Origin of the sequence: Paenibacillus sp. BJ-4, assembly GCF_020404765.1 — a bacterium.
Classification (GTDB): domain Bacteria; phylum Bacillota; class Bacilli; order Paenibacillales; family Paenibacillaceae; genus Paenibacillus.
Genome location: NZ_JAIVEM010000122.1, coordinates 1 through 57,671 on the forward strand (window position 1 = coordinate 1; position 57,671 = coordinate 57,671).

The window sequence follows — 57,671 nt, forward strand, 5'->3', positions numbered from 1 at the left end:
TCCGCCGCTAGGTTATGTAGAAGCAAGCTTCTACATAACCCCGCTCGACTTGCATGTATTAGGCACGCCGCCAGCGTTCGTCCTGAGCCAGGATCAAACTCTCCATTAAAGACCAACCGAAGCTGGTTTATCGAAAGAGCGATTAGCTCATGTTGAAACTGACGAGATAAAATATCTCTTGTTTGATTTTGCGAACAAAATCAATTTACTCACTCGTTGTTCAGTTTTCAAAGATCAATCTTTTTCATTCGGCTTTTCTTGGGCCGGATAAGTAATATATCATACTTTGGCGATTCATACTACTGGTAAATAATAACTCATAAACGATCTTTTGAATTTTTTTTTGAACCATTACATCACAGCCTATCTTACGACCGGATAAATAATATATCATTTAGGTTTGCTGATTACTACATGTAAGTTATACCAATGATAAGTAACTTATCAAAATCTTTTCTTTTACTATACTCCTCATACTTTCGAATTTTTTCTTCATTGTATACACTTTGAATCTTTGACCGAATCTACTGCCTTCCTTGATCTACTTTGAGCCCTTAACGCTCCGTGGGGTGCGTTAAACGAACAAAAGGAACGTAGAGCGCCTTGGCCGGGGCGCTTTCTCCCGGCGTAGGCGCTCTAGTTATCGGCGTGAGTAGCGGCCCAGCGGGTGCGTACTGGCTCTTAGGCGTACAGTAATAGACTGCCTTTGTTTCATTTTTTTGTTACGATATTCGCTCTTGTCGGGTTCTGTATATATTTAATTCATTCGAGTGTGCTTTCTGGATTCGTAAGAATGTTAGTTAGCGGAAGAAATAATCATTGCTTCTCTATCAGTACGACCGTTTACATGCATTGCTCTAAGATGCATACGTTGTAGTATTGAAGGAGATGAATAAATGCGTACCGTATGGAGAAAATAATTGTATTGGTAGCAACCATGGAAAAGAGGATTATAGTTGTGCAAATATCTAACGGCTACTTGGACACCGGTTATAAGGCAACGAGAATAGCTGATCCCTCCGAGAATTTAAGGGAAGACTCCAACTCCTTTGGTGGTGTAATAGCTTACTTTTTTCACGGAGCAGCAAAAACGAAACCGGATGGAAGTGATCGGTTTAGAACGGACATGATAAAAGCAAGGGAGATTTGGAAACTTCCCCTTGTGGAGATGAATCCAATAGAACTAACACAACAAGAAGCAAATGTTATTAATCTGCAACAAGAAGATGTAGATTGTAGTAGTCCTTTCTTAAATGATGAAGGCCCAAATAACCACGTTCGCGAAGAGATGGCCAAAAAAAGATATTGGGATTATGTTAATCTCGATCTCTTTGGAAATTGGATCTCTGTTTGGTATGTACCCTTTTCTACTTTCTCAGACGGTACAACCATTGGATGTGCGTATCCCAACACCGGAAACCCTGTATTTCATTACATTGTTATGTCGGAGAATTCAAACAACTCAAACAATCAAAGTGCTTTAGCACATGAAATTGGTCATATTCTTTTTGGTACGGTCTCCGGTCAAGATAACTCTGATCCAACCGGGCCATCAACTACAATCTTTATTCAAAATGATGATGGGACCACATTTACAATCGAGCAAAAACATAGTTTAAAAACAGATAATGTTATGTATCCGATAGCTGGAAACAATACTGGTATCGAGTCTAGTCAGCGTGAAAAAGCTGCAAAATCGAGAATACTAACAAGTATTACACCGTAGGATTGATGTTCCTGAAGGACCAATGTTTCAGGACGCGCGAATCTTCTGAAATCAGTATTATATATTCTAAAATTGGCGGCAGCAGGGACTTCAAAGTTTCTGCTGCCGATTTTTCAACTAAAATCTTCTGTAACCATTGTCCTTTGTTTATATGAATCGCCAGTCTACAACTTTATTTACCGTCTAATATTTCATTTAGAGCTGCATAGGGTGAGCAGCCCAAAATACATCAATTGAATTTCGAATGCGTAATGTAAGAATATCTAAAAAGTAAAATACAGGCGCCATTTCTAGCGCCTGTATTGCTCTCCCTACCAAGGCTTTTCCGTTTTGTGTTCAATCACTTTCAATACTTTGGGTTCAAGAATCCGTTTCAATAGTTCCAGCGTACGATCGTCATCAGTAGCTCCACCATGCGGATCGGCTTGGATTTGTTTTTTTGCCTGCGTACTTGCGATTACGTCCATGACTTGTAGTTTGGAAATCTTTTTAGATGCTGCGATCTCGACGACAGATGCCCCCTTTGCCAATTCTTGTTTCAAGTCTGCTGGACTCATGTGAAGTAAAGAAAAGAGCTTTTCATCGTTTAAAAAGGCATCCGCAGTATAGTCAGGCTTGCCGTTTGTCGTGAAAAAGCCTTCCACGGATGGAGCAGGGCCGCCTCCGATCAGAGAAACGCTGATCGTATTCCCTTGAACCAATGCCTGATAAAACGGCGTTGTTGATCCCTTTTCGGTGTAGTTCAATATAAACGTTTTTTGGTCCGGTTTCTGCATCGGCTCCATGTTACATTCGTACTTACTGGAGCTGCCGTACAGTTTGTTAATGAGATCATCTACTTTCGATTTGATTTCTTGATCGGTTAAGGAGATGACCGGCTTCTCCTGAGGCTCCCAATTCTCTTGGTTCACATGTTCGATTTCACCCGTGATACCGTTCAAATCAAGTCGGACCTTTTTGCCGTGAGCTCCCTTTTCCTGCAGCACGATGCTTGTTTGAATGGCTTTACCCTGACTTGCATTCGCGGGGTCTCCTCCAATCTGGCTGGCGTCGATAATTTCAAACGACTTGGTTTCCGGATAAGAGCGATACAACTTTTCAAGCGCTGCTTGGCCAACCGCATCCATCTTGACTTGCTTGGCTGTCATCGGTGTTCTCGTAATCATTTCAATCAGGGGAGGGGCCGCGAATGCCGCGGTTGGAATCATAATTACTGCAGCAACGATGCCGCCGATCAATCTTTTTTTCATCGTTTTTTTGCTCCTTTGCCGTTGTACGTATTGAGAATAGGATTGTTCGATTCGTTTGGAAACAGCCGGGGGACATTCCATGGTCTCTGCCTCTTGGTGCAGGTACTCGCTGATTTGACTTTCAATAGGCATTGTTCTTATCCATCCTTTCCAACGGGAGATTTCCCAATTGTTTTCGAAGCGACTGCAGGCCGGCATGATATCTGGACTTGACTGTACCCAGCGGAATATCGAGTAATGTCGCAATCTCCTCCAGCGTATAATCGTGATAAAAGCGGAGGATGATCACCGTTCGCTGTTTATCGGTCAGCTTGTGCATGGCCCTCGATATCTCGGGGTCTGTCCCACCCGTCCTCACCGTGGGCTGATCCCAATGATGATCTTCCCGAGAAAAGACACGGATGCGTTCGAAAATTCGGAATCTCCTCCAGCTTTTCACCCGGAATCTTTGCACTTGTCGGATGACCAAGCCGTGCAGCCAGAAGTGGAAAGGACGATTCGGATCGTAGTTGGGAAGCGAGGTCCACATTTGCATGTAGATCTCATTCATAATATCTTCGCGATCCTGCGGATGATCCACCAGAAAAGAGACGGTCCGGTAGACATCCTTATAGGTGGCATCATACAACGTGTGAAACGCCTGCTGATCTCCTTCGATCATTTTTGTGAGCACGTGGTACATAGATTCACTTTGCATTCAGAGGGCCCTCCTGAGTAAGCAGCTTACACCCTATATTGTCGCTCGATGGAAAAAAAGTTCGGTTTTTTATGTTTTCGGTTGGGAGTCTATGGATTGCGGGAAGACGAGCAGCGGCATGAAAGCGTGGAAAACATGTTGTTCTTTCCGTCAGATTGCACGGTGAGCTCAAGGAATTGGGCCTGCTGTCGGATGATTATAAGAAGGTCTGGAGTATCGAAGTGCTGAATTATAACCTAGCCTTCGAGGGATTATACGAATATAAGGGCTGGGGGGAACAAAACCATTCCCATCTTTTGCAACCATGTCTGAACACGATCCGTATTAGGATACAAAGCGCGAAAGCAAATATGGAGGTAATAAGAGATGAATGAACAACAGGGATGCGTGAAATGCGGCAGCCGAAACGCTAAGACGAAAGAGGTGGCCATGACCGGCACGGGCCTCTCCAAAATGTTTGATATCCAGAGTAACCAATTTGTCGTCGTCTATTGCGCAAATTGCGGTTATTCCGAATTTTACAACAAACAATCGTCGATGGGATCTAATATTCTCGACCTATTCTTTGGTTAAGCTGTGGAGGCTCGTCCTCCACTCCTTGACCCATTTGGACATCCTTAAAAATTACATCGTATCTTATTATTTCGCTTTTGATACTTTCCCACTTCAAGGGAAGATCATCCATACCCGCCTAAAAGACGACTCCCAATACCGCCATTTCGGTACATATTGAAACTAAAGTAGATTTTCTAACAACCGATATTCCCCCTTGTTACTGCATTGTTTTTAACCACTTTTCCGTTACGGTACGTTTAACAATACCCCCATTATCATCAGTTAATTCAAGCGTAGTTTTCTTTCCGAACCAGCGATCAAAAGTTCTACTGAGAACTGGGTCATATCTTATCGCCCCTATGTACAGTTTTGAGAATATCTCGCATTTCCATTTCTTGAATGCATCTATCCCTTGGGTATGGATAATTTCTGCAGGATCTTGTCGTCTCGGTAACTCTCAAACTAACGTATGAATGCCCTTTTCAGTTAATTTTTGAAGGATCTATATATCCCTGCTTTAAATGAGGGATAAATGAATCTATAACGTCTTCAGACCAATCAAACCATTTCAGTCTTGGAAGAATTGAGATCAACATGACTAAGGTGACTATAAGAACACCAAAATTTACTTGAGCCATAAAAACCATAAACGGGGTCAAAATCACAGGCGATGGTTGGAATCAAATTTTGGCAACAGTGTTGCTTAATCCTCGCGAGCGATTATTAATAAACGAAACACATGCGCTGTTCTGGAAATATAACCAGTCAGTTTAATCCACATACAACGACATAATCAGAGAATCAACCTCTTGAATAGATTGAGGAGCATTACCATCCAGGAGAAATCCCATCCCTTGTGCAGCATTTAAAAATTCATTTGCATTAAATTCTCTTTTTCTGTTTTCCAGAAATGTGTGCTCCAGATCCAAGACAGACCAACGCTTCGGATAATCAATCCATCCGTTTGATGCATGTATTACGACTTCCTCTTTATCATCTAAAACTAACACTTCAGGATATAGGGATTTTCTTTCAACAACGAAATTCAAACTCACAATAACTAGTACAATATAATATAATATCTCCATATACACGAATACAATCGTGACTAAAGACTTTACTCCCTTCAAAAAATTTAAACAGCGCATACTGATTGAGATCGGCACGCGCTGCTGTAAATTTTTTAGATTCGTCTTTAAGACCTACTCCACTCGCAATTCAGGCACTAAATTTAATCCAACTGCTCTCCATTCGTTTCGATTACGTTCTTATACCAATAGAAGCTCTTCTTTCTGGATCGGGCAAGTGTCCCTTTACCTTCATTATCCTTATCAACGTAAATGAAGCCATAACGTTTTTTCATTTCACCAGTTCCTGCACTTACCAGATCAATACATCCCCACGGAGTATAGCCTATTAAGGCTACCCCATCAGCAATGGCCTCTTTCATCTGCTCAATGTGTTGCTTCAGATAATCAATGCGATAATCATCGTTAATTGAACCGTCTTCTTCCACTGTATCTACGGCGCCAAGACCATTTTCAACAACCATTAACGGGATTTGATATCGGTTATAAATGTTATTGAGGGACCATCTTAATCCCTGTGGATCGATCTGCCAATCCCAGGCACTTGCTCTCAAATGAGGATTCTTTAAGCCCATGGATAAATTTCCTCCCACCTTCTCCTGATTGGGATCGGCGCTGACACAAGTAGATGAATAATAACTGAAGGTATAGAAATCTACGCAGCCTTCTTTTAAGATCTTCTCATCCTCTTCTTGCATCTTAATCTGAATGTTATGATCGCTAAAATAGCGTTTGGCAAACCCCGGATAAGCTCCTCTTACTTGAACATCTGAGCATAGGAAATTGCTTAAGTTATCCTTTTGTTGGGCCAGCAGAATATCATCAGGATGACATGTAAGTGGGTAGGAACACATATAAGCAATCATACAGCCGATTTTAAAGTCCTTGTTGATTTCATGACCCAGCTTTACAGCCTTTGCACTAGCAATAAATTGATGATGCAAAGCTTGATACAGAATCTGCTCATTCTTCACTGTAGCATGGGCAAGCTCCCCATTCCCCTCCGGCATCATAGCTCCAGCCATGAAGGCGCCAAATGACAGGGTTAAAATATTGATTTCATTAAAGGTTAACCAGTATTTCACGACATCTTTGTATCTGTTAAAAAGCACTTCACAATATCTCACATAAAAATCTACGACTCTGCGATCTGACCAGCCATTATATTTTTGGGTCAAATGAAACGGTGCTTCATAATGTGAGATTGTAACCAACGGCTCAATATTGTACTTTTTCAATTCTGCGAATACACGATCATAGAACTGCAAGCCTTGCTCATTGGGCTCTGCGTCATCCCCGTTAGGAAATATTCTTGACCACGCAATGGACATTCTAAAGACCTTGAATCCCATTTCCGCAAATAAGCGGATATCCTCTTGATAGCGGTGGAAAAAGTCAATAGCCTCGTGACTTGGATAATTCACTCCTTCTTCCAGTACAGGCGTAATTCTTCGTGAAGTCGTATGCGTTCCGGCTGTAATTACGTCAGCAGTGCTTAGCCCTTTACCTTCTTCATTATACCCACCTTCAAATTGGTTAGCAGCCGTTGCACCTCCCCATAAAAATCCTTGTGGAAATTCCAATTTAGTTGTATTTTTCATTATTTAATTCCTCCTCAATATTTGATTAGGATTAGACCACAACGGTCAACAAATCCTCTTGATACTCAATCGACTTCTTTTCTGTTTCAATGACATCCAGGTAATTCGCAGTATTGGCAACGATAACTGGTGTGGTCAGAACATAACCGGCCTCTTTGATAGCTTCCATATCAAATTCCATGAGCAGCTGGCCTTTTTTAACAGCATCCCCCTGTTTTACTTTAGGATAAAAATGTTTGCCTTTTAATTTGACCGTATCCTTGCCTACATGGATGAGGACCTCAACACCGTGATCACTTGTAATTCCGATCGCATGACCTGAAGAAAATAATGACGTTAATACGCCGTCTACTGGTGAAACGACCTTGCCTTCGGAAGGTTCGATGGCAATCCCTTTGCCCAAAGCACCTGTCGAAAAGGCCTCGTCTGTTACTTCAGATAAAAGCTTCACTTCGCCTTTTAATGGGCTGATCACAGTCTCTTGTTTTACTAAAACTTCTCCTTTGGCTGCTTGTGTTGAACCGTCTTCCTTTTTAGCTTCTTTTACTTCATCATCCTTAAATCCACCAAAGAACATAAGCAAGAAGCCTAATACAAAGCTTACCAGGATACCAATAACAGCCCCATAAAATCCGCTGTCTATTCCTGCCGGACTGATATAGCTCGGAATAGCGAAAATACCCAATCCGCCAATGATGTAACCTTTCGTTCCCATCATTCCGATAATACCGCCGCCTACTGCAGATGCTATACAGCTTAAAATAAATGGTTTCTTGCGTGGTAATGTAATACCGTAAATCGCTGGTTCTGTCACACCAAAAATCCCGGAGATGACAGCTGGAATAGAAAGTGATCTCAGTTTTACATTTTTGGTTTTAAACAAAATCGCCAGCACGACACCCGTCTGCGCAAAGGAAGCACCCAGCGTAGCCGCAAGAATCGGATCGAATTTAAGCACTGCTAAGTTGTTCATAGCGATAGGAACAAGACCCCAGTGTAATCCAAAAATAACAAACACTTGCCAGAAAGCGCCCATGATTATGCCTTCAATAATTGGACTTAAGTTATACACAAAGAGGGTTGCTGCCCCAAGTAGTTGACCTGCCCAAGTTGAGAGAGGTCCAATTGCGATCAGTGCTAATGGAACAATAACTAATAATGTGAAAAACGGAACCAAAAATGTCCTCACTACACTAGGGATGACCTTTTTAAAGAAGTTTTCTATTTTAGAGCCTACATAGGTGGATACGATAATCGGAAGAACGGTTGACGCATAGCTCATCAGAATGACCGGAATACCTAAGAAGGTGATATATACCGGTGACTCAAATATAGTACCGCTAAATAAAGTATATAGTGGTTTGCCCGTGGCTGTTATCGTGCTAAATGTCGGATAAACAAGCGATGCCCCTATGGCCATACCTATAAAAATGTTGGCATTGAACTTTTTAGCTGACGTATACCCCAGAAAAATAGGGAAGAAGTAAAATAAACAATCTCCTAATGCATTGAGAATTTGATAGGTGCCTGATGTGTTGCTAAGCCAGCCCAAAGCTACAAATAAGGCCGTGAATCCCTTGATCATCCCCGTGGCGCTTAACACACCAAGCGTGGGTGTAAATACACCCGAAATGGTATCAATGAATCTATTGAACAAACTCACTTTTTCATCTGATGCTTCTTCTGAAGATCCTGCCTGGAAACCGCCTACGGCAGTAACATCAGCATAAACCTCAGGTACATGGTTACCTATAACAACCTGATATTGTCCGCCACTCTTTACCACAGTGACAACGCCATCCATATTTTTCAAAACCTCTGTATTGGCTTTACTTTCATCTTTTAGTTTGAAACGCAAACGCGTAATACAATGAGTTAGACTATTCACATTTTCTTTGCCGCCGACATTCCTGATGATGTCTTTTGCTAATGTCTCATACTTCATCGTAAGTTCCCCTTTATTTGTATTTATAAAAAAAGGCGAAACCAAACAGATCAAAATTCGATCTAGGTTGGTTTCGCCTGCATTACCAGTAACAATCCAAGAAGTTATTCAATTTTGTCTTTGGGTCACACGCTGAATATGAATCGTTATATACAGTTTTTCCTCATCTGACAACACCGTGTTCAAGTATTTCTCGATTTTCAGCATGCAGCCGTAGGCCTTTTTGTACTTTGCTTTCACTTGCCTCCACAAAAAATCGTCTTGCAGCTCTACTTTTTCTTTTTTATTTAATCGCTGAAAGAAGAATCTTAAATGTGTAATAAATCGCTCATAACTGATTGAGTGTTCATCTATGGTGGTATTATAAGAGTACTTAATAATATTTAAGATATCGTGTATTTTTTGAGTTTGCTGAGCAACATCTGCTACCTTATTGCAGGAGCTGTTTACCTGAGCATTTATTAAATGAAGGGCTATATTACCTGCTTCATCTTCCGACAAGCGTTTGCCTGTCTCGTCTTCAATGAACTCCAGTGCTTTTAATCCAACCCCAAATTCTTTAGGATAGAATTTTTTAATTTCCCAAATTAACGGATTAGCATTTTTAAGCCCTTCATCAAACATTTTAAATGCATTGTTCATGTGATCCGTAAGCGAAACATATATATAATCGCTCAATTGTGCTTCTAATATGCTTTTTGCATATTCAATGATGTCATAGCATAACGAAACATATTCTGTAGGAACATCCTCTAACAATAATTTAAATTTCTCTGAAGCATCTTTCTGTTTAAGCACAAAGACCTTTTCAATTAGATGTTCTTCTACTTGTTCTCCTGCACTCTTTTTGAATGCAATACCACGACCCATAACAACAAATTCATCCCTTTTTGAATCTTTGGCTATTATGGCGTTATTATTAAATATCTTCGTTATGATCATCTAACTGCCCCCTTATCCCATAAGCATTAAAAAAGGATTTAGATGCTGGGCGAAATTTCAGATAGGTCACAAGACGGTAATAGCCGATCAAACCTTCGTCGTAAATCAAATTCGAATGTATTGATTTACAATTTCAATTTATGAAAACGCATTCATTTCAAAAGACAAAAGCCTTACGTTTTCCCTGAATGATCTTGAGTGCTCCCAAACCGATCTGATATTCCGTTTTGAAACTGGATATAGTCGGTTAACCACGTCCTATGACATCATGTTTCGGATGTCACTTCGTTGGTCGACGTCATCATCTTTGTTGTTCAGCACTTGTAAGGCTTTATATCACTCACCTTTCTGCGTTAGGGCTGGGCCAGATATTCGAACCGTGCAGGATATTGTAAAGCTTGTATTCTCAAAAGAAAAGGCAAAACCCAACACATGGAAATATGAATTCCATGCCTCGGGTTTTGCCTTTTCAGTAACAATCCCAACATCATAATAACACTTAATTTACGCTTTGCCAACAAAAATGTTTGCGCTTTCTTTTTTGGTATACTTACAATAAATACAACACATTTTTATGGTATAAAATGTCATCCGCCAATATAGGACATGCTAATCTTTTTTCTATTTTGTGCTGTCTGTTCAGTACGTTCATCGGAATACCGGTCTATGCGTTGTTCCCATACTGAAGTAATCGCATCGAGTAGTTCCTGGTCATTCGCTCCGTTACGCAGCATCTGGCGTAGGTCAAATCCGCCTGAGGCAAACAAGCACGTGTAAAACTTGCCATCAGACGATAAGCGGGCACGTGTACAGGACGAGCAAAACGATTCAGAAACTGAAGTAATAAAGCCAACCTGCGCATCGCTGTCTTTATAACGATAACGTTTTGCTACTTCTCCAAAGTAATTCCCATCGATCGGCTCCAGCTCATACGTATTCTTAAGTCGTTCAACTATTTCTTTTTTTGTTATTACCTTTTTGAAGCTCCATCCGGTGTCGTTCCCTACATCCATAAACTCAATAAAACGAAGAGTTATTTCCTTCTTCTTGAAATAAGCAGCCATCGGCAAAATTTCAGAATCATTAACACCTTTTTGAACCACCATATTGACCTTGATCTCAAAGCCGATTTCTTGTGCATATTCGATCTGCTTCAAAATAAATTCGGGCTTAATGCCCCGTCCATTCATCCGCCCAAACAGCTCGGGGTCCAGAGCGTCTACACTGACATTAAGCCGTCGTAGCCCCGCTTCATAGAGACGCTTAGCCTGTTGCCCTAGCAGCAAACCGTTGGTTGTCAAGCCGACATCTTCCACTCCGTTTATGGACAGAATTTGGGAAACAAGGTCGGGTAGGTTCGGACGCATTAATGGTTCGCCGCCTGTAAGCCGAATTTTTTTTACCCCCAGGCATACAAAAAGCTTCGTCAGCCGGTAAATCTCTTCAAACGACAGACATTCACTTTTGGGAAGAAAGGCAAAATCGTCGCCGAAGATTTCTTTGGGCATACAGTAGGAACAGCGGAAATTACAGCGGTCCGTAACAGATATACGTAAATCACGAATCGGTCGCCGCAATGTGTCCTTCAGCGGATACGAATTCATACGTTTCCTCCTTTCCTCGTGTTTAGGAGCGTTATCATCAGCCGCCGCTGACAGGCGGAATGAAGGCTGCAACGTCTCCATCCTGCAACACATCCGTGGACAACGCATACTCCTCATTTATCGCAATTCGCACAGACTGCATCGGCATATCTGGATATTGATCTGTTATCCAATTGGATAAATAGCCTACAGTTTGGCCCGCCAAATCTGCCCATTCTTCTGTTTTTCCTGTCACCTCACGGAGTCCCGCAAAATAGTACAGCTTAATCATGACTGATCTCCCTCGGCTTTTTCTTTTGATATCCGACCCACTGCGTTCCATCTTCCCAAATCTCTTGTTTCCAAATGGGAACGATTTCCTTGATTCGTTCGATCGCGTATTCATTCGCCTCATACGCATCCGAACGGTGAGGTGAAGAAACGGCGATGACTACGGCGATATCGCCGATTTGAAGCTCACCAATCCGGTGCGCGATTGCCACTCGTGTCCCTTCCCATTTCTGTTCGATTTCGTGACCAATCTCCGCGAGCTTTTTTTGGGCCATGGGTACATAGGCCTCATAGGCGAGGTATAAGGTCCGTACGCCTTGAGTCCACTCGCGTACGTGCCCTGTAAATACAGTCACCGCTCCCGCTTCCGGCCTTAGGACATGATCCGCATAAGCCTGCGGGAGAATGGGCTCCGTCACGATTTCAAATACACTCATCTTTTCCACCTTCCAGCCACCTGACAAGCCATTCTCTGATGACAAACTCTATTAAAAATTTCTGTCTCTTATATCTATCTCTCGTTCAACCGAACAGCTGATGATATAGTTTTTGACCGCTGGCAGTACTACGGATACCATGAATGAGAAGCCTTCCGTTTTTAAATAAAATCATTCGATGCTTAAAGGCATAAAATTCAACGAAATAAGGGGTTCTTTTTACGCTATCCGCTATAAGGCTGCCCATTTTTTCTGCATCATCGAGCGTAATCGGACGATGGGGGTCTGGAAGAACCTGTACAACATCCCGTCCACACAGCGCAGCATACGCCGAGCGACGTGGTGCTGACAATGCAGGAAATGTAGGATCTTCTCCACAGGTTGAACAATCATGATTACGGATACGGGAAATCCCTATATCCATCTGCGTGTTCTCCCATAGATCAAATAGATGAACCTTGCGGCGCATCTTATCACGTCTGCCGCTCAGCCACTTCATGGCTTCTGTACATTGGAGGGCGGCTGTCACCTGGACTGCAGGCGAGATGATTCCAGCCGTATCGCAGGTCTGATTAATCGCCGGCAGCGATGGCAGAAGGCAGCGAAAACAAGCTGACTCGCCCGGAACGAATGGAAAAACGACGCCTGTGCTTCCAACACAGGCTCCGTAAATCCATGGAATTCCGGCCTTCAGTGCAGCATCGTTTATAAGTAAACGAGTTTCAAAATTGTCCGTAGCATCCATCAGCAATGTGCTTTTGCCGGCAAGTTCTTGAACAAGCTCGGCGTCCAGATTATCGAGATATGTGTACAATCGCACGTCTTCTCGTATGGCTTTCAGTCTTTTTTCGGCTGCCATAACCTTGGGCAGCATTTCCACTGCGTCCTGCTCCGTGAACAGCTGCTGACGTTGCAGGTTTGACACCTCCACATAATCCCGATCGATAAGATGAAGCTCCCCAACGCCTGCTCTGACCAGTGTTTCGGCAATGGCGGAACCCAATGCCCCGCAACCGATGATGGTAACGACAGCAGCGGACAGATTACGCTGCCCTTCGCCCCCGATGGGTCTAAATAAGATCTGTCTTGAATAACGTTCATTCATCACAATGTCCTCCTGGCGTTGAAGAACGGCCGACAATTTCGAGTTTTTTCGGTGTCTTTCGGTTGAAACGCAAAGGTACCGTTATATACCTCTTCTCTTACTGTTGGAGTTCTTTTTGTACCTCAAAGTTACTTTTCCCCACCGAATCGAGCGTTTCGGCAGCCACATTCAAGCGTGCTTGATAATACAGCCAGATGACAAGTATCAGACTAGCCAGCGCCACTTGGGAGAGCAGCATGAACCCAATAGAATATTGGCCAGTAGCAGCATGAATCGTTGATAGCAAGATCGGAGGGAAAAATCCGCCAAGACCGCCCATCATGGATACAATTCCGTTCACTATGCCTGCCTGTTTATTAAAGTAAAATGGAACCAGCTTGAAAATGACACCGTTCCCCATTCCAGCACATACAGCGATAGCCAGACAACCTACTGTATACAGGGTGATCCCTGGTGAAAAAGCCAAAAGAATCGCAGCGACCGTATAAACGGCAAACGTGCCTACCAGCAGGAACAGGGGCTGGAAGCGATCCGCCAGCCAGCCACCAATGGGGCGGAAGAATGTGGCAATCGCGATAAAGCCTGCTGTACGCATCCCTGCATCCACTTTAGCGAGATCAAAATTTGATACAAGGAAATTCGGCAAGTACACCGTAAAGGCTACAAATGAGCCAAACGTAATAAAGTAAAAGAGCGAGAAAAACCAAAGCTTTTCATTTTTGTAAACCCCTTTGATCTGCTCCATAATGGGTGTCTTTACTTTAGCTTCATGACGGTCCCCTAAGAAGAAATTTAAAACGATAAAAACAAGCAATAGAATAAGGTACAACTTGACCGTAAGTGCCCACCCTACCTGTGTCGCTACAATTGGAGCAGAGAAGGTAGTTACCGCTGTCCCCAGGTTCCCCACACCATACATCCCGTTTACAAACCCATGCTTTTCCTTTGGATAATACTTCGGCAGCGAAGTCACCCCAACCGAGAACACCGCTCCTCCGATTCCAAGGAACAAGCCACCGATAATTAAATCCATCATCGTAGAAGCTTCACTGATATAGTAGACCGGAAACAAAAGCAAAATAAAGCTAATAAGAAAAACGATTCTTGCCCCGAAGATGTTGGCATAATAGCCCAACGGAATGCGCAGAATCGATCCGAGCACGACCGGAATCGCCGTGACCATGGCCAATTTTCCGGGTGGAATAGCAATATCCTCGGTAATAAACGGCATGAGGGAAGAAATGATAACCCATACCATAAATCCAAGGATCAAGTTCATTGTTTGTAGCGGCAACTGTAACTTTCTAACCATTTAACTCACCTTTTCCAACGTTTTTTCTGTCGAATTATAAATTTAATTTACTGTCCCCATTGTAGCCGCTAGCCGATCTTATCGAATATAGGGGACTCCCCTTTCCCTGACGGGGGAGTCCCTGAAAATAAAAAAAGTCGCCTCTATCAAGAAGCGACTTGGTTTGTTCAAGAGACTTTTTCCATAAAATATTCTTCTTCAACGCCTAAAAATCCAGCATTTTTTTCTTTAATGCATATTGAACCAGCTCAGGCCGACTTCTTAAGTTCAACTTCTCCATGATTTTTGCTTTGTTCGCTTCCACCGTCTTGACAGAGATGAACAGCTTTTCGGCAACTTCCTTGTTACCGTATCCTTTTGCGACCAGAGGCAGAATCTCCAACTCCCGCTTTGACAGGATCTCATACGGATCTTCTGTCTGTGATGTTGTATCTTTCTTGATGAACTCACGAACGAGTGAAGTGGCCATTTTAGGATGAATATAGGTTCCCCCCCCATGGATGGTTCTTATGGCAAGCAATAGCTCCTCATCCGGTGCATTTTTCAAAACATATCCCGAAGCACCATTCTTCAAAATATGAAATAGATATTCTTCATCATCATGCATGGTCAGAATCAGAATTTTAGTATCAGGATGGTCCTCTTTAATCTTGCCTGTGGCGATCAATCCACTCTCGCCTGGCGGCATACTTAGGTCCATGATTAGAATATCCGGCCGATGTTTAGCTACCATTGTATATGCTTCAATTCCGTCTGCCGCCGTTCCGACAACCTCCATATCCGGTTGGAAGTTGAGAATCATAGAAAATCCGCTTCGTACAATCGCATGATCATCTGCCAACACAATTTTGATCAAGTCTCTATTCCTCCTCATGTCCAATCGGAATTTGTAAAAAGACTTTGGTTCCTTGACCTACATTCGAAAGGACGCCAAAACTTCCGCCTACCAGCTCTGCCCGCTCCTGCATACCATATAAACCGAGCCCTGTTCCAATAGGCTTGCCCCCCTTATCAAAGCCAATTCCATCGTCCTCTACAATCAAACGAAGCGCATGATCATGCTCAGACAAAGAAACTTTAACCGTGTCTACCTGGGCATACTTCAAGGCATTAAGAACGGCCTCCTGACAAACACGGTAAATGACGGTTTCCTTTTCACTTCCATACCGCTTTCGGGGAAGATCGGACACGAACTCAACCACGAGACCAAAGCTCTGCTCGATCCGCTTGAAATGGGAACGGAATGCCGCTTCAAGCCCAAAATCATCCAGGGTGGCAGGACGGAGTTCCACAGACAGGTTGCGGATATCATCCAGCAATCGCGTCATGGATGCTTCGGTCTGCTTCATGTTTTTGATGAGCTGGTCATCATTCGTCATATATTTTAACACTCGTAATTCAACTACCGCGCTCATCAATTCCTGGGCAACACTGTCGTGCAGTTCCCTGGAAAGCCGTTTACGCTCGTTTTCCTGCGCTTCAATGACATGCTTCATCATTTTGTTTTGATATAATTTTTCTTGCGTCTGAAATTGCGGGGTCAAATCTCTCAGCATCAACACCCGAATTCCATTTTCAGAATCAATCGTGTGAAAAGAAGCGGCATAGGGAACCATTCCGTTGCGCTTCGTTTCCAAATAGACCTGGAAAGAAGCGAAATTTTTGGATTCCGGCACATTGAAATAACAATCAAGGCAGGTGCGGGGCTCTGTGTCACTTGTATAGCCTCTGCATGTTCCGCATAAAGCTTTTTCCTTCCCTTCATAGAGTTGAATGAGGACGTCATCCCTCACAATTTCCTCAGCTGCCGGGTTCATAGCCAGGGTATTCCCTTGCCGATCAAAAAAGAAAATGGCTTCCGTACTGTTCTCAAACAACTTCACCATTAACGCACTCAAAGAGCCGGTCCCTAAAGACAATGTCAATTCACATCACTTCCTTCCCGTTCAACTCTCCTATTCCCCTATGCGCCAAGGCTTCTAAATCACGCATCATGGCTTCGGTCATCAGCTGTTCTTCCCGAAATCCACCAAGCAGTACACCCGCGACGCGAGCATCATTCCACAGGGGTACAGCCCCGAGACTCTGGAGCCTCTCGGATTGAACGATAGGATAGTTAAACAGGTTGTCTGCCCCCACAAATTGATAAACAGATGGAATGAAAATGGATTTCCCGGTTTTAAACACGACTCCTGCTATGCCCTTTCCAGATTGCAGCACAATCCGTTTAAAGCGATCATTTAAATTCCCGGCCGCATTTTTCCACTTAATTACGTATTGATATTCGGCCGGTTCAACAAGAGCAAGCGCCATGAAATCATAACCGAAATGCTCGCGAATTCGCTCAAGCTCCCTTTGATAATCCATCCTATTATTCATCACTCTCTCCTAATTACAATTAGGAAAGAAGGCAGCGCCCGCTTTCCTAATTCGATTTATGTCTTCTGTACAGAATATAACTTCTGCGCACATAATTCAATGGAACACTCCACACATGAACAAGCCGGGTGAACGGCCAGAATGCAAAAATGGCAAAGCCCATAAGTACATGAAGCTTGAAAGACATCGGTACGTCTCTCATCAGTGACGGGTCGACACGGAATATGAATAAACCGCGGAACCAGATCGAGATGGTTTCCCGATAATCAAATTCAGGCTGTACTGCGTTCGTTACAAGAGTCGCAAACATCCCCATGCATACAAGGGCCAAAAGCAATACGTTTACAATCAGATCAGAAGCTGAGCTTAAACGGCGCACATTGCGTATTGTAAACCGACGAGATGTAAGAATCAACATACCGAGGAACGTTATGGCTCCAAATATTCCACCAATATATACTGCTCCAATATGATACAGATGATCGTTTACACCCAATGCGTGCATCCAGGTTTTTGGAATCCCCAGACCGGATATATGACCAAATATAACCGGAATAATCCCGAGGTGGAATAAGAGGCTACCGATCATCAATTGTTTCTTTTCAATAAATTCACTTGATTTCGCCGTCCAATTGAACTGATCGGTTCGGTAGCGAAAAACATGGCCAACAATAAAGATAACCAAACACATGTAAGGGAAAATGACCCATAAAAACTGCTCTAACATCATAGCGTGGCTGCCTCCTGTTCTACGCAAGCTTTAAGCGTTTCGCGCAGTCCCTTCACCAGATGAAAATATGGGCTTTCCATTTTTTCCAGTGCTTTAAGCAAATGATAGGTGCCGTCTTCCAAAATCGCGACAGGCATGCGGAAGTTTTCTGTCGTCTTTGGATTTTGCACCCATTCAGCGGCATACAGAAATTCACACATGAGTGGTAGGTAATCCGGCAGCTCTCCATCTGGCATTTCAAGACCGTACATCTCATACAGAACCTTTAACTTGACTAGCATTTGTCCTCTTTCTTTTGCATCTTCGAACTTGAAGTAAGTCATATATAGTGCGCAATTTTTTTGAAAATCGAAGGTTTCCGTATACATCTCCTGAATCTCTTCCATGCTGAATTCTTGCATAAGAGACCAGTACTTGTTAGCGTGCGTATACGCAGGATGACCCGGATCAAATGATGCTTCCAGAAAAGCCGGATGAAAATCCAGCTTTTCCGGGTACATGAGTTGTTGGGCGAAAAACCCGAATGAAGGCTTGCATTCATACAGCTTCGCTACATTAATCACGCCAAATACCCCCGTAGAAGTTTTCTTCAACCATTTGCTTGCCTGTTTTTGAAGGCTCTTCCATTCCCATTGAGCTTCCCAGGCTACAGCCGTTACAGCCGCCAGAACCACAAGCTTCCATATTCCCTAAGGTGTCGCCGAAACCAGCAGCTCCCTGGGCGCGGTATGGATTGTCATAACTCTCTTTATGTGATGTCGGAATGACGAAGCGGTCCTCATATTTGGCAATGGCTAACAGTCGGTACATCTGCTCCGCCTGACGTGGTGTCATACCGACGCGCTCAAGACGGCTTTCATCGAAAGATTGTCCTGTGGACTGGGCACGCATATAGGCGCGCATCATAGCCATCCGTTGCAGGGATTCCTTCACCGTAACCGTGTCGCCCGCCGTCAGCATATTGGCAAGATACTGAACGGGTGTACGCATTTCTTCGATAGCCGGAAAAATCATATCCGGATTCTCGATCGAGTCTTTCCCTTCAAAGTAATTCATGATCGGGCTAAGTGGCGGTACATACCAGACCATAGGCAGCGTGCGATATTCTGGGTGAAGCGGGAATGCCAGCTTGTATTCAATAGCAAGCTTGTAGACCGGCGAATTCTGAGCGGCCTCAATCCAGTCTTGCGAAATGCCGTCTTTTTTCGCCTGAGCAATTACCGCCGGATCACTTGGGTCCAAGAACAGGTCGCATTGCGCTTTATACAGGTCCTTCTCATCCTCCATAGAGGCAGCCTCCTGCACTCGGTCCGCATCATACAGCAGAACACCGAGGTAGCGAATTCGTCCAGTACATGTCTCGGAGCAGACGGTTGGCAACCCGGCTTCCACACGTGGGAAACAGAAGGTACATTTCTCCGCTTTGTTCGTTTGCCAGTTGAAGTACACTTTCTTGTATGGACAGCCTGTCATGCAATACCGCCAGCCGCGGCAGGCTTCCTGATCCACGAGCACGATTCCGTCCTCGTCCCGTTTATACATCGCGCCCGAAGGACAGGATGCGACACAACTTGGATTCAGACAGTGCTCGCAAAGCCGAGGGAGATACATCATGAACGACTTCTCAAAATTGAATTTGATCTCTTCTTCGATTTTCTGAATATTCGGATCAAGTGGCCCCGTTACATGGGCCCCCGCCAAATCATCCTCCCAGTTTGGACCCCAATTCAGATCCATCTTTTCGCCCGTTACTGCGGAATGCGCACGCGCTACCGGAGAATGCTTCTGCTCTTTTGCGTTGGTCAAATGCTCATAATTATAAGTCCAAGGCTCATAATAATCTTTCATTTCCGGCATGTCGGGATTGTAGAAAATTTTGCCCAGCGCAATCTTGGACAGCTTGCTCCCTGACTTTAGTTCAAGCTTTCCTTTGCGAAGCTGCCAGCCGCCCTTATATTGCTCCTGGTCTTCCCAGCGCTTTGGATAGCCAATGCCGGGTTTGGTTTCCACGTTGTTGAACCACATATATTCCGCGCCTTTGCGGTTTGTCCAAGTTGTTTTGCACGTCACGCTGCACGTATGGCAGCCAATACATTTATCCAGGTTCATGACCATGGCAATTTGAGCTTTAATTTTCAAGCCAGTTAACCTCCTTCATTTTACGTACCGCTACGTACACATCACGCTGGTTCCCGATCGGACCGTAATAATTGAACCCGTAGCTTAGCTGAGCATATCCGCCAACCATCTGGGTTGGTTTGAGATGAATTCTTGTTGGCGCATTATGACTGCCCCCGCGTGTATCCGTGATTTCGGAGCCCGGCACTTGAATATGCTTGTCCTGAGCATGGTACATGAACATCGTTCCTCTTGGCATCCGGTGGCTGACAACTGCCCGTGCGGTTACGACACCGTTGCGGTTGTACACCTCTAACCAGTCATTGTCGGCAATGCCATGGGCCGCTGCGTCTTCGTTATTGATCCATACCGTAGGACCTCCGCGGAACAGCGTAAGCATATGCTGGTTATCCTGGTAGGTGGAGTGAATATTCCATTTACCGTGTGGAGTCAGATAACGAAGCACCAGTGAATCCTGACCGCCCTTGATTTCCCGATCACGCGTACCGAATACCATTGGCGGCAAAGTCGGTTTATAGACTGGCAATGACTCCCCAAACTGCTGGAAAATCTCATGATCGATGTAGAAATGCTGTCTTCCTGTTAACGTGCGAAACGGAACGAGACGTTCAATATTCGTTGTAAATGGCGAGTAGCGACGTCCCTGCTTGTTTGAACCACTGAATACCGGTGTTGGTATAACTTCACGCGGCTGTGCCGTGATGCTTTGGAACGTGATTTTTTCAGCAGCACGATCGGCCGAGATGTCCATCAGTTTAACACCGTGATCCTTTTCCGCCTCTTCATAGGCTTTTTGGGAAACACGGCCATTGGTTGCGGACGAAAGATGAAGAATCGTATCGGCCACTTGGCGGGCTGTCTGGATTTTCGGCAGTCCGTCTTTAATGGACTCATCGTAATAAACACCGTTCAGCTTCTTTAACTCCTCATATTCCTCCGCCACTGAGAAACTAACGCCGTGCGCACCTGTCTTCCCGGTCGCCAAATTGGGACCGAGCGAGACATATTTATCGTATATTTTCGTATAATCGCGTTCTACAATGCTGAAATTCGGCATAGTTTTACCCGGAACTGCTTCGACCTCGCCCTTCGTCCAGTCCTTTACAAGACCCATCGGTTGCGAAATTTCGCCTATGGAGTCATGTCCAAGCGGTGCAGTCACAACGTCTTTATATATTCCTGGCAGATGCTCTTTGGCCATTTCCGAGAAGGTTTCGGATAGATGACGGTAGATATCCCAGTCCGAACGGGATTCCCAAAGAGGATTCACCGCAGGATTAAATGGATGCACGAACGGATGCATATCTGTCGAGGACAAATCTGTCTTCTCATACCAGGTTGCAGCCGGGAGTACAACATCCGCGTACAATGGGGTTGTTGTCATCCGGAAATCAAGTGCAACCACCAGATCAAGCTTTCCTTCTACATCTTCCCGCCAGACGATTTCCTCTGGTTTCTGCTCTTCGTTCGGCCGGGCAAGCAGCGCATCGGACGCTCCGAGCAGATGCTTCATGAAATATTCCTGGCCCTTCGCCGAACTGGAAATCAGGTTGGACCGCCAAATAAAGAGTGAGCGCGGGAAGTTCTCTGCTGCTCCTGGATCTTCAACCGCGAAACGAGTCTTTTGCGATTTAATCTCTTCTACAGCGTGATTAATAATGTCCGCGTTTGATTTCTTGCCCAGCTTCGCCGCCTCTTCGGCAAACAACAGGCTGTTCTTGTTAAACTGCGGGTAAGATGGCATCCAGCCTAAACGTGCTGCCAACACATTGTAGTCTGCCGGATGCTGATATTTGACATCTCCGCCCGTCGGTGATTTCAGCGAATCCGTGCCGCTTTCTTCATAGCGCCACTGTTCTGTTGCAAAATAGAAAAATGAAGTGGCATTTTGCAATCGAGCTGGTCCCTGCCAGTCTTTGGCAAAGGCAATCGTGGACCAGCCTTCAATGGGACGACATTTTTCTTGGCCTACATAATGCGCCCAGCCCCCGCCGTTTACGCCTTGAGAAGCAGTCAACATTACCAGGTTCAAAATCGACCGATAGATGGTGTCACTATTGAACCAGTGATTGATCCCCGCTCCCATAATGATCATGGAGCGCCCTTGGGTATCGATTGCATTCTGAGCGAATTCCCGAGCAATCTGCACCACTACCGATGCCTTGACGCCCGTGATTTTCTCCTGCCAGGCAGGGGTATAATGCGAAGCCGCATCGTAATAATCCTTGGCGTTATGAGGGCTGTCGTTGCGAGCAATACCATACTGACTCATCATCAGATCGTATACGGTCGCTACGAAACGTTCCGAACCATCTGCCAGACGTACTTTTTTAGCTGGAATGACACGTTTGAACGTTCCATTACCCGAGTTATCAAAGTAAGGGAATACGATCTCTTCCCATTGCTCGTCATGACCTTCCATCGTGAGCGCGGGCTCAACTCTCGTTCCATCTTCCCGCTCCAGGATCAGATTCCATTTCTTGCCCTGCTCCCAGCGCTGTCCCAGCGTACCGTTCGGAACCAGCATTTCCTTCGTCGCTTCATCGTATATGACCGGTTTCCAGTCTGCATGCGGCGAAGCATCCCCCAGATCACTCGCCCGTAGAAAACGCCCACCTTTCCAGGCCCCCTCATGGGGATCAAGCAGAATCATAAATGGCATATCTGTATATTGCTTGGCATAGTTAATGAACATCGGTTCTTGACGTTCTTTATAGAACTCATCCAGAATGACATGCGTCATAGCCTGGGCTACGGCAGCATCTGTACCTGGATTAGGTGCGAGCCAATTGTCAGCGAACTTCACATTCTCCGCCAGGTCGGGTGCTACCGACACAACCTTCGTCCCTTTATAACGTACTTCCGTCATGAAGTGGGCATCCGGCGTCCGGGTAAGCGGCACGTTCGATCCCCACATGATCAGGTAACCCGCGTTATACCAATCTGAGGATTCAGGTACGTCCGTTTGCTCACCCCAAATTTGAGGAGAGGCAGGCGGAAGATCGGCATACCAATCGTAAAAGCTCAGCATTTCCCCGCCAAGCAATGAAATGAATCGTGCTCCCGAGGCGTAGCTTATCATCGACATCGCCGGAATGGGTGTAAAGCCTGCAATCCTGTCAGGACCGTACTTACGGATGGTATAAATTAATTGCGCCGAAATCAGGCGTAGAACATCGTCCCAAGCCACACGAACATGGCCACCTTTTCCGCGCGCCGATTTGTAGAGTTTGGCTTTTTCAGGGTCTTCCACAATACTCGCCCATGCGTCTACCGGATTGCTATGCTCCTTGATCGCAGCCAGCCATAGTCGCAATAGCTTGCCGCGCATATAAGGGTATTTCACACGTAACGGACTGTATTCATACCAGGAAAATGAAGCACCACGCGGGCATCCACGCGGCTCAAATTCTGGCATGTCTGGACCGCAGGAGGGATAATCAATTTGCTGATTTTCCCAGGTGATGATGCCATTTTTAACAAAAACCTTCCAGCTACAGGAGCCAGTACAGTTAACACCGTGCGTCGTACGAATTACTTTGTCGTGAGACCAACGCTGGCGGTACACGTTTTCCCATTCTCTATTTTTTTCCTCAAGGATTGACCAGTTTCCAGAATAACTCTCGATCGGCTTAAAGAAGTTGAGGCTGTATTTTTTTTTCATCGATGATCAACGCTCCTTAGATTCATTCGCTTACTCTCATTATGTAATTCATTCATCTCTGTTCCCATTAGGGAATGTCCTATAGCGCTATAGAAAATCCCTCGTTCTATGGAAAGATACAAAAAAGCTTCCCTCTACTAGAAGGAAGCTTGTACGAAGTGGTTAATTGTTCTTTTGTCCCGTTAACAGGAGCATGATAAAGGAAATGAGTATGATAGAGCATGTCCAAGCCCAGGCCATAGGAAGATGACCAGAATCCACCGCAACATAAATGGCTGTCGGAATGGTTTGTGTTTTACCCGGAATATTTCCGGCAATCATCAACGTAGCACCAAATTCGCCCAGACCGCGGGCAAAACCGAGTATAAAGGCAGCTTTAAAAGAAGGGAAAATTAAAGGAAAGGTAATATATCGGAAAACCTGCCACTCACTTGCTCCCATCGAGCGTCCCGCATCTTCCAAGTCACGATCAACAGAAGAAAAGCCCATTTTCAGCGTCCGATAGACAAGAGGAAAAGCCACAACTACTGCTGCTATCACCCCAGCCCACCACGAGAATACAATAGGTTCGCCAAACCATCGCTCCACCAAATGGCCGAACCCACTTTTTCGTCCAAGTAATATTAACAGTAAAAAGCCAACAACGGTCGGTGGGAGTACCAAGGGCAGCATAAGCATGGTTTCAACGACCGTTTTCCCTGTAAACGCTCCTAACCGCGACATTGACCATGCCACAAACAAGCCTAATAGAATCACCAATACACTGGATAACAGTGCAACTTGCAACGATAATCGGATAGGAGGCCAATATTCATTCCAATCAATAGCCTGCATGCTCACTTCGATATGGTAAATCCATACTTAGCCATAATATTCAGAGATTCTTGCGATTGAAGGTATGCATAAAAGTCCTCAGCTTCTTGAATGTGTTTTGAAGCTTTGACAATCCCGATTGGATACTTAACCGGTGAATAGGTTTTAGGGTCCACCTTAAAGGCGATTTTCGCCTTTTGCGTAGTCAACGCATCTGTTTTATATACAAATCCAACATCAGCGTTTCCTGTTTCCACATATTGCAGCACTTGTCTAACATCTTTTGCTTGAACCAGTTTGCTTTGTAATGTGTCCCATAGCTTCGCGTTCGTTAGCGCTTCCTGTGCGTAGTTGCCCGCAGGAACACTTTCAGGAATGCCGATCGCAACCTTCTTCACTTCTTTTTTTGTTAAATCCGTTACACTCGCGATGTTCATCGTCCCGTCTGCAGGGATAACCGCTACCAATTCGTTCGTCAGCCATGTTTGTTGCTTATTGCTATCTATTAACTGCTGATCAACGAGAGACTTCATGTTTTTGTTCGAAGCGGATAGAAACAAATCCGACGGTGCTCCTTGCTCAATCTGCTTTTCAAGCGCACCAGAGCCGCCGAAATTGAAATTCAAATGGATGTCTTTATGGGTTGACTCGTACAAAGTCTGAATTTCTTTGAGTGCATCCGTTAAGCTTGCAGCTGCCGATACGGTCAGCTCAACCGTTTGAGTCGTTTCCGAAGATGCCTGGCCTGAAGACTCGGTCTGGACCGTACTACCAGCATTTGAAGCCGATTGTTGTCCCGTACCGCATCCTGAAAGTAATAACACGATGGAAAAAACAAAAAAGAGCGCCTGGCTATGTTTAATTATTTTTTTCATTTTGTCCGACTCCTCGAAGTTAGTTCATCATTCAAGTAAGAGGTTAGATTATGAGCTGTGCCTGTCTCGTACGCTCGATTAATGTACAATTCTCAAGAAGAATATGATTAAAAATATCTGCTTCCAGATCCTCTAACCGCTTCAATACAAGCCGATGCGTACCACAAGCTTCCTGTACCGGCTCAAAACCATTAGTTATCAAGCGCAGCTCCTTCAGCAGCTCCACTACAGCCTGATGCTCGTCTTGCAGCTTGGATACATGTGGATTCAGCGCGTTTGCCCCTTCAACGGTCGACTCCTGTAAAAACAATTCAATCATCGGAAATATATGCTCTTCCTCATTTTGAATATGATCCGATAATTTCTGTTTAAGTAAGGTATAGAGCTCATTCACTTGTTTTAGATGTGGATACCGTTCGCCATGAACCCGCGTTAGTTTGGTTACATACGGTGTAAGCGCCGATAGTTCTTCGCGAAGTCTCGTATGATACGTATCCTGAATGTAGGTGATTAGTTCTTTGGTTTCGAGTGAAGAAGGTTGCATTTGCTTATGTTGCGCCTGACTTTCCATCACTTCATGCACCTGTGCCAGCAGTTCACTAGCATTCAGACCTCGGTTGGCTGCCGCTTCCCGAAGTGGTATTCCCCCGCCGCAGCAAAAGTCAATCCGCAGTTTACGAAACAAATCTCCCGTTTTGGGAACCTCTCTCACAATGTCTGCCACCCATGTTTCTTCCGTTAACTGGATCATTTCTGCTCCCCTACCTTGCCTTTATTTTATGTTCAGTTTTAACTCTACTTCCCCTTTGAACCTGAACCAATCAGGGAACTCCCTCTTCCGCCGAAGGAAATAGCCTTATGATTAAAAAGCTGAGATCAGCTGTTCAGCCGCTTCTTTCCCTTGAGCGATACAATCTGGAATGCCAACGCCCCCATAACCAGCACCACATAGAAATACATTTGGAAAATACTGCGATAAATCATGTCTGACCTGTGCCATATGCTCTTTGTGTCCGATCGGATATTGCGGCATCGATTGATTACACCGACTAACTTCGGCGAATTCCGGTTCTGCATTCAGACCCATTAAATCCTTCAAATCTTTGCGTGCGGCATCTACAAGCTCATCATCCGTCATCTGCATCCATTCCTGTGCACCTGCATGTCCGATATATGCTCGCAGCAGCGTATATCCTTCAGGAGCCGTATGGATCCACTTTGTCGAGGACCACGTACATGCTGTAATCCTTTTACCTTCCTTGCGCGGCACCAAAAAACCGGTTCCTTCAAAGGCAAGATTAAGCTCTGTATTTTTATAGGCAAGGGCAATATTGGCTACCGAAACGTAGTTGATCTTATTGAGCAAGCCGACACTTGCAACACCGGAAAATAATTTAGCAGCCTCAAAGGCTGGAACAGCGCAAATCACTGCATCTGCTGCTATGATTTGTCCATGATCCAAAATTACCTGATAGCCGTCCTCTTTCCTTACTTCAGCCACACCCTGTTCCATAACAAAATGTAAGGTATGCAGCCTTTCCTTTAACCGCTCTACGATTGTAGATAAGCCTTGCCGATATGAAAGAAACATGCTCTTCTTGGCGATATCCGGCAATTTGTCAGATACACCCGACTTTCTCCCCGCTCCTTTAGCCATACCTATAATCAGACTTCCATGCTTTTGTTCCATTTGCTTAAATTGAGGAAAGGTTGACATTAAGCTGAGAGAATACGTATCGCCAGCGTAAATTCCAGATAGCAGAGGCTCTGTAATCTGGTTCAAAACTTCTTTGCCGAGGCGCCGCTTGATAAAATCCCCCAGAGATTCGTCCATATCACCTCGCTTGGCGGGAATAATTAAATCCAGGGCTGCGCGCGCTTTTCCCAGCGGAGAGATCAGCCCTGTCCGAATGAAGGGAGTTAGCTTCGTTGGAATGCCTAGAATGAAGCCCATCGGCATGGTGTGCAGCTTTCCCTTATGCAAAATGCAGGCAGACTTGGCCTTCGGGTTTGTCGACACCAGCTCTGCCTCCAATCCCAATTCCATGGTCAGCTCCAGCATAGCCGTTTTTCTGGCCAGAAAAGCATCCGGTCCTTTTTCGATCATAAAATCATGATGACGAATGGTGTGCAGCTTTCCTCCCAGCCGATCGCTTTTCTCAACCAGTGTAATCTCTACCTCCATTTGCCTCTCCCTAGCCAGCTTCTGCACATAAAAGGCAGCACTTAAACCACTTATTCCTCCACCGAGAATAACGACTTTTTTAGGACTTTTTTTCATAAAAGCACTTTTCCTTCCTTAGCCCCAGGTATATACGCACAATAGGGGTCACTCTCCAAATAATCCCCTGTTATTGCAAAAGCCCTTGCTCTGGAGCCTCCACAAATTGTATTGAATTCGCAGATTCCACATTTCCCTTTAAGCAGAGACTTATCTCTAAGCTTATTCATGACAGGAGAGTGCCGATAAATATGTGCCAGACTATCCTGTCGCACATTTCCGCATGCAAGGGGCAGGAAACCGCTCGGGTATACGTCGCCGATATGACTGATAAAAACAAATCCATCTCCATCATTTACGCCTTTAGGAGCACGCCCTAAAACATCTGCCCTTTTTTGTTCAAACGTCGCACCGTTCTTGCCTGCTCTGTGCTTTTCCTGTAATACAACCCTTCGATAATGGGGTGCTTCTGTAGCCTTTACACCGTAGGGCATCTGTTGTTGTATTTGATACAACCACTTCATTACAGCTTCATGTTCATCAGGCGTAATCATATCCTTCTCCATACCGCGCCCGGTTGGAACAAGGAAAAACAAGCTCCATAACACCACCTGCATATCCTTTACCTTCTCTGCAATTTGCTCCAGATCGTGAAGATTGTACCGGGACACCGTCGTGTTTACTTGAATAGGAATGTTCATTTCCTTCAAATAACCAATTCCCCGCATGGTGGTATCGTAAGAGCCCACAGTACCCCGAAAATGATCATGAATGTCTGCGCATGAACCGTCCAGGCTAAAAGCCCACCGTGATAAGCCAACTTGCTTTGCTTTTTCAACCGCTGCCCGGGTCACTTTAGGAGTGGCACTGGGAGTCATTGAAACCGACAGCTTTTTTTCTTCAATTGCATATTGAGCCAACTCAAATAAATCAGGCCGCGATAACGGATCTCCACCTGTGAAAACCACCAGCGGATGATTCATTTCAGCGATTTGATCTATTAGCTGCTTGCCTTCTTCTAATGTCAGCTGACGAGGGTCAGGCTTATACTGGGCTTCCGCTCTGCAGTGAAGGCATTCTAAAGCACAAGCTCGCGTTACCTCCCAAATGACGATAAACGGGTTTTCGTGATAATCTCGTGGCGTTTCCAAAGATATCATTGATGTCTCTCCTTTTTAGAAATATAAAAACAACACAGCTACATAGAGCATCAATGAAAATCCAATTTCAGCCATGCCGACTTGCTTTGCCTTTAATTCGAATTTAGGAAGCCATATAGCTCGTAATAATAAAATTAAAAAAGGAGCAGCCAAAAACAGCTTGATCCAGGCAGCAAACAGTATAATGATCAAATGATAGATGACAGAAGCATAATAATAACGTTTATTTTTTCTTTCACGGATGATCGTTTTAACATAAAGAGCAGTTCCTGTAAAATAAGACACCAGCAGCAAAAATAGCTCTGTGGATGTTCTCCAATCCCCTGCTTCTCCAATATGAACAACAGGGTATATAAACGAACAAAAAACTATAATCGCAGCAATGTCATTGAGCAGGGCACGTTCATTTTTCATTTTGGCATAGTACATATTAGCCATAAAAAAGAATAGTAACAGAACTCCATACCAGATCAACGCAGGCTTTATCCACACCAGTGAAACTAAAAAAGGAAGTAGTATCGCTCCGTATACAACAGCGGGCTTACAGTATCTTTCACGTTTTCCTGTTTTGATCCATTGAAGAACCGGAAAACTGAATAAATAAATAAAAAACCAGCATACGAATAGAGGTATATGAATGAATTCCCCTGGAGAAGCCGCTAAACCGAATAAAAATGGAAGAATGAGCATGGCCCAGGCTCCATGCTGATTGGGTATATATCTACTGATCCCCTTCAAAACCTTGATCCTTTTTTCACAATGTTTATTATCTTTATTGCTTTGGTTAATCGATTCATCATCCATTCCCCCAAGATTAAATTTTTCACCTTCTCTAATTCTAAGTAATCTATTGAATTGAACCAATCAGGGAGTTCCCTTTTTCATATGGGGAAATAGCCTAGCCGGAAAAACAACGCTGTTTGCCCAAGACGGTAGAAGTGGAGGAATTACGCAGAAGAAAAAATTAAAAGTGGCACGCCAGACGGCATACCACTTGATCAAAATTGTTCACTTTTTTACAAAAATGCACCGAAGTAATAATCCAGCGCTTCCTGTGAGTATCCGTCATCTCCTTGCCAGGTTGCTACTGAATTAAAATCATCATTTCCGTGTCGGCGTCTACGAGGTGTGTCCTTTGGAGTTAGCAATCCGGCATATCCCCATACCTCCATAACTACGTCGCGTTCATTTTTGCTGGATGGGAACACATCTTTCCAGCGCTTCTCCAATTGCCATGCCCCGTTTTGAGCATCACAGTCCTGAACGGCTGCGAGCATTTTATGAAGTATGGCAATATCCTGATCGGAAACCTTGAAGTCTTCTTCTTTACTGAACAATTCAAGGTCCATCAGGCAATAGAGAAGATGATTCAAACGAACCCCGCCCCATTTGATTCGTTCAAAATTCAATACATTCAAGTCTTCATTGATGTATTCCTGATCGGACATGATTTTATTTAAATTACAATCCCCACAGCTGCTATAATTGGGCAGCACGACAGACCGCTCTTCATAGGTGTGCACAGGCAGGCTTGCGGTTAAAGCCCAACTCGACAAGGCGCTTCGTAAATGAACCTTTTTCGTAGAAAGACTGTGCAAAAAAGCCGCCGCCACTCGTTCTTTTGTAGCCACTTGCTGGTGCAGCTCATGCAGCCTACTCACAATCTCGTCATGTGTAATGGTAATCGGATCGAACATCAAGCCCTTACTTTTGGCATATTCAAAATCCTCGCCGGAAAAAGGCCCTCGCTCCTGCTTCCAGCCGCTGGCTGACCAGAAGGTGCTCATGAGTATTTTCTTTGCTTTTTTATCCATCCTGTACTCACCGTTATTCTTCTTTATATTTAAAAGCAATGACCGTATTTCCCGATTATCGGGGATCAAAATAAGATTAGTATTGCATTGATTAATTTGTATGTAGCAAGCCCTCGCTGGAAAATACGAGTTCCCGCATATTACTCCAACGCAATCATTTGCTTATGCAAATCATCATCTACCTGCTCTACAGGCAGGTTGTGCTCCTGAATAAACGCATGTGCTTTGTTCAACTCCGATTGAACAAATAGACTGCCCTGGATAGCAGAGCCTAACTGACCTAAAACATTCATATCTTGTTACCCCTTTTTTAGCATCTAAATGAGCTCGTTATTCTGAAAATTTATAATATAAACGCGACAACTTCCTCACCCGGTTGAAAATCAAATTCGCTTAGTCGATCCTCCATCTCTTGAATCTGTTCTTGAACATGTTCTAGCATAGCAGGCTGATCATGTTCAGGTAAATTCATGATTGCTCCTCCTTATTACCTGTTTTCACTTTACAGTTTCCTATAATTCTCAATATATATTAAACTATAAATCACCAGGCACAAAATAGTTTAAACATGAAATTCAAAACTTCGGAAGGGGAGAACTCATGATGCAAAAGCTTTGGCAAAAAGGGAAGTCTCTGTCCCTGCCTATTATGATGTCCGCATCGCTGATATCCGGGGCGGTGCTGTTAAATACGCCTGCGGTGAGTGCATCTGCGGCCAAGGAATCGCTTCAGCTATCCGGTCAAACTACTTACTACGGAGAGGTTGAGAACGGACAACCCAATGGACGTGGTACAATAAAATGGAGTGAAAACAAACAGTATTCGGGCGATTTTGTGAAAGGTAAGCGTACAGGTACCGGAAAATACATGAATCAATACACGGATGCAGATGGGCAAAATCATAAAGTGGTATACAACGGCACATGGAGCAATGACACCATGAGCGGTAAAGGCACGCAGACTGAACAAGTGACTCAAAGTGACGGAACGATCCGCTCGAACGGGATCCAAGTGGGTAATTTTCAGAACAACAGATTACAGAGCGGCTACCAAGTGATCCATGCTCTAGCCGATCCAGACTACAGCTTTACTTATCAAAACGGCATGGAAGTGCTAAATATCCTGCACAGCAATCAGAATCTAGTCCAGCAGTGGCAAAGCGGAGAGCTCTTCTCCGTAATATATAAAAATGGCTCCGTTCAAAAGGAATACTCCATGTTCCCGGAGGAGACAGCTACCAAGGAACGGCAAAGAAAAGCGGCCATCAAGTATCTCAAAGGGATTACCACCAAGGTCACCCCTCACTTGCAGCAGTTTGAAAAGCTGTCCAAGCAAATTCCGCTCAAATAAGCTGTCAGCGCGAAATATACTAGCTTATATGCAGAAAGGCCCCTCTTTCTTATGGAAAGTTCCATTTGAAAGAGGGGCTTTTTGCGTTTTCGATATCCCCATATAAGAATTTTGGATCATAAACACTCCTACCATTCTCCCCTATGCTTTCTCACGAACTCGTACAAACGACTTATTTTTGCTTGAAATCCCCTACTTTTTTTGCTAATGTCCACTGCATTCACTAAAATAAATATTAACAATTTTAATCATCCGAGGTGGAAATCATGGCTAAAATTATGGTTCCTCCTGAGAAACTAGAAGCGGTTTCCAGGCAATTTGCACAGGCACGCGAGTTGGGGGCACAAATTTGCGGACAACTGTCACAACAGATTCAAATGCTGGAAAATGGCTGGGCAGGAACAACACAGCAGCGTTTTTATCAGGATTTTCATCGAGCACGTGGGGAAATGGATGCCTTCACTCAGACTGTCGGTTCTGTCAGCACAGAATTGCGTTCCATAGCAGTAAAGTTCAAGGAAACCGATACCCAAGCAGACGCGGGTATTAATAAAGGGGATCACAGCGGACAGAGCAGTAGCAGTGAGCCAGTAACCTCCGAGAAAAAAGGCTCCGATCCCGCAGATATAGCCATTAACAGCCTTTCAGAGGCCAATAAGTGGCGTGGACAGCTGGGGTTTGCCGGAACAGCTATCTATAGTGGCCTGGCTTCCACACTTGTGCTCACCAAAACAGTAGAATTCAAGAAAAGTCTGAAAAATCCCACTAGAGCGGTCATACATAATGCGGCCTGGGTGAAAGGTAAAGGAAGCAATGCTTTTATGCGTAATTTAGGCAAAAGCCTAAATCGCCAATTCGCCAAGCCAGGTATTGTAATGAAGGGTTTAAAGGGCTTTGACCGTTTAGCCGGAAAGCTTCAAATGGGAAAGCTTGGCTTGGGCTTCAACAAAGCCAATAGCTTTCCTCAGTGGACGCGGAACGTGATCGCCGGGGTGGAGAAAGGGCGTTACGGCATAGCCACCCGCCAAATTCCCGGCATGATCGCCAAGAAGCTGTACCCTATTAATGCCACCATGAATATTGTGGGCGAGGGTATCAGTCTGGCTGGAAAATGGAAAAGCGGGAAGCTTACCGGAACAGACGTGGCTGTGTCTGCTTCCAACGTAGCGATTAAAACCGCCGCAACCTATGGCGGCGCTGTTGCTCTGGGAGCCGTTGGCGGTGCCATCGGCGGTCCGGTTGGTGCAGCCGTCGGTGCTTACGTCGGCGGTACAGTGGGCAGCTGGGCAGGCGGAAAAGTCGCCAAATTCGCCGAAAAGGGCATTCGCTGGGCCAGCAAGCTATTTAAATAAGCATACGACCTAACAGATGAGAAAGGAGCCTGACTATGGACAAACATACGATAATTTTAACGCTTGAGGAACTAGGCTTTGCTTTGACTGCATTGGGCGCAGAAGATATGGCTTCCGGTCTGCTTCAATCTTATTATGGGGAACTGAGCGAAGATCGCTGGGAGCTGCTTTTTCATGCTGCAACCCACAGCCTGATATCCAAGGGACTGATGGAACAACGGGATGACGGACAGCAGCAGCTTGAATTTGATCCGTTCCTTGTTGAAATACTTGCTCAGCTCGTACAAAGCCGTCATATGCTGCGTGGATACAAGGAGCAGTCGGACAAACAGAATATATTGACCATACACAATGGAAATGACCGTTTTTTGTATCATTTCTCCAGCCATAATGAACTTCACTTCTTTCGCTGGTCTTTCCCAGAAGACTGGTATAACGACATTGGACAACTGTTCGGCCTGCTTCCTTCGGACTTTAATAGTCACAGCCGATACGTCGATCTGACAGAAGAGCAATGGAACGAGTTAACCTCCTCCAACTTCACCATGCAGCGGACATTAGCTTGGAAACTTAGCGAGTCGGATCGGGAAGTGATACAAGTCTGGCATGAGGATTTTCAGCATAATTACAGATGCCTGGATAATTTGAGCCGGATGGTATACACAGATACAGATGAAGATGGGCCTTCTGTTACAGATCTGCTATTTGTTCTCAAAGGAGCAAATGATCTGTGGATCGTAAGAAATACAGAGCAAGATATGCAGGCTGCACCGTGTCTGCGAATGGAGAGTGTTACCGAGGCTGAATGGAGAGAACAGATGACCCATTTCATTCAGGCATTTGTAAACGATGAGGCGGTATTGCGTGGATAAAATTACATATCGCAGATCTTTGGCCTTTTGGAAGGCCATGGGGAGCTTGATGTTTGTACTTATTTGTCTGTTCTTGCTGCTGCTCATTTTTATCGACGAAGATATCACGGCTTTGCAAATCTTTTTCTTTATTACGTCAGCCATCATCGGAATCCCATTTTTCGGGGGTTATCTGGTTGCTTGTTTGAAAAGAACGCTTCGTAAGGATAACTACCTGTTCATCTTTGACGAACACAGTATTTCCGATGGTACTCGAACTGTCCCATGGTCTGCAATCACAAAAGTCGAATTCGAAGGGGCATCCATCCGCAAATGGCTGCGCCCTCGTTTTCCCGGCTTTATTTTTTATCTTCATGACCGCAGCACCTGGGAAGTCAGTACCGATTATGTGTTGAACGATGCTGAGCTGAACCAAGCCGGGAAACAACTTCGAAATCTCATTAACCAGCATGGCAAGCCGAAAAAAAAGCGTTCCTGAATATACTATAGCTTGGCTCTATCGTATGCGGCTACAAGAGCCGCAACCACTGCTGCCGAGTTGGTCGCAGCCAAGTCAAGATTGGAGTTAAAAGAACCCGCCGCTTCTGCACCGGCAAGATCAGACAGAGAACGAACAGCCAGAAACGGGACACCAAACTGGTACGCTGTCTGAACGACAGCAGTCCCTTCCATATCCGTTACCCTGGCTTCAGGAAACTGGCTGCGAATAAAACGGGCGCGCTCAGCCTGATAGATAAAGGAGTCTGCCGTCGTAATCAATCCGGTGACGATCTGCCCTTCAATCTTGGTCTCCGCCAGCGCTGCTGTCGCGAAAGCAAGCAGCGCCGGCTCGACCGGATAACTTGCCGGCATCTGCGGTACCTGCCCGTAGGCATAGCCGAACGCTGTTCCGTCCACATCGCTGTAAGTCAGCTCGGTCGCCACTACGACATCGCCAACATGCAGCGCTGGATCAAGCCCTCCAGCAGACCCGGTATTAATGACAAGCTCCGGGTTAAATCGTTCAATCAACAGCGCCGTAGTCAAGGCCGCGTTCGCTTTGCCAATTCCCGATTGCAGCAGAACAACTTCCTTGCCCTGAAGATGGCCTGTATAAAAAATTCCGTTCGCAATCCGGGTCATTTTTATCCCTTCGATTTGCGCTTTCAAACCTGCTATTTCTTCTTCCATGGCTCCGATAATCGCTATACTCAAAGTTCTTTTCTCGCTCCCTCCATGAATTTCTTCCATTTGCATTCCAGCTTATGCTTTAAAAATACCCGTTGCTGCGATTCGCTGCACCGCCTCCAGCAGCCGTTCTTCGCTGTTCACCAGACTGACCCGCACATGGGAAGCTCCTGCACGACCAAAGCCTTCTCCAGGAGCCACTGCAACATGCGCCTCGTCCAATAAAAAGTCTGCAAAGGAAGTAGATGTATAACCCACTGGCACCTTGAACCAGGCAAAAAAAGACCCTTGGGGAGCGGCTACCTCCCAGCCAATACCTCGTAACGCTGCAATGAGAACATCACGTCGCCGCTCATATAACGCTGCCAGTTCCCGTACCTGTTCCTGCGAGCCCAGCAATGCCGCTGCTCCGGCATCCTGCACCGCTCCAAAAACGGTGCTATAGGCATGCGTATGATAATGCTTGAGCGCACCAATGACGGACGCATTTCCAACCGCAAAGCCGAAGCGCCATCCAGCCATGTTATACGTTTTGGAAGCCGTATACGTCTCGACACCATATTCCTTGCCGCCGGGGATTTGCAATAGACTAATCGGCTTATGCCCGCTAAAGCCAAGAGCACCGTAAGCAAAATCATTCATAACCGGAAAATGGTGCTCAGCGGCATAATCCAACGTTTTCGTCAGAAAATCCGCAGTAGCCACTGCTCCAGTCGGATTGTTCGGGTAATTAATAATGAGCAATTTGACCTGCTCTGCGATGTCTTCCGGTACGGTTGTATAATCAGGCAAAAAGCCATCCTTCTCATCAAGCGGAATTATATGAATATAGGCTCTTGCCAGCGCAGCAGCGGAATAATACTGCGGGTACGCCGGATCGGTTGTCAATAACCAGTCACCGGGATTGAGCAACGCCTGTGGAATACCCATTACACCTATGGCGGAGCCGTTGAATACGGCAACCTCCCGGTCAGGATCAAGCTCTACCTGATACTCCCGTTTATAGAACGCAGCGACAGCTTCCAGTGTGCTTTTTTTCCCATGAAAAGGCGGGTAGCCCTGATTGGTCGGCTGATCGACCGCTTCCTTCAAAGCACTGATGATATGCGCCGGTGTCGGCTGATCCGGGTTACCGGCTGCCAAATTGATTACATCTATTCCTTTGCTTTTATACAGATTCACTTTGTCATCCATTGCGCTAAAATAGTTGTCAGGCAGAGCCTTGACGAGATCAGAGGATGAAAAAATCACGTTCATCTCCACCTTTTATCCATAAGATACAGGCTGACAATGTCAGCCCGCAGAAGATCGTAACCCGATATTATTTGAAATAGCTTGGCAGCTTGTAGCCTTCATAATCGGGATTCGATTTGATGTACTTTTGGAATTCTTCCGAATGATACCCTTCAATAATGTCTTTGACAAATGGCTTGTCCTTGTTCTTGCTGTCCACAGCCACCACATTCGTAAACGGATCGGTCATATTTTCAAGCTTTAAAGCCGAGGTCAGCTTCATTCCATTCGATACAGCAAAGTTTCCTTGTATAGCCGCAAAATCAACATCCTCCAATGCACGTGGTCCCTGTGCCGGTTCGGTAGCAACAAATTCCAAATGATGCGGATTAGAGGTAATGTCGTTCACCGATGTTTGCAGTGGATCAATATTTTCCTTTAATGTGATCCAGCCTATTTCCTTTAAAATATTCAGCGCACGCAGCATATTGACTGGCTCGTTGGGCAGGTTAATTTGGGCCCCGTCGGTAACTTCGTCAAGGCTGGTATGCTTGCTGGAGTACAATCCCATTGGAGGAGTCGGGACCTGTACAGCACCAATCAAATTAATATTCTCCCGTTTATTCATAGATTCCAGATAGAGCGAATGCTGGAACACATTCGCATCAATATCGCCATTAGCCACGGCTACATTGGGCTGAACACCGTCAGTAAACTCTTTATTTGTAATCTTATAGCCCTTCTTCTCCAAATATGGAGCCACACCCTTTTTAAACTGATCGCTATATGGACCGGGATTAAAGCTGATATGCAGTGTTTTCTGTCCTTCACCCGCAGCGTTTCCCGATGTATTCTTACTGCCACAGCCAGAGATAAAAAGCGCGACTGCTCCCAGTAATAGTATGAATGAAATCCATTTTTTCTTCATTTTGATGTCTCCCCCCGATATCATCTGCTTTTTGTGAGCTAGAATGTTGCAGTCCATCTGAATACCAAGTAATTTGATGAGTTTTATAAATATTACAACGATTTTTTATTTACTGTCAACAATATTTAATCACGCATCTTCTGCTACCAAAAAGGGCCGCATTAGGCGGTCCCTTTCACACCTGTCTGTTTTTATACATTTATTTCTATCAGGGGATGGATTTCATCAAATGTCAGCGTAAATAATTCAGGCATGGCACTTCACAATTTTGTCATATACCTCCGTTTCAAAAATACCCCGTAGGGGTATACTTGAATGTGGAATTAAAAGCTAAAGGAGCTGTAAATATGAGAAAACAATGGGCTTTGCTCGCTGGTACAGTCATGATTATTTTGAGCGGGTGCGGGAACAGTAACGCTCCAGTTCAGGAGCACACGACAAGCAGTCAACAACATGACACATCAGATATGAACCATTCCACTTCCAGTAAGCTTCCTGCCGGACTAAAAGAAGCTGAAAACCCAGCCTTTAAAGTTGGCAGCCAAGCGATCATCCGAGCTGACCATATGGCAGGCATGAACGGCGCTGCCGCCACAATTGTGGGTGCTTATACGACTACTGCTTATACGGTTTCATACACTCCAACCACTGGAGGGGAAAAAGTGACTAATCATAAGTGGGTTATTCATGAAGAGATTAAAGATGCGGGCAGCGAGCCCTATACACCGGGCACGGAAGTTATCCTGGCGGCAGATCATATGAAGGGGATGGATGGGGCCAAGGCTACCATTGATTCCGCTGAGCCAACGACCGTATATATGGTAGATTATACGCCGACTACAGGGGGAACGCCTGTCAAAAATCATAAATGGGTGACGGAGAGTGAGCTTTCAGCCAAGTAGAACTCTTACATCACAGGTTGCTTGATAGCAAAAGGGAGCCTGACATCGGCTCCCTTTATACGGCTTTATTTTGGTTTGGACAAACTACTTTGCTAAATTTAGCTTAGCATCCTTAATATTATACAAAGTCCTTTCGCTTGTCGTCAAAATCTGCGGTGGGGCAAGAAAAATCACAACGCTCTGAGCTGCAACTTTCAAATCAATAAACACCAAAACCTGCCCAGCTTTGTTGTTGTTTATGGGAACAAATTGGGGGACAAACGCCGCTGAATTTCCCGACTGATCGATCATCTTAACATAAAAGTAGTATCCAACCGTAGCCAGATCCAGGTTACTCAAAGAGTAGTTAAAGGTTGCCTCCGGATTGAACTGACTTCGTTTAACCAATTGTGCATCCGAGTTTTTGACCATAACGTATGAAGTGTATGTCGGTTAAATATTTTTCATCTTCAAACAACTTTTCGGTCTATCCAATCCTCCTCAAGATCTCTGTAAAATGCTCTGAAAGCTCTCTGAAAAACGCTTCTCATGCTGGAGTAACCATTCTTTTCTCCATAGGCCCCCTGCGTAGCCGGTTAGTTTCTGATTTGAACCAATAATTCGGTGACAGGGAATGACAATACTGAGTTTATTTTTTCCATTTGCACTGCCTACGGCCCTAATCGCTTTTTCGTTTCCAATAGCAAGGGCAATGTCCTTATATGCCGCCGTTTCGCCATATTCTACTTTCACCAGCGCATTCCATACCCTTTGCTGAAAGTTTGTACCTTCAAAAGCATAGGGAAACGTAAACTCATGGCGCTCACCTTTAAAATACTCATCAAGCTGACTAGTACATTCCTGTAAAACCTGGGGAGGAGCCTCTTCCATGGACTTCGTTAAGGGTATATCCCGATCAGAGAACATGATGGAATGGACTGCTTCACTCGTGCCCCATATCTCTATCTCCCCAATCGGTGATACATAATTCAACATATATAGCTTGCTCATAAAAGGATCACGCCCTCCTTGAACTACTCCTTATTCAGCTTTCTGTACTCACTAGGAGAACATTGGATCAAACTGCGAAATGCCTTATAGAAATTTGAAGAACTTTGGAAGCCTGTCTCATAGCAAATCTCAAGATTCGTAAGATCTGTACTTTTAAGCAGATAGGCTGCCTTATCAACTCTGATTTTTTCCAAATACGTGCGGGGTGTTTCTGAGGTTTCCTGCTTAAAAATGCGCTCCAAATAAAAAGGGCTTACTCCGACATGGTCCGCAATATCCTGCAATACCAGTCTTTCTCTATAATGATGGACCAAGAAGGCGACCACATTTTGGACCAGCCTGATAGAGGGTGAAACATCTGTCTCAGGCTGGCATCTTTTGCAGGCACGAAACCCCGCTTTCTCCACTGCCTGTATTTCATCATAAAACTCAACATTTATTTTTTTCGGCTTTTTGGACCGGCAGGAAGGCCGACAGTATATTCGGGTTGTTTTCACAGCCGTAAAAAACAACCCGTCATATTTACGATCACACGCTATAATTTTCTCCCACATTTCTTCAAAAGAAAGCTTGATGTTAGCCATGATCGAATGCCCTGTCCTTTCTATCGTTTATCCTTAGTTATCCTCATGAATATAAATGCGAAGTATCTTGAAGGTTGATCAACTGTTCAGCGTTCTTTTGCAAAGCAATTATTATATTATCAGAAAATGCATTACCAAAGCTAAACCGTTTAACTCCTAACTGCTGAAGCTTGCGGACATTTGTCAGACCTGGCAAGGATAAAACATTAAGCGGAGCGTTTACATGCAGCACAACTTCCTTAATCTCATCATCGACCTTCAACCCCGGAACAAAAATACCGCTCGCACCGCTCTCCACATACACTATTGCCCGTTCAATGGTTTCCGCAAGTGGAGCATCCTTCTGCAAATATGTATCCGTTCTTGCGTTTATAAAAAACTCTCTGTACCCATGCGCATCCAGTGCTGCTCTTATGTTGGACAGCAGCTTACTGTGCAATTCCATTTCTCGAAGTCCCTTTTTCGTTTTCAAAGAATCCTCAATATTAATACCTGCAACTCCCACATCGGCTATCCTTAAAACATGCTCAACAATCGTCGCCGTATCTTCCCCATACCCTGCTTCAATATCTGCCGATACTGGAATCTCAACATGATCTACAATCGTTCGAATGATGCTTACATGCTGGTCAAAATCAATAAGCTCACCATCTGCAAAGCCAAGCGTATTGGCAATTCCCCAACTCGTTGTACCTATCGCCTTAAAGCCTGCTTTCTCCAAAGCGACGGCAGATAACAAGTCCCAGGCGTTTCCTAAAAATAATAGCTCCTCGGAAGTATGCAATGCATTAAATTGCTGTATTTTGTTCATGTTAAGCCTCCTGATATGTAATGTATCTCATTTTAGCAAGAGGCTGTTTGGGTTTCGTCCTCATTCTTGCGCTTATGGTCTACCAAGCTGTCCTTTTTTTTGAGTAAAAGCGTTCCTTCTGATTTCTATGCTCTTTTTGAATATACTTGAAATTGGAAAAAATGGACCAACTAGGTCTATTTACTCACATATAGATCATAAATTTTGAAAAAAATGGTTATCCAAGCTCTGTTTAATCATATGATTCTTATCTATACTCTTGTTAAATCAATTCGAGTTAGAAGCAAATCTACGCTAAGGGCTAATAACAGTATAAGCGCTTAAACTATGTGCTTATGAAAGGAGGGACATTATCGCATAAATACATCCTATTTACCTCATATTTTATTTATAACGAGAGTTAACATGCTTATGTTATTTTTCATAATAGGAATAATCCATAAATGATTTTGATAATTATATTATTCTAGGAGGAATTATATGTATAAGACAAGTAATGAACTCGTTTCAAATAAAACAAAGTTCTTTATGATCTTGCTATGCTTCACTGTAATCGCTTCATTCTCTAGCTTGTCTGGTCCTTCACCTGCCAAGGCTTTTGCTGAAGAGAACGGAACTCCGGTACAGGAAACAATTGATTTAAATGAGGGATTCGACAATTCAAATGAAGCAAGTATAGGGTCATTATCCCTTACTAGCGAAGAAGCTACTAGCCAAGCAACGGTTGCAGCTATTGATCATGATGCTAATTTTTCACCTTCAACACTTCAGTTTCTAAAGGCTAATACAGGACTCGACGGTGAACAATGGGATAATATTATGAAGCTAGTGAACAAACCAGAGCAAGATTCTTTGAAATGGACTGAATTCTATGGCTATGCTGAAGATATCGGCGATAATCGCGGATACACAATTGGTATCTTTGGGGCGACGACAGGCGGTTCGAATGATACGGGACCTGATGGTCCGGACTTATTCAAAGCTTTTGATGCTGCTAGTGGAGCTAGCAGCCCTTCCATTGCAGGTGGATTAGCACGTGCTGGTCTGAAGGGGAAAATGAGTGGCTCGATTCTAAAGCTCAGCGATAGCGATAGTGTAATCAAGAAGAAGATCAAGGCTCTCCAAAACAATGAGGCTTGGAGAGAAGCCACGTGGCGTACGTTCTATGACACCTATATCAAATATAGTGTACAGCAAGCACAGAAACGCGGATTTAATACCGCTCTGACGATTGGATCATTTGTCGACACAGCACTCAATCAAGGCGCTACTGGTGATTCAGGTAGTCTTGAAGGAATCCTCTCACGTTCAGGCAGTAGTACGAATGAGAAGACATTCATGACTAACTTCTATGCTAAGCGTACATTGATTGTCGATACCAACGATTATAACCAGCCTCCTAATGGTAAGAATCGTGTGAAACAATGGAGTTCTCTCTTAGCTTCTGGCGAAACAGATCTTAAGAACGCAGATGCAGCCGTGATCAAAGTAACTAATTGGGAAATGAAGTAAATAACAATATACGCTATAAGGAGGGCATACCGTATGCCCTCCTTTATCTATTTTCACGAAAATTGAAAGAAGCGTAAAACATGGCGTAACCTATTGTAGTTAGTAACATCCCTGCTCCAATAAAGAGCTTCAACTAACAATTTTTAATGGTACGAGCAGCACTCCCCCATTCTTCCATATAGTTCCTCTCATCATTCGAGTATGTAGGTCGCGTATACAAATAGAGGGACTGTCCCGGAAGTCCGAAACTTGCAAGCTCCTGAAACAGTCTTGTAAAATGTTTATTATCTCGAAATAGAGGTCGTTAGATCAAATGATAGCCGGATGGAAGTCTGCCACTACTTCAGATATTACGGATTTGCTGCAATGTCGAACGTTGATTGGCAGAGATAAGAGATTCTACTCTAGCTTATGCTCACTGGAAGAATTGGTTTGGGGCGGGAATTATCATTTCACAAAATCGTTCTATATTTCATAAACATGGAACGGACTTGAAAAAGGAACATATGTTCTGTATAATCTAGCTTAGCAATTGGCAAAATCCTGAACTAACGGAGATGCGGACATGGACCATAAATTTATTGAGGAACTGCGCGAAATCAGCAGAAATGACAAGCGGAGATCCGAATTTCTTATCAAGGGTATGAAGGAAACACTTCAGGAAAGAAAAGAAAAAAACTTTATTGAGAGATGGATTTGGCGACAAAAGAATAAGAAGCGTATCGCGCGGAGATTTAAGTCCTGATAGATCTAACAACGGGACTTCTCAATAGCGGGAGGAGACAAAGTCATGATTGAGCAGCTAATCCCTATGTTGTATGCATATTTAAGAAGATATGCTGTCAATTCAATCAAAAGAGGACCCGCAAAACCATCTTTGTGGTCGGGCCCCCTCTTCTAAGCTATTCTATAAATCTTTATTCCGTAACACCCAATTCCGCTTGAACTGAGGATCTTCGTGAAAGTAAATACACAGCTACAATGGCGATAGCGACACCGGCTGCTCCAAACCAAGTGATGGAAACCAGCGATACCTGACTTATAACGACGCCACCAATCCCAGCTCCGGCCGCCATTGCAAGCTGCATTGTAGACTGGTTGAGACTCAGCATTACACCGGAAGACTCAGGCACAAGAGTGACCAGATTATATTGTTGAGTAGGTCCAGTCGTCCAGGCTGCGAACGACCACAGAATCAGTAAAGCAAACACTGCGCTTAGAGTGTGTGCCGCAAAAGGAAGTAAAAGTAAGGAAATTACGTGCAGCATCATGCCTCCAAATAATGTAAAGGAAACTCCCTTCCTATCTGCGCTGTACCCACCGATTTTTGACCCAATCAGACTGGCGATCCCGAAGGCAAGTAATACTGAACTTAGCATATCCTCCCCTACACCCGATACATTCAGCAAATAGGGTGAAATGTAAGTATACACAAGTGAATAACCGCCTAGCCAAAAAAAGGTGATGGCCAATCCCAAAGCGACCTCAGGCTTTTTCAGAAGAGCAAATTGCTGTAGCAAAGGAACAGGCTGATCTCCTTTTAAGCGTGGAATCGTCATGGCAATAACAATCAGGGCCACAATCCCTGTCAAAGCGATGCCAAGAAATACCGTTTTCCAGCCATATGCAGAGGATATCATTCTTCCAACCGGAATTCCAATAATCAGCGAGGCCGTAAAACCCATAGTGACTGTAGCAATAGAACTAGCCTGCTTGCCGGCTGGAGCGATTTTCGCTGCGATACTTAGGGCCGTAACCACGACCATTCCCGCTCCAAGTGCCATAAGAATACGTGCGGCAATAAACATCCTAAAACCCGGCAAAACAAAGGACAGGACATTGGCAACTGCAAATAATCCGAGTGAGTACAGGAGCAACTTGCGTCTGTCCCATTTAGCGGTTATTGCCATCAGGATCGGCGTGCCAATCGCATAGGCCAGAGAAAAAACGGTAATCAACTGACCTGCAGCAGACACAGTAATTCCCATCGTTATCGCAATCTGATCCAAAATTCCCGAGATAATATATTCGGATGTACCTACCAAAAAACTGACAATTGCCAAGATATATACTTTCCACGTGCTCTGCATTTCCAGGTAACGCCTCTTTTCTTTATTGTTTTTATATTTTTACAAATATCGAAATTAAGACTAAAAAAATTATTTGATCAAGAACGGGGCATATTTCTCTGCTGCTTCAACATTCAAGCTGTAATAAATAAAAGTGCCCTCCTTCCGAAATGTCAGCAGCCCGGATTCTGCCATTTGCTTCAAGTGATGCGATAAAGTCGAAATAGCAACACTGTTCAGCTTTTCGCCAAGCTTAGAGCAGCATTGGTCACTTTCCTTTTTTAGCAAAAGTGCTATCTTAAGACGAGTCGGTTCTCCAAGTGCTTTATATATTTTCACAGCTTGCTGCATCTCATTAGTATCTTTCACCCTGTTCAATCCCCTTCTGCTTTGAGGCTTAATTTCGATGTTTGTCGAAATAAAATTATCATAAACATCTACAAAAGTAAACCACTTATTTTAAGGCCACAGCAAGTTTCCGATCATCTCATAACAAAATAATCCCCCACCCACAAGGGATGGAGGAAATAACGGTCTAAATTCAATCAATCCACGTGCCAACATTATCACAGAATATTCTAGCTCGCTAAACTTGTTTCAATGTATTTGTAGTGCTTCTCGTCATCAAGTAGCTTTGGATCGCGGGACTTGGCACCATGTTACATGCACACCAGATAATAACCATTGGACATGGCGTTAATTCGGGCTTGCTGTGGGTCTAACAACAATTTCGTTCACATCTACATCTGCAGGCTGCTCCATGGCATACAGAATGGAACGAGCAATGGCATCCGGGGAAATCGAAATACGACGATACTCTTTCATTCCCTGGCGTGCCTCTTCATCTGAAATGCTATCAGCAAGCTCGGATTCGGTTACTCCCGGTGATACCATCGTCACACGAATATCTCCGCCAACCTCCATACGCAATCCTTCAGAAATCGCCCGAACCGCATACTTCGTAGCGCAATATACAGCTGCCATTGGGGTTACGCTATACGCTCCAATGGAGGCAATATTGATAAACTGACAAAATCCTTGCTTTTTCATGATAGGAAGCCCTGCCGCGATCCCATGCAAAACACCCCGTATATTTACATCAATCATGCGATCCCATTCCTCTACCTTCAGAGCTTCTAATTTTGAAAGAGGCATCACTCCCGCATTGTTCAAAATGACATCCACACGTCCAAGCTATGAGCCCATTGCAATTTCAAAAGCAATTACGCTTGCAAGAAGCCCGCCGCCTGTTGTTATCGGAATCAGCGGATGCGGCAGATGTCGGCTTTCAGGTAAGCTACGAGAGTCCCTCGCAATTTAGCCGTGAATATGCCCGATTGTTCGGCCTGCCTCCCATTCGTGATATCAAGCGCTTGCGCATGGATCAGGGGCAGCAAACGATTTGAAAAATGAGTGAGCGAATCCTTGTCTAGCTAAAGATTTTTGGTGATAACAGAAGGTTAAAAATATAGTAAAAAGCCGCTCCCTCTTATAGAGAAGCGGCTGTTATGGGAATTGCCTATGGAATTGGGTAGCTTCAACTATGCGATAAGGATTAGTACGGATCATCCAGCTTTACAAGTATAGCCCGAATGACCTCCTTCTCCGCCTTGGTAAGCTGTTGTCCCGCCTGCCATTGTCGAATCTCTTTCTTAACTTCCTTTGGTTCTCTATAGCTGAGAGCATACCCAATGCTTCCTGTGCCATGTATACAAGTGGATTTGTCCGTCTTTGCCAAAGCTCGGGTCATCGCAGTCTTATCCCTTGTAAATAAATCTCCCATGATGGCAGCATAGCTTTCGCTTAAAGCTCCATCCAAGCCAGCAGAAGCCTGAATCAGGTTCGGAAAGCTTTCCGATGGAATAAAGGCTCGCTGCCTATACAGATATTCAATGACCTCCAAACTTTGCTTTCCGCTAATCTTGTTAAACGTGTCCCACTGGATGCCTGCCAAATGATCTGTTATATAGCGAACTTTTTCTTCATCACTGAGGGATGAATCCTTGTAAAAGGACAGCATCCGTTCCTCCTGACTTTGCCGAATTGACTGTGTATGGGATGCATTTTGCATTGGCTTTCCGGTACTTGTTCCAGACGGAACCGTAGTGTCAGGATACTGTCCCACCGGTTTGGAACCACATCCTACAATTACGGACAGCAATAGTAAAGTACAAGCTACAGATACGAACATGCTACCTTTTGACACAAGTTCACTCTCCTGTCCCAACAAACAATGGTATTACGAAGTGCTATACTTCTACTCCATCACGTCCCACCGGAGGCTTACGGATCACAGAGACGCTTGATTCCCTGACGATCAGGCGGGGCTCGAATTGCACACGCTCATAATCACCTGGTGTCTGCTCTTGAATCCGCTTGAGCAGCAGCTCCGTAGCCAATCGTGCCACCTCTTCCCCCATAATGGAAACAGAGCTGATTTGTGGCGTCGTTACTGTTGCCCACAAATTGTTATCAATGCCGACTACAGCGACCTCATCCGGCACTTTGACACCCAAATCCTTAAAACGATTGACAATTCCAATCGCCACCATATCGTTAACCGCATAGATAGCATCCGGCATAAGCTTCAAGCTATAAAAATAATCGGCTGCACGCAGCCCTGTCTCAAAGGAAAAATCATCGCCAAAATACACGAGTGAAGGGTCCACATGCTGGAGAGACTGCTCATAAGCGAAGTATCTTTCCTCGATTTTGTCCTTTGCAGCACCTGCGTACGCGATTCTCGTTCTCCCGATTTTAAGCAAATGCTCCATCACAAGCCGTCCCTCTTGCCGGGCTAGACTGACGATATCCGCTTTGACATTTTCGCCTAGCTTCTTGCCATAATTAATAATGGATACGGGAACGCTGGCCTTGTTGATCAGATCCACCAGCATTTTGGGGTATGCCAGCGGCATTATAATAAGCCCGTCCACATGCAGCTTCTTAACCTCCCGAACCGTTTCAAGCTCCATTCTGGCATTGCCGGCGGTATTAATCTGCACGACACGGTAACCGTGCTGCTTCGCAGCCTGCTCCACGGACCAAGCGATCTCAGGAATGATCGCGTTACGAATATCCGGCACGGCCAGCGCGATTTGGCGTGTCTGACGTACCTTCAAACTCTGTGCGGAGGTATTGGGTGTAAACCCCATTTCTTCAATCACCTGCAAAATCAATGCTTTCGTCCTCGGGCTGATGCCCTCACTATCGTTAATAGCTCTGGAAACAGTCGCAATACCTACCCCTGCCCGCTTGGCTACATCCTCTATGGTTACTTTTTTTTGATCTGTCACGCCCAAAATCCTTTCAAGAACGGAATCGTTTTCTGACTATCCAAAATCAAGTCTCAATATTGGTATTATACCATAGAATAAGTATCTAAAAATGAAAGTCGTTTTGTTCGTATCACTACTTCATCTGAAAAATCTCCTTAAATCTCTTGTCTCAAGACCGATGAGCCAAATATAGCGCCACAGTCACAAGTGATTATATTCACAAAAAAATCAAGTGCTTTTTGTATGAATTTGGTTTGACAATGTGTAAAAATTGTGACATATTATCTTTCGGAAACGTTTCCTTTTTCATTCGCTTTTATAGCAGTACATGATTATATATTCGTCAAGGAGATGACAGATATGAAAGCATTGAGATGGCATGGAGTAAAAGACTTACGTTTGGAAAACATTGAGCAGCCCGCTGCTCTGGCAGGAAAAGTAAAAATCAAAGTAGAATGGTGTGGCATTTGTGGAAGTGATCTTCATGAATATGTAGCAGGACCGATCTTCATTCCCCAAGACGCCCAACATCCATTGACTGGAGAAAAAGCGCCAATCGTGATGGGACATGAATTCTCTGGACAAGTGGTCGAAATCGGTGAAGGTGTAACCAAGATTCAGGTTGGCGACCGTGTGGTTGTAGAACCGGTTTTTGCATGTGGGGAATGTGATGCATGTAAACAAGGCAAATATAATCTTTGCGATAAAATGGGCTTCCTCGGTCTGGCAGGCGGCGGCGGTGGATTTTCTGAATATGTCGCAGCTGACGAGCACATGGTTCACAAAATTCCGGAAAGCGTATCTTTCGAGCAGGGCGCTTTGGTAGAACCTTCAGCCGTTGCTTTGTATGCTGTTCGTCAAAGCCAGCTGAAAGTCGGCGACAAGGCCGTCGTATTTGGCGCCGGTCCTATCGGATTGCTGGTTATTGAAGCATTGAAAGCTTCAGGTGCATCTGAGATTTATGCAGTAGAGCTTTCCGAGGAACGTAAGGCTAAAGCTGAAGAGCTGGGGGCTATCGTGCTTGATCCTAAAACTTATGATGTTGTGCAAGAGCTGCACAAACGGACTAACGGCGGCGTAGATGTAGCCTATGAAGTCACTGGAGTGCCTCCTGTGCTGACTCAAGCGATCGAATCTACTAAAATCAGCGGACAAATCATGATCGTCAGCATTTTTGAAAAAGAAGCTCCGATTAAACCAAACAATATCGTCATGAAGGAACGCAATCTGACCGGCATTATCGGCTACCGTGATGTATTCCCGGCTGTTATCAGCCTGATGGAAAAAGGTTATTTTCCTGCAGACAAGCTGGTTACCAAACGTATTAAGCTCGAAGAAGTGATTGAGCAAGGCTTTGAAGGTCTCCTGAAAGAAAAAAATCAGGTTAAAATCCTGGTATCTCCGCAATCCTAATATAGAAGCAAATTCAGATGTCTGCCCCTATGCAGACATCTTTTTTATCAAAAAGCGCTCCCTTCCTGCGGCATGCGACCGTCAAGATGAGAAGCGCTTTTTTTGATTACACTCCAATTTATTGATTTACATTTTTCAGAACATCATCAATCATTTGGCTGTTTGCGATTGTACCTGTGTACAACCAGCTGGAATCCTTGCCAAAATCGTATACGTGGCCTTCTTTAACAGCCGGAATTCCTGCCCAGACTGGATCTTTAATAATATCATTTTTGCTCACATTTTTGCTGTTCACGATAAAGATATAATCCGCGTCCAGCTCAGCCAGTTTTTCCAGGGATAAGTTGCTCCAGTTCGCCTTGGCCGTTTTGGAAATCTCCTGTACGACCTGTGGAATCTTGAATCCCAAGTCCTTATACAATACATCACCGCTGGATAGATTCTGGTTCACCACATATACGTTTTTATCCGTTACCCACAATGCCGCAGCCGTTTTTTGTCCCACCGTCTGACTCAGCTTGGCTTTTGCTTCTGCTGCTTTTTTGTCGTAGTTGCTCAATACCTGCTTCGCTTCACTGCTCTTATTCAGCACCTCACCCATGGTCAGCAGCTCTTGACGCCAATCATTATTCATATTACTGCCTACAACATAGGTCGGAGCAATTTTGGAGTATTGATTATATTTGTCGCCTTCCACCATGCTCGCACTGTCCATAATGATCAAGTCAGGCTTGAAGCTCAAAACCGCCTCAAACGGAAGATCTGAAGCGATGGCAGGAACATCCTTCAATTCTTTTTGCAGGTATCCTTGGACCGAGTTTTTACCTACCGACCATTGAGCTACGGGTTTAACACCCAGTGCAACCAGATGATCCTCCAGATACGAAGCAATCACACGTTGAGGCTGAGCCGGAACCTTCACCTCATGCCCAAGTGCATCTTTCAGCACCCTTTCTTGTGCTGTCTGCTCCGCTGCTGTATTGTTGGTCCCTTGGCTAGTACCTTCCGTTGCCGCAGGACTGGATGTACCTGAGCAGGCGCTGAGCAGTAGGGTAAAACTAAGCAATAAAATAAATGCCATGGAATGCCTTGCGTTTCTATTCATTCGTAAAATCCCTTCATCATAGTTTTGATAATGATTATTATCCTCAGTAACAGTATGCAGGGCGCCACTTATCGAATCAATGGAACATTCGGACATGCTTAATGGATTATCCAGACGTGTATTTCTCACAAAAGCAGATGAATATAAGCTGTCCCGATAATGAACCGGAGATACACCGATATATTTTTTGAATGCCCGACTAAAGAAATAGACATCCGGGTACCCCACACTCACAGCAATATCCTGTAAAGTGGCATCCGTCTTCCGTAAAAGCTCCTTCGCCTTGTCCATCCGCAGCTGGATCAAGTACATAATCGGGCTACAATTCGTTTGTTTTTTAAATAATCGGGTCAGGTGTCTAGGACTGCATTCCAATAATCCGGCCAAACGTTCCAGCGTTATGGACTCCGCATAATGAACCTGCATAAATCGAATCGCCTGTGTCACGACATCCCGCGTAGAACTTCGAGCCTTCGGTTCCTGCAATTGCCGCATACATTCATATGCAAAATCATAGAACCGACCCTGAGCCTGAATCTTGGATAGTGCCTCTTGATCCTGCCATGCGTGCTCCAGTAGTTGCAGCTTTTGATATAGTATAACCGGATAGGGAGGTATGAAACCATGAGCTATCGAAGGATGATCATACATCGTATGTCCCGATAGTGAAGTCGCTTTATATAATATAAGGATATATTCTATCCCGGATTGCGAGGGCTTCATATTCAGTTCATAGCCTTTGCTGCCATGCACTACATATCCTGAATGTGATGTATCCTTCCAATCACCAGCCAAGCGCACGCTACCCTGCAGTACAAAAACAAAAGCATGCGCTGGAAGACGATACGGTCGAAACAGCTCTACCGATTCCAGTCGAATGTGCCGGACATCCATGACACGGATCGACGAATGGAGCCATACGGACAGAAGCTTGTTCAGCCCATCAGCTTCATGTCCCTTGCTCATCCCGGTGTGAGAATCTGTCTGCTTTTGCCGATCCTGCTTCACGTATCAAAGCCTCCGCTTCATAAATATCATACTTTTTTTCCAAACCAACCTCATTATATATCATCTTTTACTGTGTCTACCATGAGACAAATATTCCTGCGTGAAACAAGGCGAATATACCATTTCCATGGTACAATTTGTATAAATACAATATTTAAAATACATAGGAGGTTTGACAGCATGAGCGGTTCCAACATGGTATTGAGTACAGGAGCTAATGCACCTTTCGGTAAAGAGGATACAGTGCGGGTCACCATTACATGGAGGCATGCACCAGCTGAACTGGATGTTAGCTGTTTTATGGTAGGAGCAGACGGAAAGGTTTCCTCAGATGATTATTTCATTTTTTACAATCAACCTGCTGACCCGCATGGACATGTACGGTTACAGCGTCCGAACGACAAAACCACTGAGTTTACTATAGCACTCAAAGAACTGGAACGAACTGGAGTGGATAAGTGTGTGTTTGCCGCCACATTGGACGGTCCAGGTACTTTTGCCGATGTGGTCGGCTGCTCTCTTACTGCTCAAGGCAAGCAATCCCATATCACCTACAGTATCACCGAGGCTACTAGTGAGACATCGCTTGTACTGGCAGAGGTGTATCGCCATACGTCTGGTTTCAAGCTTCGCGCAGTTGGGCGTGGTTTCAACGGAGGACTGAAGCCGCTTGCCGAGGCTCATGGGGTTACCGTGGAGGAAGGGGAGCCGTCAGCAGCACCGCCGTATACTGTACAGTCCAATATATCTGATACTAGACCGAATACAGTGAATTCCAAAGCGGAGGAGGAGGCTTCCTTTCCCGGTAGCGGAAAAATTAATCTGCTTAAACAGAATGTACAAATTTCACTCAAAAAGAAGCAAATAGACCGTGAAAAAGCACGAGTAGCGGTTGTATTTGACGCTTCTGGCTCCATGTCGAAACTGTACTCTAAGGGAACCGTGCAAAAAGCCTTCGAACGTGTTCTGGCTGTAGCGGCCTGCATGGATGATGACGGTGAAATGGACGTATGGTTTTTTGCGAACAAAGCCAAACGCGCTCCAAGCGTCACAGAACGGGATTACGAGAATTACGTCAAACGAAATCTTCCCGAAATTGGATATGGAAATATAGGATTTGGTAACAATGAGCCTGAAGTGATGACGGATATCATTTTAAAATATACAAAAGAAGTACCGAATGAAACAATCCCAACCTACATTATCTTTTTCAGTGACGGTGGCGTGTATGAAACGAAAAAAATATCAAAGTTACTGATCAAGTGCTCGGGAACTCCGATTTTCTGGCAATTTGTTGGTCTTGGTAATGCCGATTACGGAGTCCTTCAAAAGTTGGATGATCTGCGCGGTCGCGTAGTGGATAATGCAGATTTTTTTGCCTTGGATGACATCGACTCCGTGACAGACGCAGAATTGTACGACCGTCTGCTGAACGAGTTCCCAGGATGGCTCAAACAGGTACGAGCTAAGGGAATATTACGGAGCTAATTCCTCGCCGCAATGCGAATACCGCGTCAGATTAACACATCTCCATGCCCCCCTGCATAATCACTTAAATATCATCAAGTAGAGCAATAAGAGGCACAATGACCGCTGATAAAGCAATCCTCAGCGAAATCATTCCGCCTCTGTCTTTCTTCAGTTTGTCCTCTATCCATTTCAATCTCCCTATCAGATCCTATTTCTTTCATTTCCTAATTGGATATTTTCATGTAGTATAAGTCTAATTGAAGTAACCCTGTTTGGGCTATGCTGAAGCTATACACTTTATAAAGGAGGATTTCAGATTGAAATCAAATGAAGCAACTTTGCACAAAAAGCTGCGCCCTAGGCATATTACCTTTATGGCTATGGGCGGAGTCATCGGAACCGGTATTTTTAAAGGAAGTACCGAAACGATTAGCTTGGCAGGACCTGGAGTTATTTTATCCTATGTCTTTGCGGGGCTTTTGCTTCTGGTCGTTATGGGCGCAATTGCCGAGATGGCCACCGTCTACCCTAACATGAATATGAAGGATTTTATTCGTAAAGCTTTTGGAGAGCGCCTTTCCTTTATCATCGGCTGGCTGTATTGCTTTATGTGGCTGGCTGTCTGTGTCATTGAGGTCATCGCAGCGGGAAGCTTTCTGCAATACTGGTTTCAGGATGTTCCCTTATGGGTACTCAGCTTAGCAAGTGCGGCCTTCATTATCATCGTCAACATGCTGAGTGTCGGAGGTTTCGGGGAGCTGGAATTTTGGCTTGCAGGGATTAAGATTGCCATGATTATCATCTTTATCGCCTTGGGTGGCTGTATATTGTTCGGCATTATCCCCACGGAAACTCCACCTTATCTGAGCAATTACGCACAGCATGGGGGATTTTTACCCAATGGCTGGCTGGCTATTTTTTCGGCACTGCTGGTAGTTACCTTTTCCTATGGAGGGTCCGAGCTCATTGGTCTGACGTTAACGGAGACCGAAAATCCGGAAAAAGTGCTGCCTAAGGTAGTTAAAAGCTTTATTTTGCGAGTTGTCTTGTTTTACACCTTGCCGATCCTCATTATTTGTGGCTTGATTCCCTGGAATCAGCTGGATGCGAATACCAGTCCGTTTGTACAGGTACTGTCTTCGGTAGGGCTTCAAGGCTCGGCCCATGTCATGAACTTTATCCTGATCACTGCCGTACTGTCTGCCGCCAATTCGGGAATTTACGGTGCTACACGCATGCTGCATTCACTGGCAATCAATGGGGAAGGGCCTAAATCACTCGCGCGGGTATCATCGAATGGAGTGCCGGTGAATAGCCTCAAATTGTGTGCTGTGATTCTGATTGTGGGCTCCATGGTTGCTTATATTGCTCAGGATGGACTGTTCCGCATTTTGATGGCCGTGCCTGGCTTTGTTGTGCTGCTCGTCTGGAGCTGTATTTGCCTGTCCCAGTTAAAGCTGCGCAAATCATATCCGATAGAGCCCAGCTTCAAAATATGGGGATTTCCTTATATCACGGCGATAACGGTCGGATGTCTGTGGGTGATTGCACTCCTGTTCCTGCTTGACCCGCAAAATCGGATCAGCATTAGCGTATGCGTGGCTTTCATGGCATTCCTAATCATTTGGTCTTTGGTGAAGTTCCGGAGAAAGCAGGCGTAAGTAGCTCATGATTCAATCGTATCTGTTTCCTGTTTCATATGCATTTCTGGCGTTCCCTTTTGCTGCGTTATTGTTTACACTGCCCTTTCTCATCGTGCAATATCGTAGACATGGCTATATTCACAAGGCTAGAGCATGGCTGCTTTACCTGATGCTTTTATACTTGATGAACGCCTTCTTTTTGGTCATTTTACCGCTTCCGTCATCGCGTCATAACCCAGCATTAGCCGGGGGAGCGTTGCAGTTAATACCCTTGCAATTCATTCACGACATTATAAGAGAAACCTCGATCTCACCCGCTCATCCCTCCAGTTATCTTCATTTACTGAAGGAACGGGCTTTCCTGCAAGTGGCTTTTAACGTCCTCATGACCGTACCTTTCGGCATGTTCTTACGTTATTATTTCCGTGCGCGATGGGGATGGTGCCTGATTCTGTCCTTTGCCCTGTCCCTCTTCTTTGAGATAACGCAGTTGTCAGGACTGTATGGATTTTTTGACCATGCGTATCGCGTGTTCGATGTAGACGATCTGATGGCTAATACATTGGGCGGTATGTTGGGCTTTCTATTGGGTGAATGGTTTTCACGTTTCCTTCCCCGCCTGGAGCATCTGGACAAGCATTTGGACATTACCACCAAGCGGGTATCCTATACGAGACGGGGCGTAGCCTTTTTCTTGGATTCTATCGTTTGGATCGGGCTACTCGGCATAATGAAGTCCTTGCATGTGTCAGCTGCTTTTTGGGTGTCCAGCGGAGTGTACTTTATGGTCGCTCCTTATCTGACGAATGGGCGAACTCCAGGGAAATGGCTGGTGCGTATTCATCTTACAGGAACCGGAAAACGAATTTCGCTGTGGGAGATCATAAAGCGCTACAGCCTATTGTACTGGTTATATTTCGGGCTTAACTATGTGCTGGCTGGTCCTGTGCTGTGGCCTCAGGTCTCTCCATGGGCAAGTGTTCTGATCAGCCTTTTATTGTTGGTGATGAACGGGTGGTTCTTTTTCCATCTCGTCATACGCCTGTTCAAGAAAGGCCCCTTATTCTATGAAGAGCTTAGTCATACTTCGCATCAGATTAGTTGGCCCAAGCACTATCACCGTCCTCAAGGTGACACCGTTAATGCTGTAGATACATCGGAAGCTCATACGGACGTCTAAGTCAGCATAAAAAAACAGGCGAAGCAAAGGAAGTTCCTTTGTCCGCCTGTTTTTATTTTATATAATAAACGATAGCTCGCAGCTCTTATTTCCACTGTGCAATTTGATCAATGGGCAAGCGTGTAGATGGATGACCTTCGTTGACACCTTTACCCATGGAAATGAGCATCACAGGAACATAACGATCTTTTTCCAGGCCAAAGGCTTCAGCAATTTTATCCTTGTCATATCCACCGATAGCGTTGGTGTCGTAGCCGTGAGCGCGAGCTACCAGCATAAGCTGCATGGATACCAAACCACCGTCAATCAGGACCGTTTCTCTGTTCACAACGGGATCAAGCGCTGCAAAGTGAGCTGCTACTTTTTCCTGTTGCATTTCTTTAATGTCTTTTGGCATATAGCCCAATTCTACAGCTTCTCCAAAAATTTGCTCAAAATAATCAAAGTTGTTCAGATCTCCGAACACCGCGATCACTGCCGAAGAGGTCTCCACTTGACGTTGGTTAAAACTTGCCAGTGGTGCCAGGGTTGCTTTGCCCTCCGGGCTGTCAATCACGAGGAAGCGCCAAGGCTGCAGGTTAATGGAAGATGGAGCGCGTGTAGCTTCCGTTAAAATCTCAGTCATTTCCTCGCGGCTGATCTTCACGGACGGGTCGTATTCTTTAATAGAACGACGTCCGAGTGCAATCTCTTTAAAATCATTCGTTTTTACAGTGTTGGATGTGCTCGTATTATTCATTCAAATCTCTCCTTGTTCCCCTGCGGGATATAATCGTTATTATGGAATTTCAGTCAGTCCATCTCGGATATGTGACCATTCATGATTCGCAGCATATCAGCTAGCTGATGCCGCTCAGCCTCGTCGAAGCTCTGGAGCAGCCGATCCACAAACTGCGAGCGCTCCTGTCTGAAGGTAATAATGCGCTCACGCCCATAATCGGTCAGGCTTACCAAGGTAACTCTGTTGTCCTCGAGCTTGGTGCGCCGTGTGACCATTGCATTCGCCTCAAGCTGCTTCAAATGGCGGGTTACGGCTGCCCCGTCGATACCAATCTCTTTTTGCAGCAGGGTTTGACTAATCTCCTCCACCTGATACAACTTGCATAACAGCTGTAATCTGGATGCGCTGATTCCTGCACAACGCTCAAACTTGCAGCTAATCTCTTTATTCAGCAGCAACAGCATGTCAAAAATAGACTCAGCCTCAGATGACGTTTGGGTGATAGCAATCCCTCCTCCCTAAAATATCGCTAGGCTTTGTGATACAACCGTTGATCCATCAACCATTGATCTATCAAGTAATATACATCCTCTTTAAAAATAAATCAAGTCCCTGAGAAAAATAAAGTAACTATTTCAAATAAAAGCTGAGCACCCCAGCAAGGGACACTCAGCTTTATTTTTATTAGCTTACTTATTCAATATACGTGTACTCACTTATTTCTACGCTAGTGTCCTAGGCTGCCGTTGAGTTAGACAATCCCATGGGACAGCATCGCGTCAGCCACACGAACAAATCCAGCGATATTCGCACCTACAACCAGATTGCCAGGCACACCGTATTCCTCAGCTGCCTTCACACTGTTAGCATAGATATTTTTCATAATATCATGCAGCTTGGCATCTACTTCCTCAAAGGTCCATGATAGGCGCATGCTGTTCTGTGACATTTCGAGCGCCGAGACCGCAACTCCACCTGCATTGGCAGCTTTGGCTGGTCCAAATAGCACTCCATTGTCCAAAAATACTTCAATCGCTTGTAGCGTGGATGGCATATTGGCACCTTCGCCCACAGCTTTTACGCCATTGCTCACCAGCAGTTGTGCTGCATGCTCGTCAATTTCGTTCTGTGTAGCGCATGGCAATGCGATATCGCATGGGATCGACCAGATTCCCGAACAGCCTTCTGTATAGATTGCGCCTGGACGCTCTTGAGTATACTCGCTAATCCGCAGACGATTCACTTCTTTAAGCTGCTTTACCAGCTTCAAATCAATGCCCTCGGGATCATAGATATAGCCATTCGAGTCACTACATGCCACGACTGTAGCACCGAGCTGCTGTGCTTTTTCAATCGCATAAATAGATACATTCCCCGAACCCGACACGACAACACGTTTTCCCTCAAAGGATGTGTCTTGGGCATGCAGCATTTCATTTACAAAATACACACAGCCATAGCCCGTCGCTTCTGTACGCGTTAGGCTGCCGCCGTAGTGAATTCCCTTACCTGTCAGGACGCCACCTTCATGTCCGCCACGTATCCGCTTGTACTGTCCGAACATGTAACCGATCTCACGCCCGCCTACTCCAATATCCCCTGCCGGAACGTCGGCATCCGGGCCGATATATTTATGCAACTCGGTCATGAAGCTTTGTGTAAAACGCATCACTTCGTTATCTGATTTCCCTTTGGGATCAAAATCGGAACCGCCTTTGCCACCGCCAATAGGAAGGCCCGTCAAAGCATTTTTGAA

General features: G+C 44.8%; 54 protein-coding genes, 1 rRNA gene and 2 pseudogenes (1 of these 57 running past the window's edge). 13 read left to right on the plus strand and 44 right to left on the minus strand.

The genetic code is table 11. From position 1 onward, the window contains the following. Positions 1 to 109: ribosomal RNA gene (locus tag LCF57_RS18260) — 16S ribosomal RNA — on the minus strand; the annotation flags it as partial. 798 nt (positions 110 to 907) lie between these two features. Here LCF57_RS18260 and LCF57_RS18265 point away from each other — a divergent pair. Next, on the plus strand, positions 908 to 1,726 hold the full coding sequence (locus tag LCF57_RS18265; protein ID WP_226001970.1) for a hypothetical protein: 819 nt from the start codon (positions 908 to 910) through the stop codon (positions 1,724 to 1,726). A 311-nt stretch (positions 1,727 to 2,037) separates the two neighbouring features. Here LCF57_RS18265 and LCF57_RS18270 read toward each other — a convergent pair whose 3' ends face one another. Both LCF57_RS18270 and LCF57_RS18275 read right to left on the minus strand, forming a co-directional pair. Then, a complete protein-coding gene (locus tag LCF57_RS18270; RefSeq protein WP_226001971.1) occupies positions 2,038 to 3,108 on the minus strand; it encodes a hypothetical protein in 1,071 nt (356 codons plus the stop codon). Further along, entirely contained in the window at positions 3,098 to 3,673 is a 576-nt protein-coding gene (locus LCF57_RS18275) for a sigma-70 family RNA polymerase sigma factor (protein ID WP_226001972.1), read from the minus strand. The genes LCF57_RS18270 and LCF57_RS18275 overlap by 11 nt, the downstream gene beginning before the upstream one ends. A 366-nt stretch (positions 3,674 to 4,039) precedes the next feature. Between LCF57_RS18275 and LCF57_RS18280 the strand changes: the two genes are divergently transcribed. Then, positions 4,040 to 4,246: a zinc ribbon domain-containing protein gene (locus LCF57_RS18280; protein WP_226001973.1), complete on the plus strand. Its 207-nt coding sequence runs from the start codon at positions 4,040 to 4,042 to the stop codon at positions 4,244 to 4,246. Positions 4,247 to 4,998: 752 nt separating this feature from the next. On the opposite strand, the gene LCF57_RS18285 is transcribed toward LCF57_RS18280, so the two are convergent. The 25 genes from LCF57_RS18285 to LCF57_RS27660 all read right to left on the minus strand — a co-directional run bounded on the left by LCF57_RS18285 (position 4,999) and on the right by LCF57_RS27660 (position 30,799). Further along, entirely contained in the window at positions 4,999 to 5,316 is a 318-nt protein-coding gene (locus tag LCF57_RS18285; protein WP_226001974.1) for a hypothetical protein, read from the minus strand. A 143-nt stretch (positions 5,317 to 5,459) separates the two neighbouring features. Then, positions 5,460 to 6,917, minus strand: coding sequence for a glycoside hydrolase family 1 protein (locus LCF57_RS18290; protein WP_226001975.1), 1,458 nt, complete (start codon positions 6,915 to 6,917; stop codon positions 5,460 to 5,462). 31 nt (positions 6,918 to 6,948) lie between these two features. Further along, positions 6,949 to 8,862 carry a beta-glucoside-specific PTS transporter subunit IIABC gene (locus LCF57_RS18295; RefSeq protein WP_226001976.1) on the minus strand — a complete coding sequence of 638 codons (1,914 nt, stop codon included), beginning with the start codon at positions 8,860 to 8,862 and terminating at the stop codon, positions 6,949 to 6,951. Between the two features lie 108 nt (positions 8,863 to 8,970). Continuing rightward, positions 8,971 to 9,804, minus strand: coding sequence for a BglG family transcription antiterminator LicT (gene licT, locus LCF57_RS18300; protein WP_226001977.1), 834 nt, complete (start codon positions 9,802 to 9,804; stop codon positions 8,971 to 8,973). Between the two features lie 587 nt (positions 9,805 to 10,391). After that, positions 10,392 to 11,408: a GTP 3',8-cyclase MoaA gene (gene moaA / locus LCF57_RS18305; RefSeq protein WP_226001978.1), complete on the minus strand. Its 1,017-nt coding sequence runs from the start codon at positions 11,406 to 11,408 to the stop codon at positions 10,392 to 10,394. A gap of 37 nt (positions 11,409 to 11,445) precedes the next feature. Beyond that, positions 11,446 to 11,679 (minus strand): MoaD/ThiS family protein, encoded by a 234-nt coding sequence (locus LCF57_RS18310; protein WP_226001979.1) that lies wholly within the window; start codon positions 11,677 to 11,679, stop codon positions 11,446 to 11,448. Next, positions 11,672 to 12,115, minus strand: coding sequence for a molybdenum cofactor biosynthesis protein MoaE (locus LCF57_RS18315; RefSeq protein ID WP_226001980.1), 444 nt, complete (start codon positions 12,113 to 12,115; stop codon positions 11,672 to 11,674). The genes LCF57_RS18310 and LCF57_RS18315 overlap by 8 nt, the downstream gene beginning before the upstream one ends. A gap of 85 nt (positions 12,116 to 12,200) precedes the next feature. Continuing rightward, positions 12,201 to 13,220, minus strand: a complete 1,020-nt coding sequence (locus LCF57_RS18320) for a ThiF family adenylyltransferase (RefSeq protein ID WP_226001981.1) — start codon at positions 13,218 to 13,220, stop codon at positions 12,201 to 12,203. 97 nt (positions 13,221 to 13,317) lie between these two features. Further along, positions 13,318 to 14,532, minus strand: a complete 1,215-nt coding sequence (locus tag LCF57_RS18325) for a nitrate/nitrite transporter (RefSeq protein ID WP_226001982.1) — start codon at positions 14,530 to 14,532, stop codon at positions 13,318 to 13,320. A gap of 205 nt (positions 14,533 to 14,737) precedes the next feature. Next, complete coding sequence (locus tag LCF57_RS18330; protein WP_043922938.1) at positions 14,738 to 15,385, minus strand: response regulator transcription factor; 648 nt, start codon at positions 15,383 to 15,385, stop codon at positions 14,738 to 14,740. 7 nt (positions 15,386 to 15,392) lie between these two features. Next, on the minus strand, positions 15,393 to 16,457 hold the full coding sequence (locus tag LCF57_RS18335; RefSeq protein WP_226001983.1) for a PAS domain-containing sensor histidine kinase: 1,065 nt from the start codon (positions 16,455 to 16,457) through the stop codon (positions 15,393 to 15,395). Between the two features lies 1 nt (position 16,458). After that, positions 16,459 to 16,911, minus strand: a complete 453-nt coding sequence (locus LCF57_RS18340) for a GAF domain-containing protein (protein WP_226001984.1) — start codon at positions 16,909 to 16,911, stop codon at positions 16,459 to 16,461. A gap of 46 nt (positions 16,912 to 16,957) precedes the next feature. Next, complete coding sequence (gene narI / locus LCF57_RS18345; RefSeq protein WP_226001985.1) at positions 16,958 to 17,641, minus strand: respiratory nitrate reductase subunit gamma; 684 nt, start codon at positions 17,639 to 17,641, stop codon at positions 16,958 to 16,960. Then, a complete protein-coding gene (gene narJ / locus LCF57_RS18350; RefSeq protein ID WP_226002059.1) occupies positions 17,638 to 18,204 on the minus strand; it encodes a nitrate reductase molybdenum cofactor assembly chaperone in 567 nt (188 codons plus the stop codon). The genes narI and narJ overlap by 4 nt, the downstream gene beginning before the upstream one ends. Further along, the gene (gene narH, locus LCF57_RS18355; RefSeq protein ID WP_226001986.1) at positions 18,197 to 19,780 is read right to left on the minus strand and encodes a nitrate reductase subunit beta; all 1,584 of its coding nucleotides are present in this window, start codon (positions 19,778 to 19,780) and stop codon (positions 18,197 to 18,199) included. Before narH ends, narJ begins: the two co-directional genes overlap by 8 nt. Then, a complete protein-coding gene (locus LCF57_RS18360; RefSeq protein ID WP_226001987.1) occupies positions 19,770 to 23,444 on the minus strand; it encodes a nitrate reductase subunit alpha in 3,675 nt (1,224 codons plus the stop codon). Before LCF57_RS18360 ends, narH begins: the two co-directional genes overlap by 11 nt. Positions 23,445 to 23,606: 162 nt before the next feature. Continuing rightward, positions 23,607 to 24,284 carry a molybdate ABC transporter permease subunit gene (gene modB, locus LCF57_RS18365; protein ID WP_226001988.1) on the minus strand — a complete coding sequence of 226 codons (678 nt, stop codon included), beginning with the start codon at positions 24,282 to 24,284 and terminating at the stop codon, positions 23,607 to 23,609. Beyond that, a complete protein-coding gene (modA, locus tag LCF57_RS18370; RefSeq protein WP_226001989.1) occupies positions 24,281 to 25,132 on the minus strand; it encodes a molybdate ABC transporter substrate-binding protein in 852 nt (283 codons plus the stop codon). The genes modB and modA overlap by 4 nt, the downstream gene beginning before the upstream one ends. A 43-nt stretch (positions 25,133 to 25,175) precedes the next feature. Continuing rightward, a complete protein-coding gene (gene ric, locus LCF57_RS18375; protein WP_226001990.1) occupies positions 25,176 to 25,883 on the minus strand; it encodes an iron-sulfur cluster repair di-iron protein in 708 nt (235 codons plus the stop codon). A 111-nt stretch (positions 25,884 to 25,994) separates the two neighbouring features. Continuing rightward, positions 25,995 to 27,413 (minus strand): protoporphyrinogen oxidase, encoded by a 1,419-nt coding sequence (gene hemG / locus LCF57_RS18380; RefSeq protein WP_226001991.1) that lies wholly within the window; start codon positions 27,411 to 27,413, stop codon positions 25,995 to 25,997. Continuing rightward, the gene (locus tag LCF57_RS18385) at positions 27,410 to 28,513 is read right to left on the minus strand and encodes a TIGR04053 family radical SAM/SPASM domain-containing protein (RefSeq protein WP_226001992.1); all 1,104 of its coding nucleotides are present in this window, start codon (positions 28,511 to 28,513) and stop codon (positions 27,410 to 27,412) included. The genes hemG and LCF57_RS18385 overlap by 4 nt, the downstream gene beginning before the upstream one ends. 15 nt (positions 28,514 to 28,528) lie before the next feature. Next, a complete protein-coding gene (locus LCF57_RS18390; RefSeq protein WP_226002060.1) occupies positions 28,529 to 29,317 on the minus strand; it encodes a YwiC-like family protein in 789 nt (262 codons plus the stop codon). A 212-nt stretch (positions 29,318 to 29,529) separates the two neighbouring features. Then, positions 29,530 to 30,327, minus strand: a complete 798-nt coding sequence (locus tag LCF57_RS18395; RefSeq protein WP_226001993.1) for a hypothetical protein — start codon at positions 30,325 to 30,327, stop codon at positions 29,530 to 29,532. A 140-nt stretch (positions 30,328 to 30,467) separates the two neighbouring features. Continuing rightward, on the minus strand, positions 30,468 to 30,620 hold the full coding sequence (locus LCF57_RS18400) for a DUF6097 family protein (RefSeq protein WP_226001994.1): 153 nt from the start codon (positions 30,618 to 30,620) through the stop codon (positions 30,468 to 30,470). A gap of 50 nt (positions 30,621 to 30,670) precedes the next feature. Continuing rightward, on the minus strand, positions 30,671 to 30,799 hold the full coding sequence (locus LCF57_RS27660) for a hypothetical protein (protein ID WP_264083698.1): 129 nt from the start codon (positions 30,797 to 30,799) through the stop codon (positions 30,671 to 30,673). A gap of 131 nt (positions 30,800 to 30,930) precedes the next feature. On the opposite strand from LCF57_RS27660, the gene LCF57_RS18405 reads away from it, so the two are divergent. From LCF57_RS18405 to LCF57_RS18420, 4 genes are all read left to right on the plus strand, one after another. Next, a complete protein-coding gene (locus LCF57_RS18405) occupies positions 30,931 to 31,677 on the plus strand; it encodes a hypothetical protein (RefSeq protein ID WP_226001995.1) in 747 nt (248 codons plus the stop codon). A gap of 266 nt (positions 31,678 to 31,943) precedes the next feature. Next, entirely contained in the window at positions 31,944 to 33,029 is a 1,086-nt protein-coding gene (locus tag LCF57_RS18410; protein WP_226001996.1) for a WXG100 family type VII secretion target, read from the plus strand. 35 nt (positions 33,030 to 33,064) lie between these two features. Next, on the plus strand, positions 33,065 to 33,901 hold the full coding sequence (locus LCF57_RS18415; protein WP_226001997.1) for a hypothetical protein: 837 nt from the start codon (positions 33,065 to 33,067) through the stop codon (positions 33,899 to 33,901). Then, positions 33,894 to 34,379, plus strand: coding sequence for a DUF5381 family protein (locus LCF57_RS18420; protein WP_226001998.1), 486 nt, complete (start codon positions 33,894 to 33,896; stop codon positions 34,377 to 34,379). Before LCF57_RS18415 ends, LCF57_RS18420 begins: the two co-directional genes overlap by 8 nt. A gap of 5 nt (positions 34,380 to 34,384) precedes the next feature. Here the strand turns inward: LCF57_RS18420 and LCF57_RS18425 are convergent, their stop codons facing one another. The 3 genes from LCF57_RS18425 to LCF57_RS18435 form a co-directional block, all read right to left on the minus strand. Next, positions 34,385 to 35,095 carry a 5'-methylthioadenosine/adenosylhomocysteine nucleosidase gene (locus tag LCF57_RS18425; protein ID WP_226002061.1) on the minus strand — a complete coding sequence of 237 codons (711 nt, stop codon included), beginning with the start codon at positions 35,093 to 35,095 and terminating at the stop codon, positions 34,385 to 34,387. Between the two features lie 48 nt (positions 35,096 to 35,143). Beyond that, positions 35,144 to 36,319: an aminotransferase class I/II-fold pyridoxal phosphate-dependent enzyme gene (locus LCF57_RS18430; RefSeq protein ID WP_226001999.1), complete on the minus strand. Its 1,176-nt coding sequence runs from the start codon at positions 36,317 to 36,319 to the stop codon at positions 35,144 to 35,146. Positions 36,320 to 36,389: 70 nt separating this feature from the next. Continuing rightward, positions 36,390 to 37,229 (minus strand): MetQ/NlpA family ABC transporter substrate-binding protein, encoded by an 840-nt coding sequence (locus LCF57_RS18435; protein ID WP_226002000.1) that lies wholly within the window; start codon positions 37,227 to 37,229, stop codon positions 36,390 to 36,392. Between the two features lie 347 nt (positions 37,230 to 37,576). On the opposite strand from LCF57_RS18435, the gene LCF57_RS18440 reads away from it, so the two are divergent. Then, positions 37,577 to 38,131: a DUF1541 domain-containing protein gene (locus LCF57_RS18440; protein WP_226002001.1), complete on the plus strand. Its 555-nt coding sequence runs from the start codon at positions 37,577 to 37,579 to the stop codon at positions 38,129 to 38,131. Positions 38,132 to 38,215: 84 nt separating this feature from the next. On the opposite strand, the gene LCF57_RS18445 is transcribed toward LCF57_RS18440, so the two are convergent. The 4 genes from LCF57_RS18445 to LCF57_RS18460 all read right to left on the minus strand — a co-directional run bounded on the left by LCF57_RS18445 (position 38,216) and on the right by LCF57_RS18460 (position 40,516). Beyond that, a complete protein-coding gene (locus tag LCF57_RS18445; protein ID WP_226002002.1) occupies positions 38,216 to 38,542 on the minus strand; it encodes a hypothetical protein in 327 nt (108 codons plus the stop codon). Between the two features lie 69 nt (positions 38,543 to 38,611). Next, positions 38,612 to 39,121 (minus strand): methylated-DNA--[protein]-cysteine S-methyltransferase, encoded by a 510-nt coding sequence (locus tag LCF57_RS18450; RefSeq protein ID WP_226002003.1) that lies wholly within the window; start codon positions 39,119 to 39,121, stop codon positions 38,612 to 38,614. A 23-nt stretch (positions 39,122 to 39,144) separates the two neighbouring features. Next, the gene (locus LCF57_RS18455; protein WP_226002004.1) at positions 39,145 to 39,705 is read right to left on the minus strand and encodes a bifunctional transcriptional activator/DNA repair enzyme AdaA; all 561 of its coding nucleotides are present in this window, start codon (positions 39,703 to 39,705) and stop codon (positions 39,145 to 39,147) included. 43 nt (positions 39,706 to 39,748) lie between these two features. Beyond that, entirely contained in the window at positions 39,749 to 40,516 is a 768-nt protein-coding gene (locus LCF57_RS18460) for an isocitrate lyase/PEP mutase family protein (protein WP_226002005.1), read from the minus strand. A 480-nt stretch (positions 40,517 to 40,996) separates the two neighbouring features. On the opposite strand from LCF57_RS18460, the gene LCF57_RS18465 reads away from it, so the two are divergent. Then, positions 40,997 to 42,028 (plus strand): chitosanase, encoded by a 1,032-nt coding sequence (locus LCF57_RS18465; protein WP_226002006.1) that lies wholly within the window; start codon positions 40,997 to 40,999, stop codon positions 42,026 to 42,028. Positions 42,029 to 42,945: 917 nt separating this feature from the next. Here the strand turns inward: LCF57_RS18465 and LCF57_RS18470 are convergent. The 3 genes and pseudogenes from LCF57_RS18470 to LCF57_RS18480 form a co-directional block, all read right to left on the minus strand. Continuing rightward, complete coding sequence (locus LCF57_RS18470; protein ID WP_226002007.1) at positions 42,946 to 44,118, minus strand: MFS transporter; 1,173 nt, start codon at positions 44,116 to 44,118, stop codon at positions 42,946 to 42,948. A 69-nt stretch (positions 44,119 to 44,187) separates the two neighbouring features. Next, a complete protein-coding gene (locus LCF57_RS18475; RefSeq protein WP_226002008.1) occupies positions 44,188 to 44,466 on the minus strand; it encodes an ArsR/SmtB family transcription factor in 279 nt (92 codons plus the stop codon). A 327-nt stretch (positions 44,467 to 44,793) separates the two neighbouring features. After that, positions 44,794 to 45,288: pseudogene (locus tag LCF57_RS18480) on the minus strand (SDR family oxidoreductase); the annotation flags it as partial. On the opposite strand from LCF57_RS18480, the pseudogene LCF57_RS18485 reads away from it, so the two are divergent. Then, a pseudogene (locus LCF57_RS18485) lies at positions 45,285 to 45,503 on the plus strand (helix-turn-helix domain-containing protein); the annotation flags it as partial. The pseudogenes LCF57_RS18480 and LCF57_RS18485 overlap by 4 nt on opposite strands. 149 nt (positions 45,504 to 45,652) lie before the next feature. Here LCF57_RS18485 and LCF57_RS18490 read toward each other — a convergent pair. Together LCF57_RS18490 and LCF57_RS18495 are read right to left on the minus strand one after the other, a co-directional pair. Continuing rightward, positions 45,653 to 46,303 carry a DUF4047 domain-containing protein gene (locus tag LCF57_RS18490; RefSeq protein ID WP_226002009.1) on the minus strand — a complete coding sequence of 217 codons (651 nt, stop codon included), beginning with the start codon at positions 46,301 to 46,303 and terminating at the stop codon, positions 45,653 to 45,655. Between the two features lie 43 nt (positions 46,304 to 46,346). Continuing rightward, entirely contained in the window at positions 46,347 to 47,393 is a 1,047-nt protein-coding gene (locus LCF57_RS18495) for a LacI family DNA-binding transcriptional regulator (protein WP_226002010.1), read from the minus strand. A 342-nt stretch (positions 47,394 to 47,735) separates the two neighbouring features. Between LCF57_RS18495 and LCF57_RS18500 the strand changes: the two genes are divergently transcribed. Continuing rightward, entirely contained in the window at positions 47,736 to 48,788 is a 1,053-nt protein-coding gene (locus LCF57_RS18500) for a 2,3-butanediol dehydrogenase (protein WP_226002011.1), read from the plus strand. A gap of 118 nt (positions 48,789 to 48,906) precedes the next feature. On the opposite strand, the gene LCF57_RS18505 is transcribed toward LCF57_RS18500, so the two are convergent. Then, positions 48,907 to 50,901 carry an ABC transporter substrate-binding protein gene (locus LCF57_RS18505; RefSeq protein ID WP_226002012.1) on the minus strand — a complete coding sequence of 665 codons (1,995 nt, stop codon included), beginning with the start codon at positions 50,899 to 50,901 and terminating at the stop codon, positions 48,907 to 48,909. A gap of 180 nt (positions 50,902 to 51,081) precedes the next feature. Here LCF57_RS18505 and LCF57_RS18510 point away from each other — a divergent pair, with 180 nt between their 5' ends. From LCF57_RS18510 to LCF57_RS18520, 3 genes are all read left to right on the plus strand, one after another. Then, the gene (locus tag LCF57_RS18510; protein ID WP_226002013.1) at positions 51,082 to 52,389 is read left to right on the plus strand and encodes a VWA domain-containing protein; all 1,308 of its coding nucleotides are present in this window, start codon (positions 51,082 to 51,084) and stop codon (positions 52,387 to 52,389) included. A gap of 299 nt (positions 52,390 to 52,688) precedes the next feature. Beyond that, the gene (locus tag LCF57_RS18515; protein WP_226002014.1) at positions 52,689 to 54,032 is read left to right on the plus strand and encodes an amino acid permease; all 1,344 of its coding nucleotides are present in this window, start codon (positions 52,689 to 52,691) and stop codon (positions 54,030 to 54,032) included. Positions 54,033 to 54,039: 7 nt separating this feature from the next. Further along, positions 54,040 to 55,194: a VanZ family protein gene (locus LCF57_RS18520; protein ID WP_226002015.1), complete on the plus strand. Its 1,155-nt coding sequence runs from the start codon at positions 54,040 to 54,042 to the stop codon at positions 55,192 to 55,194. A gap of 85 nt (positions 55,195 to 55,279) precedes the next feature. Here LCF57_RS18520 and LCF57_RS18525 read toward each other — a convergent pair whose 3' ends face one another. The 3 genes from LCF57_RS18525 to gdhA form a co-directional block, all read right to left on the minus strand. Next, positions 55,280 to 55,933 carry a nitroreductase family protein gene (locus LCF57_RS18525; RefSeq protein WP_226002016.1) on the minus strand — a complete coding sequence of 218 codons (654 nt, stop codon included), beginning with the start codon at positions 55,931 to 55,933 and terminating at the stop codon, positions 55,280 to 55,282. Positions 55,934 to 55,986: 53 nt separating this feature from the next. Further along, positions 55,987 to 56,379 carry a MarR family winged helix-turn-helix transcriptional regulator gene (locus tag LCF57_RS18530; RefSeq protein ID WP_226002017.1) on the minus strand — a complete coding sequence of 131 codons (393 nt, stop codon included), beginning with the start codon at positions 56,377 to 56,379 and terminating at the stop codon, positions 55,987 to 55,989. A gap of 287 nt (positions 56,380 to 56,666) precedes the next feature. Further along, a protein-coding gene (gdhA, locus tag LCF57_RS18535) for an NADP-specific glutamate dehydrogenase (RefSeq protein WP_226002018.1) crosses the window boundary here: on the minus strand, positions 56,667 to 57,671 show its 3' portion. The gene runs 372 nt beyond the window's last position; 1,005 of the gene's 1,377 nt are visible here — the last part of the coding sequence; the start codon falls outside the window, past its right edge; its stop codon occupies positions 56,667 to 56,669.

Bases quoted from the DNA above. Each gene is read 5' to 3' on its own strand.
- LCF57_RS18520 (WP_226002015.1), top strand. From the start codon at position 54,040: ATGATTCAATCGTATCTGTTTCCTGTTTCATATGCATTTCTGGCGTTC.
- LCF57_RS18445 (WP_226002002.1), bottom strand. From the start codon at position 38,542: ATGGTCAAAAACTCGGATGCACAATTGGTTAAACGAAGTCAGTTCAAT.
- hemG (WP_226001991.1), bottom strand. From the start codon at position 27,413: ATGAAAAAAAGTCCTAAAAAAGTCGTTATTCTCGGTGGAGGAATAAGT.
- licT (WP_226001977.1), bottom strand. From the start codon at position 9,804: ATGATCATAACGAAGATATTTAATAATAACGCCATAATAGCCAAAGAT.
- LCF57_RS18320 (WP_226001981.1), bottom strand. From the start codon at position 13,220: ATGAATGAACGTTATTCAAGACAGATCTTATTTAGACCCATCGGGGGC.
- modA (WP_226001989.1), bottom strand. From the start codon at position 25,132: ATGAAAAAAATAATTAAACATAGCCAGGCGCTCTTTTTTGTTTTTTCC.
- LCF57_RS18460 (WP_226002005.1), bottom strand. From the start codon at position 40,516: ATGAACAAAATACAGCAATTTAATGCATTGCATACTTCCGAGGAGCTA.
- LCF57_RS18405 (WP_226001995.1), top strand. From the start codon at position 30,931: ATGCAAAAGCTTTGGCAAAAAGGGAAGTCTCTGTCCCTGCCTATTATG.
- narI (WP_226001985.1), bottom strand. From the start codon at position 17,641: ATGATGTTAGAGCAGTTTTTATGGGTCATTTTCCCTTACATGTGTTTG.
- LCF57_RS18510 (WP_226002013.1), top strand. From the start codon at position 51,082: ATGAGCGGTTCCAACATGGTATTGAGTACAGGAGCTAATGCACCTTTC.
- LCF57_RS18315 (WP_226001980.1), bottom strand. From the start codon at position 12,115: ATGAGTGTATTTGAAATCGTGACGGAGCCCATTCTCCCGCAGGCTTAT.
- LCF57_RS18385 (WP_226001992.1), bottom strand. From the start codon at position 28,513: ATGATATCTTTGGAAACGCCACGAGATTATCACGAAAACCCGTTTATC.
- LCF57_RS18465 (WP_226002006.1), top strand. From the start codon at position 40,997: ATGTATAAGACAAGTAATGAACTCGTTTCAAATAAAACAAAGTTCTTT.
- LCF57_RS18270 (WP_226001971.1), bottom strand. From the start codon at position 3,108: ATGCCTATTGAAAGTCAAATCAGCGAGTACCTGCACCAAGAGGCAGAG.
- LCF57_RS18470 (WP_226002007.1), bottom strand. From the start codon at position 44,118: ATGCAGAGCACGTGGAAAGTATATATCTTGGCAATTGTCAGTTTTTTG.
- ric (WP_226001990.1), bottom strand. From the start codon at position 25,883: ATGATCCAGTTAACGGAAGAAACATGGGTGGCAGACATTGTGAGAGAG.
- LCF57_RS18400 (WP_226001994.1), bottom strand. From the start codon at position 30,620: ATGAATGTTTTAGGTCAGTTAGGCTCTGCTATCCAGGGCAGTCTATTT.
- LCF57_RS18410 (WP_226001996.1), top strand. From the start codon at position 31,944: ATGGCTAAAATTATGGTTCCTCCTGAGAAACTAGAAGCGGTTTCCAGG.
- LCF57_RS18415 (WP_226001997.1), top strand. From the start codon at position 33,065: ATGGACAAACATACGATAATTTTAACGCTTGAGGAACTAGGCTTTGCT.
- moaA (WP_226001978.1), bottom strand. From the start codon at position 11,408: ATGAATTCGTATCCGCTGAAGGACACATTGCGGCGACCGATTCGTGAT.
- LCF57_RS18285 (WP_226001974.1), bottom strand. From the start codon at position 5,316: ATGGAGATATTATATTATATTGTACTAGTTATTGTGAGTTTGAATTTC.
- LCF57_RS18450 (WP_226002003.1), bottom strand. From the start codon at position 39,121: ATGAGCAAGCTATATATGTTGAATTATGTATCACCGATTGGGGAGATA.
- LCF57_RS18390 (WP_226002060.1), bottom strand. From the start codon at position 29,317: ATGGATGATGAATCGATTAACCAAAGCAATAAAGATAATAAACATTGT.
- LCF57_RS18500 (WP_226002011.1), top strand. From the start codon at position 47,736: ATGAAAGCATTGAGATGGCATGGAGTAAAAGACTTACGTTTGGAAAAC.
- LCF57_RS18525 (WP_226002016.1), bottom strand. From the start codon at position 55,933: ATGAATAATACGAGCACATCCAACACTGTAAAAACGAATGATTTTAAA.
- LCF57_RS18360 (WP_226001987.1), bottom strand. From the start codon at position 23,444: ATGAAAAAAAAATACAGCCTCAACTTCTTTAAGCCGATCGAGAGTTAT.
- LCF57_RS18290 (WP_226001975.1), bottom strand. From the start codon at position 6,917: ATGAAAAATACAACTAAATTGGAATTTCCACAAGGATTTTTATGGGGA.
- LCF57_RS18280 (WP_226001973.1), top strand. From the start codon at position 4,040: ATGAATGAACAACAGGGATGCGTGAAATGCGGCAGCCGAAACGCTAAG.
- LCF57_RS18340 (WP_226001984.1), bottom strand. From the start codon at position 16,911: ATGAATAATAGGATGGATTATCAAAGGGAGCTTGAGCGAATTCGCGAG.
- LCF57_RS18295 (WP_226001976.1), bottom strand. From the start codon at position 8,862: ATGAAGTATGAGACATTAGCAAAAGACATCATCAGGAATGTCGGCGGC.
- LCF57_RS18275 (WP_226001972.1), bottom strand. From the start codon at position 3,673: ATGCAAAGTGAATCTATGTACCACGTGCTCACAAAAATGATCGAAGGA.
- LCF57_RS18440 (WP_226002001.1), top strand. From the start codon at position 37,577: ATGAGAAAACAATGGGCTTTGCTCGCTGGTACAGTCATGATTATTTTG.
- LCF57_RS18265 (WP_226001970.1), top strand. From the start codon at position 908: ATGGAGAAAATAATTGTATTGGTAGCAACCATGGAAAAGAGGATTATA.
- LCF57_RS18325 (WP_226001982.1), bottom strand. From the start codon at position 14,532: ATGGTTAGAAAGTTACAGTTGCCGCTACAAACAATGAACTTGATCCTT.
- LCF57_RS18435 (WP_226002000.1), bottom strand. From the start codon at position 37,229: ATGAAGAAAAAATGGATTTCATTCATACTATTACTGGGAGCAGTCGCG.
- LCF57_RS27660 (WP_264083698.1), bottom strand. From the start codon at position 30,799: ATGAATTTACCTGAACATGATCAGCCTGCTATGCTAGAACATGTTCAA.
- LCF57_RS18530 (WP_226002017.1), bottom strand. From the start codon at position 56,379: ATGCTGTTGCTGCTGAATAAAGAGATTAGCTGCAAGTTTGAGCGTTGT.
- LCF57_RS18310 (WP_226001979.1), bottom strand. From the start codon at position 11,679: ATGATTAAGCTGTACTATTTTGCGGGACTCCGTGAGGTGACAGGAAAA.
- LCF57_RS18455 (WP_226002004.1), bottom strand. From the start codon at position 39,705: ATGGCTAACATCAAGCTTTCTTTTGAAGAAATGTGGGAGAAAATTATA.
- LCF57_RS18395 (WP_226001993.1), bottom strand. From the start codon at position 30,327: ATGGATAAAAAAGCAAAGAAAATACTCATGAGCACCTTCTGGTCAGCC.